Raw genomic sequence first — 55,562 nt, forward strand, 5'->3', positions numbered from 1 at the left:
TAGATGAGATTTCCCATCACTTCGAGTGAGTAAGATCCCTCAGAGACGATGAGGTAGATAGGTCCGAGGTGGAAGCGTGGTGACACGTGGAGCTGACGGATACTAATCGATCGAGGACTTAACTAACGTATAAAGCGGAGACGACCGTTAAGGTCCGACTGGCTAAGCAATCCTGCGAAAGGGCGTAAGCGCCCGGCAGAAGGATTACTTAGAACAGCAAGGACCTGGGAGTCGGAGCTGGATTGATTCGTGAAAACGACGTTCGTCGTTGAATGTTACTTATCTAGTTTTGAGGGTTCACCTCAATTAAATAGTCAAGGTCTAGTGGCGATAGCGGAGAGGCCACACCTGTTCCCATGCCGAACACAGCAGTTAAGCTCTCCAGCGCCGATGGTAGTCGGGTTTATCCCCGTGAGAGTAGGACGCCGCTAGGCAATCAAAAAACCCGGAAGCTTTCCAAAGCTTCCGGGTTTTTTGGTTTCTTTTTTTTAGGCTCTAAAATATTTGTTGGGGTTTTAAAACAATAAAATACACGCAAGCTCCTATATCCTTTACACTTGAATTGACGAGAAACAAGCAAAGATAGGAGTGCGTGTATAAATGAATTCTAACATGAGTTTGCCTGGTTTGAAAGATATTGTCATTACCAATGAAGAGGAGCGAAATGGAGCGTATTACCTTCATATCGAAGTTCCACAAAAACCTCACCAATGCCCGAAATGTGGGGAATTTACCAGCCGTGTCCATGATTACCGAGCTCAGAAAGTTCAACACCTTAAGGTGTGTGAAAGGACCACCTATTTGTATTATCGTAGGCGCCGTTACGTTTGCCCCTGTGGGAAGAGGTTTTCAGAAGACAATACATTTGTCGAGCGTTATCAACGTCATTCTAAAGAATGGAATCAAGCACTGGGTTTTCGTGTCATTCAAGGGAAGAACTTCAAGGACACTGCCAGACAGTTTCGTACTTCTCCCACAACTGTCATTCGTAGGTTTGACGAGGTAGCAGCCCCCCTATTACAACCAGTCAAGGAACTGCCGCCTGTGATTGCCATTGATGAATACAAAGGTGACACTAATAAGGGAAAATTCCAGGTGATTATCGCTGATGGAGATACCCGAAAACCGCTAGATATCTTACCTGATCGATCGGTCTCTACGGTTAAAAAGTACCTTCGTGAAAAAGGAGAACGAGTGGAAATGGTAATTATGGATATGAGTCCTACATTTAAGTCGGCTGTTCGCCAGGCACTAGGAGACCCGATTATCATTGCGGATCGTTTCCATTTTTGCCGTTATATTTATTGGGCATTAGAGCTTGTACGCCGGCGTGTGCAAAAAGACTTCCATGATTATGACCGAAAAAAGTGTAAGAGAATGCGTCATGTATTTAATAAGCCAATCGAAGATTTAACGGAAAAGCAGGGAAGATACTTAAGTAGATATATATCTTTTTCTGAAGATCTACAGCTAGCTCACCGATTGAAAGAAGAGTTCCGGGGGTGGATGGCGAAAGCTAAAGAGCTGGGCCTTCAGGAGCCTGCCAAAGTAAAGGAAACGCTTTTCGAATTCTATGACCGAGTGAAGGCCGTCGGCCTGCCGGAATTTGAGAAAGCAATTCAAACCTTTAAAAACTGGCAGCCAGAGATATTGAATAGCTTTACTTTTGGATATAGTAGTGGATTTATCGAGGGTTTAAACAACCAGACGAAAGTCATCAAACGAAACGCTTTTGGATTTAGGAAGTATGAGCGTTTCCGTAATCGTGTATTATTGCATCATCAATATAAGCATATGGAAATTCAAATGGGATGAGTAGGAGCTAGCCCCCTCTCACCCCAACATTTGATTTAGAACCTTTTTTAATAAACAGGTATAGAGTGCTATACTGTTCATACTTATATATAATCAGCATATATGTAGTTGTTGGAGGTGAGGATGATGGAAGCTATCCCTTTTTTGGATGATGATTTTAATACTTATTTCATCCGGCTGCTTATCGCTCTTTTTTTATCTGGCTTGATAGGTTTTGAGCGGGAATTAAAAAACCATTCTGCGGGTTTTCGAACACATATACTGGTCGGGGTCGGAGCTTGTCTGATGATGCTTTTATCTTTATATGGTTTTGAGACATTTATGGAGTCATCAGATAATATCAGATTTGATCCGGCAAGGATACCTTCATATGTAATCAGCGGAATCGGTTTCCTGGGAGCAGGCACGATTATTGTCAATGGTATGACTATCAAAGGACTGACCACTGCTGCTTCGATCTGGACGGTGGCAGCGATCGGTTTGGTGATCGGTGCCGGGATGTATGACGCTGCTATTTTTACCACCATTATAGTGCTGTTAAGTCTCGTAGTCTTGAATCAAATTGAAGAAAAAGTAATGGCAGGAAGAGGAAGAAATTTTGTTCGTTTGTTAGTAGAAAAAGAAGTCAACATGGGAGAAGTGGTAGAGACTTTTGATCAATTCGGTCTAAATGTAAAAAGATTATCTATTGAAAATGAACGAACAGGAGAACGGACGCTTTTTATTGAAATAGAGAGAGGACAAAAGTTTGACCAAACGGTTTTATTTGATTGTCTTTCTAAAATTGAACATGTCAAATTGGTATACGAGCGAAAAGCATGAAACCACACCTAAGCTGTACTGCATCTTTGTAGTACGGCTTTTTTCTACATAATCTCTTATAAATCTTGGTTTTAAAAACATGCGAATTAGGGGAACATGAATGGTATGAAAAAATTATAAACTTTTTAGTTGCATCCAGAAAAAATTTAAGTATAATAAAATTAAAGTCAAAGATAGTCAAAGTCAAAAGAGGAGGGGGGAAGATGCGGAATATATCCGACATCATTGAAGCTTATTTAAAACAAATACTCGATTCTAACCGTCAAGATGCAATCGAAATAAAGCGAAGCGAAATAGCAGAGCGATTTCAATGTGTTCCCTCTCAAATTAATTATGTGATTAAGACCAGGTTCACTGTGGAAAAAGGCTATATAGTAGAAAGTAAACGGGGTGGCGGGGGTTATATCCGCATTATACGTGTCAAACACCAGGATGATACGAAACTATTAGATGAAATCTTAGAAAACATCCAGGATAAAGTGACACAGACAGCCGCCATTGATATTATTGAACGACTATTAGAAGAAGAAATCATTACAGAGCGGGAAGCCAAACTGATGGTTAGTGTAATAACCCGTCAAGTACTGAACTTTCAACTGCCATTACGAGATGAAGTTAGAGCAAGGATTTTAACAGCGATGTTAACGACCCTTAGATATAAGATGTCATAAGGAGAAAGGGGAGAAGTTGAGATGGAGTGCCAAGAATGTCATCAACGTCCGGCAACTGTGCATTTGACTAAGGTAATCAATGGTGACAAAACAGAAATTCATGTGTGTGAACAATGTGCCAAAGAAAAAGGCTATGGAGAAACTTCCTTTTCATTGAATGACTTGCTATCTGGCTTATTCAACTTTGATCATGCCACCTCGATTAGCAGCGGCACAGCACCAACTTCCACGCAGCCTGCTAAGCAGGTACAATGCCCGAAATGCGGTCTTACGTATCAGGAATTTGCCAGAATTGGTAAATTCGGATGCGCAGAATGCTACAAGACGTTTGATGAGAAGCTCAATCCGATTTTTCGACGCGTGCATAGCGGGAATACCCAGCATAATGGGAAAATCCCAAAACGTGCAGGCGGTAACCTTCACCTTAGAAAAGAAATAGAACAGAAAAAACATGAGTTACATCAATTGATTGATAGAGAAGAATTTGAAGAAGCAGCTAAAGTACGCGATCAAATTCGAAAGCTGGAGAAACAGCTGGATGATGAGCAAGGAGGAGATGTCTGATGTCTCTTCAGAATTTCATGAATGAAGCGATTAGTCCATGGATGAAAGAGGAAGGTCCTGACAGCGATATTGTGCTCAGCAGCCGTATTCGGCTGGCCAGGAACTTTGCGCAGGTAACTTTTCCTATCATTGCAAAAGAAGAAGAGCTCAAACCGATTCTTGATTTTTTTAATCAAGAATATGCTCATCAGTCATTTAAAGACTATAAAAATCTGGAATTAGTAGAAATGAGCAGGCTGAAACCGATAGAAAAAAGAGTGCTGGTTGAAAAGCATTTGATCAGCCCTCATCTTGCTGAACATTCGGACCATTCGGCCGCATTGATTTCTGAAAATGAGCAAATATCGGTCATGATCAATGAAGAAGATCATCTTCGCATCCAGTTATATTATCCTGGTTTTCAACTAGAAAAGGCTTTACAACGTGCCTCGGAGCTGGATGATTGGCTGGAGGAGAAGATAAATTATGCCTTTGATGAAAAGCGAGGGTATTTAACAGCTTGTCCGACAAACGTCGGTACCGGGATGCGGGCTTCTGTCATGATGCATTTGCCGGCACTCTCCATGACACAGCAGGTAAACCGGATGATCCCAGCTATTAACCAGTTAGGGCTGGTAGTAAGGGGCATCTATGGAGAAGGAAGCGAAGCGTTAGGCAACATCTTTCAAATATCCAACCAAATTACACTTGGAAAGTCAGAAGAAGATATTGTAGAAGATTTGCAAAGCGTGGTAAGACAGCTGGTTGACCAGGAAAGGAAAGCACGCGAAACACTGATGCAGCGTTCCGGCATCCAATTGGAAGATCGTGTTTTCCGTTCATACGGAGTTTTAAAAAACAGCCGGATTATCGAGTCTAAAGAAGCTGCCAAATGCTTATCGGATGTCCGACTGGGAATTGATTTAGGATTTATTAAAAATGTATCACAAAATATTTTGAACGAGCTGATGATTTTGACGCAGCCGGGGTTTTTACAACAATACGCTCAGGAAACATTGACACCAGATCAGCGGGATATAAGAAGAGCGTCGCTGATACGTGAGCGACTACAATTAGAAAAAAAGTAACATTACTTTAAGGAGGTTATGTCCATGATGTTTGGGCGATTTACAGAAAGAGCACAAAAAGTGTTGGCACTGGCACAAGAAGAAGCAGTACGACTAGGCCATAATAATATTGGAACAGAGCATATTCTTCTAGGTTTAGTACGGGAAGGCGAAGGAATTGCAGCTAAAGCCCTCACTGCTTTAGGCCTGGAAGCGGAAAAAATCCAGGGCGAAGTGGAACAGCTGATTGGAAGGGGAGAGAAAGTTTCTCAAACCATTCATTATACACCGCGAGCTAAAAAAGTGATTGAACTATCCATGGATGAAGCTCGAAAGCTTGGCCATTCATACGTAGGCACAGAGCATATCCTGCTGGGCTTGATCCGTGAAGGTGAGGGCGTCGCAGCGCGTGTATTGAATAACTTAGGAGTGAGCCTGAACAAAGCGCGTCAGCAAGTGTTACAGCTATTGGGGAATAACGAATCTTCAAACGGACAGAATCGTCGTGGAGGTTCCAGCCAGGCAGCCAATGCCAACACCCCGACATTAGATTCCCTGGCACGTGATTTGACTGCAATTGCTAAGGAAGGAAATATTGATCCGGTCATTGGCCGTGGTAAAGAGATCGAGCGGGTGATTCAAGTACTCAGTCGACGTACCAAAAATAACCCTGTTTTGATTGGTGAGCCTGGGGTAGGTAAAACCGCTATCGCAGAAGGTCTGGCACAGCAGATCATTAGTAATGAAGTGCCAGAGATTCTCCGTGATAAACGTGTCATGACCCTTGATATGGGTACGGTCGTTGCGGGGACGAAATACCGTGGTGAATTTGAAGATCGCTTGAAAAAAGTAATGGAAGAAATCCGTCAGGCTAATAATATCATCTTATTCATCGATGAATTGCATACCCTGATCGGAGCGGGTGGTGCAGAAGGTGCGATTGATGCCTCAAATATACTGAAGCCATCACTAGCCCGTGGGGAACTGCAATGTATCGGTGCTACTACAATCGATGAATACCGTAAATATATTGAGAAGGATGCAGCGCTTGAACGTCGTTTCCAGCCGATCCAAGTCGATGAGCCGACAGCAGATGAATCGGTTCAAATTTTACAAGGGCTGCGCGATCGTTACGAAGCTCACCACCGTGTAACGATTACGGACGAAGCAATTGAATCTGCAGTAAAACTATCTGACCGTTATATTACAGACCGGTTCCTGCCGGATAAAGCAATTGACTTGATTGATGAAGCAGCATCCAAAGTCCGCTTGCAGTCTTATACTGCTCCGCCAAACTTGAAAGAATTGGAACAGAAGCTGGAGGAAGTACGCAAGGAAAAAGATGCTGCTGTACAAGGCCAGGAATTCGAAAAAGCAGCTTCTCTACGCGATAGTGAACAACGTCTTCGTGATGAGCTGGAGCAGACTAAAAATGAGTGGAAGGAAAAGCAAGGGCAGGAAAGTTCCGAAGTATCTACCGAAGATATCGCAGCAGTCGTTTCTACTTGGACGGGAGTCCCGGTATCTAAACTTGCTAAAGATGAAAGCGAACGTCTGTTGAATATGGAGGACACCCTTCACAAGCGTGTCATTGGCCAGGATGAAGCGGTGAAGTCCATTTCTAAAGCGATCCGTCGTGCCCGTGCCGGACTTAAAGATCCAAAACGTCCGATTGGTTCCTTTATCTTCTTAGGACCGACTGGTGTAGGTAAGACAGAGCTTGCCCGGGCGCTTGCTGAAACGATGTTCGGTGATGAGGATGCCATGATTCGCATCGATATGTCCGAATATATGGAAAAACACAGCACTTCTCGTCTGGTAGGTTCACCACCAGGATATGTCGGCCATGAAGAAGGCGGTCAGCTTACTGAGAAAGTCCGTCGTAAGCCATATTCCGTTGTCCTGTTGGATGAGATTGAAAAAGCTCACCCGGAAGTATTCAATATCTTACTCCAGGTGCTGGAGGATGGACGGTTGACTGATTCAAAAGGTCGCGTCGTCGACTTCCGTAATACCGTTCTGATTATGACATCCAACGTAGGGGCTCAAGAATTGAAACGGAATAAATTCGTAGGTTTCAGCCTGGGTGATGACAATCAGGATCATTCCGATATGAGGTCGAAAGTATTGGGTGAATTGAAAAAAGCATTCCGCCCAGAATTCCTGAACCGAATCGATGAAACCATCGTATTCCATTCTTTAGAAAGAAAACACATGACTGACATTGTCACCCTTATGGCTGAGGAGCTGCGTAAGCGCCTGAAAGAACAGGAGATCGACTTCACCTTATCTCAGAAAGCCATCGAGAAAATCGCAAGCGAAGGTTTCGATCCCGAGTATGGGGCAAGACCGTTGCGTCGCTCTATCCAGAAAAACGTAGAGGATCTGCTTTCTGAAGAGCTCTTGAAAGAAAACATTGAAAAAGGGCAAAAAGTAGATATTGATATCAATGACCAACAGGAATTTGTTGTACACGCCAAATAATGGAATATTAGAAATCGGAAGGTTTTTGCCTTCCGATTTTTTTCTGTTTTCGCTATGCTTTCAGTAGGGAGTCTTTTCTATTTTCCAAGTTTTATTATTAGGCTCTAAAATATTTGTTGGGGTTTTAAAACAATAAAATACACGCAAGCTCCTATATCCTTTACACTTGAATTGACGAGAAACAAGCAAAGATAGGAGTGCGTGTATAAATGAATTCTAACATGAGTTTGCCTGGTTTGAAAGATATTGTCATTACCAATGAAGAGGAGCGAAATGGAGCGTATTACCTTCATATCGAAGTTCCACAAAAACCTCACCAATGCCCGAAATGTGGGGAATTTACCAGCCGTGTCCATGATTACCGAGCTCAGAAAGTTCAACACCTTAAGGTGTGTGAAAGGACCACCTATTTGTATTATCGTAGGCGCCGTTACGTTTGCCCCTGTGGGAAGAGGTTTTCAGAAGACAATACATTTGTCGAGCGTTATCAACGTCATTCTAAAGAATGGAATCAAGCACTGGGTTTTCGTGTCATTCAAGGGAAGAACTTCAAGGACACTGCCAGACAGTTTCGTACTTCTCCCACAACTGTCATTCGTAGGTTTGACGAGGTAGCAGCCCCCCTATTACAACCAGTCAAGGAACTGCCGCCTGTGATTGCCATTGATGAATACAAAGGTGACACTAATAAGGGAAAATTCCAGGTGATTATCGCTGATGGAGATACCCGAAAACCGCTAGATATCTTACCTGATCGATCGGTCTCTACGGTTAAAAAGTACCTTCGTGAAAAAGGAGAACGAGTGGAAATGGTAATTATGGATATGAGTCCTACATTTAAGTCGGCTGTTCGCCAGGCACTAGGAGACCCGATTATCATTGCGGATCGTTTCCATTTTTGCCGTTATATTTATTGGGCATTAGAGCTTGTACGCCGGCGTGTGCAAAAAGACTTCCATGATTATGACCGAAAAAAGTGTAAGAGAATGCGTCATGTATTTAATAAGCCAATCGAAGATTTAACGGAAAAGCAGGGAAGATACTTAAGTAGATATATATCTTTTTCTGAAGATCTACAGCTAGCTCACCGATTGAAAGAAGAGTTCCGGGGGTGGATGGCGAAAGCTAAAGAGCTGGGCCTTCAGGAGCCTGCCAAAGTAAAGGAAACGCTTTTCGAATTCTATGACCGAGTGAAGGCCGTCGGCCTGCCGGAATTTGAGAAAGCAATTCAAACCTTTAAAAACTGGCAGCCAGAGATATTGAATAGCTTTACTTTTGGATATAGTAGTGGATTTATCGAGGGTTTAAACAACCAGACGAAAGTCATCAAACGAAACGCTTTTGGATTTAGGAAGTATGAGCGTTTCCGTAATCGTGTATTATTGCATCATCAATATAAGCATATGGAAATTCAAATGGGATGAGTAGGAGCTAGCCCCCTCTCACCCCAACATTTGATTTAGAACCTATTATTATAGGAGAAAATTAAATAAATCTTGCAACCTTTCCATCATTCTTATCGTATATAAAATAACAGAAGTAAGGGGAGATCAGCTTGGCAAAAAAGAAAAGCAAATTTGTTTGCCAGGAATGCGGCTATGAATCCGCAAAGTGGATGGGCAAATGCCCGGCCTGTCATCAGTGGAATACATTAGTAGAGGAAGTAGTTTCGAAGGATCCTGCCCGCCATGTTTTCCAGGCAGACAACAGTGCTTCTAAAAAACCCGAGAAAATAACGGCTATCCATTCGGAGAAGGAGCCGCGTATAACGACGAAGATGCCTGAGCTTAACCGGGTGCTCGGCGGAGGGATTGTGCCGGGTTCTTTGGTTTTAATCGGGGGGGATCCGGGAATTGGTAAGTCAACTTTGTTATTGCAAGTATCTTCACAGCTGGCAGACAAAGGAATGCCAGTTTTATATATATCCGGAGAGGAATCAGCCAGACAGACAAAATTACGGGCTGATCGGCTATCGATAAACTCGGAAGAACTTTATGTCCTTCCCGAGACCAACTTAGCGGAAGTAGTCAACCAGATTGAATCCATTGACCCGAAGTTTGTCGTCATCGACTCGATTCAGACCATTTACCGGGAAGAGGTGACCTCTGCTCCTGGCAGTGTTTCACAAGTGCGGGAATGTACGAGTGAACTGATGCGTGTCGCGAAAAGTAAAGGGATCCCGATTTTCATTGTCGGACATGTGACCAAAGAAGGCTCAATTGCAGGTCCTCGGCTGTTGGAACATATGGTAGACGCCGTTTTGTATTTTGAAGGGGAACAACATCATACCTTCCGCATTCTGCGAGGGGTAAAGAACCGTTTTGGCAGCACCAATGAGATGGGGATTTTTGAAATGAAAGAAAAGGGACTGGAAGAAGTGGATAACCCTTCTGAAATCTTTCTGGAAGAACGTTCTCAGGGAGCGGCTGGTTCTACGATCGTAGCCTCTATGGAAGGGACACGACCGGTACTGGTAGAGATCCAGGCGCTTATATCTCCCACTACATTTGGAAATCCTAGACGCATGGCAACCGGACTGGACCATAACCGTGTGCCATTGTTAATGGCCGTCCTGGAGAAACGTGTCGGTCTTCTTTTACAGAATCAGGATGCTTATTTGAAAGTTGCCGGTGGAGTGAAATTGGATGAACCGGCTATCGATCTGGCAGTTGCCATCAGCATTGCTTCGAGTTTCAGGAACCAAGCATCCAAGGCGGATGATGTTGTAGTAGGAGAAGTAGGACTGACTGGTGAAATAAGACGTGTTGCACGGATAGAACAACGTGTCCAGGAAGCAGCCAAGCTTGGTTTTAAGCGTGTCATTATCCCGCAGAAAAACCTTGAGGGCTGGACACCCCCTGACAATATTGAGGTGGTCGGGGTCAATACAGTACAGGAAGCATTAAGCATAACGTTAGGAGAGAGATAAATGGAATGGCATGAAATGAAAGAGTCCGTCATCGGCGATATTTTACAATTTGTCGCCCCTGGGACTCCTGTCCGTGAAGGCATCGACAACGTGCTGCGTGCGAAAACCGGCGGACTGATTGTGGTAGGGTATGATGAAAAGATGCATCATATCGTAGATGGAGGCTTTCATATCCAGTCTGTTTTCACCCCTGCCCATTTGTATGAATTAGCCAAAATGGACGGAGCTATCATTTTAGATGATCAAGGTGAATATATTTTATACGCTAACGCCCAACTCATCCCGGATTCGACTATCACATCGACAGAGACCGGGATGCGCCACCGGACAGCAGAGCGTGTCGCAAAACAAACCGGACATTTAGTAATTGCCATTTCTCAACGGAGGAATGTCATCACCCTTTATAAGGGAAGTCTCCGCTATTCGCTGAAAGATATAGGAGTCATTTTGACGAAAGCGAATCAGGCGATTCAAACGCTGGAAAAGTATAAAAAGGTGTTGGATCAGGGGATTACAAACCTTGGGGCGCTAGAATTTGAAGAGATGGTTACCTTTTCAGAAGTGATCCAGGTGATTCACAGAATTGAAATGGTCCTCCGCATCAAAACAGAAATTTTGAATTACGCAAACGAGCTCGGCACCGAAGGCAGGCTGGTCCAAATGCAGTTGACCGAGCTGGTATCGAATATTGAAGAAGAAGCTACCCTTCTACTGAAAGATTACAGTAAGAACGATGACTATGAACCTTCTTATCTGTTAAAAAAGATGCAGGAGGCTACCGATTCTGAATTGATGTCTGGGGAGAAGGTTCTTAAATTACTGGGTTATTCTCCTAATCAGAAAATGCAGGATTCTATTGAACCGAGAGGGTATCGTATCCTGAGAAAAATTCCACGTCTACCGCCTTTGATCATTGAACATCTAATTAAACGTTTCGGTACCCTTAATCATATCGTCATGGCTTCTACGAAGGAGCTAGTTAAAGTCGACGGTATTGGGGATGTACGGGCAAATAAAATCAAAGATGGGCTGGATAGGGTCCAGGAACAGTTATTTGTAGATAGACATATTTAAAATTTGACAACTTTATTTCAATATGGTAAAATTTCATGTTAAAAAATTGACTATATTTGTAAATTGTGCTACCTTTGAAAATATATATAACTTAATGGTTTTATGGTTATAGCAACGCTATTTTGGTCATACTGTTGGCTAGGAGGTGAACATAGTGCTTAAAAGAATTGTGCAATTATTTATTATTATTGCGGGTGCTACATTAGGTTATTTGTATATCCCTGATTTGATGAAGCTTTTCACTGACCAGGGCTGGTTACAATCTTCTTATGTCGGCGCTATTTTGGGAGCACTTATCTTATTTTTATTAACATTTTGGCTGGTCGATTCGATTGTAAATTTACTGAGGTGGTTTGAGGATACCCTTGTAAAAGCCCCTTTAGCTGATTTGCTGCTTGGAAGCTTCGGTCTGATTATCGGTCTGGTGATTGCATTCTTAATTAATATGATCATCCAGGATATTCAGATTCAAGTCGTCAGCCAGGTCGTCCCTATTTTCCTGACCTTTTTCTTAGGATATTTCGGATTCCAGGTGGGTTTTAAACGTAAAGATGAAATACTAGCGTTATTTAGTAATAATACGAAAAAAGACAAGAAACAACCGGAGGAAGAAAATACCGCTCAGGCTACAGCAGAACTTCCTAAGCCGAAGATTCTGGATACGAGCGTCATCATCGATGGCCGGATAGCGGATATCTGTCAGACTAATTTTCTTGAGGGAACGATTGTCATTCCGCAATTTGTGCTGGAAGAACTGCAGCATATTGCCGATTCCTCTGATGGATTGAAGCGTAATCGCGGTCGACGCGGGCTGGATATACTGAATAGACTTCAGAAAGATCTTCCGGTCAACGTGGAGATCTATGAGGGAGATTTTGAAGAGATCCAGGAAGTGGACAGTAAATTGGTCAAGCTCGCCAAAGTAATGGATGGTGTAGTTGTCACGAATGATTTCAATTTGAATAAAGTTTGTGAGTTTCAGAATGTAGCTGTGCTGAATATCAATGATCTTGCTAATGCTGTGAAACCGGTTGTTCTGCCGGGTGAAGAAATGAAAATCCAGGTGATCAAAGATGGTAAAGAGCAGAACCAGGGGGTTGCCTACCTGGATGATGGTACAATGATCGTTGTGGAAGAAGGAAAGAATTACATTGGTGAAACCATCGATGTCATTGTCACGAGTGTGTTGCAGACATCTGCGGGACGAATGATTTTCGCTAAACCGAAACCACTTGAAAAAGCCTTATAAAAAGGGTATAAACAAATAAGGAAAAGCAAAAGTGATAACAGGTGATGTTATCGCTTTTGTTGTTTACAAACGGTTAGGATGGATGCATGATGATCGAATATACAGCAATAGTGCTCGCAGCTGGTCAGGGAAAGCGAATGAAAGCGGGGAAAAACAAACAGTTTCTGCTGCTGGATGATAAGCCTTTGATTATACATACCTTATCCGTTTTTGAGAAAGACGAGTGGTGCCGGGAGATTGTGTTAGTTATTAATGAAAAAGAGAAAGAGAGTATGCAGTCTCTGATTGATGCTCACCCCTTTGAAACGGTTATCCGGTTGACGGTTGGAGGGAAAGAGCGTCAGGATAGTGTATATCAAGGATTGAAGTCGGTCTCCAATAAATCGATTCCAGTGTTTATTCATGATGGAGCAAGGCCGTTTGTGGAACAGTCCCACTTACATGAGTTGGCAAAAGAAACGATGGAACATGAGGCGGCATTGCTGGCAGTACCGGTTACGGATACAATCAAACAGCGGAATGGAAATAAGCTGACGACCCTGGACCGGAAGACCTTATGGGCGGCCCAGACGCCACAAAGCTTTTCCTATCCATTGATATTAGAAGCACATGAACAGGCGAAAAATTCCGGCTATACGGGGACAGATGATGCTTCGCTTGTGGAACGGATGGGAAGAGATGTCACGGTTGTACAGGGAAGCTATGATAATATGAAATTAACAACTCCAGAGGATAAGGCGAAAGCACTATCGCACCTTTCCCATAAAAACAACAAGACGGGAGATGAAGGGATGTTTCGGATAGGACAAGGATTTGATGTGCATCAGCTTGCCGAAGGGAGGAAGTGCATCATTGGTGGTGTGGAGATCCCTTATGAAAAAGGATTGCTCGGCCACTCCGATGCGGATGTATTGCTTCATACGGTAGCGGATGCCTGTTTAGGAGCAATTGGGGAAGGAGATATTGGCAGACACTTCCCGGATACAGATGAAGCATATAAGGACGCAGATTCTTCCAAACTGCTCGAAGATGTCTGGCAGCTGGTTAAGGAAAAAGGGTACAACTTGGGTAACCTGGATTGTACAGTAATTGCGCAAGCACCGAAAATGGCGCCATATATAGAAGAAATCAGGAAAAATATTGCTGCGTTATTACAAGCGGATATTAGCCGGATCAATGTCAAAGCGACAACAACAGAAAAATTAGGCTTCCCTGGAAGAGGCGAAGGAATTGCCTCACAAGCTGTTGTCCTTTTGCAGAATGATAACTAAATGACGGGAAAAAATGATAAAATAGGACAAGGTGAAGAACGTCCTTCCATGGAGCGGAAACTAGAAAGGGGTAGACATACTATGAACAACGAAGTGAGGGTGCGCTATGCACCAAGTCCAACGGGCCACCTGCATATCGGGAATGCCCGCACGGCTTTATTCAATTATTTATATGCGCGTCATTTAAATGGAAAATTCATCATCCGGGTGGAAGATACCGATGAGAAGCGAAACGTCGAAGGTGGCGAGAAAAGCCAGCTGGATTACTTGAAATGGCTTGGCATCGAGTGGGATGAAGGTGCGGATATCGGTGGAGAGTACGGACCATACCGCCAAATGGAGCGGCTTGATATTTACCAAGAGTATGTGGACGACTTATTAGAGCGTGACTTGGCTTACAAGTGCTATATGACTGCCGAGGAGCTGGAAGAGGAACGTGAAGAACAGCGGTCGAAGGGGCAAGTACCTAAGTATTCTGGTGCTCATGCCAACTTGACGCAGGAACAATGTGAGCAATTCGAAGCCGAAGGCCGTGAGCCGAGCATCCGCCTGCGTGTGCCGAAAGACCACACTTATAGGTTCAATGATATTGTCCGTGGGGACATCAGTTTTGATGCCAGTGACTTTGGCGATTGGGTAATCGTAAAGAAAAATGGCACCCCGACATACAATTTCGCCGTTGCCATTGATGACCAACTGATGGGTATATCCCATGTATTGCGAGGAGAAGAACATATCTCCAATACACCGAAGCAAATGATGGTATATGAAGCATTCGGATGGGAGCCGCCTAAGTTTGGCCACATGACCTTGATTTTAAACGAAAACCGTAAAAAGTTGAGTAAGCGTGATGAACACATCCTGCAGTTCATCGAGCAATACAAAAACCTTGGTTACTTGCCGGAAGCTTTGTTCAACTTCATTACACTGCTCGGCTGGTCCCCGGTAGGTGAAGAAGAAATCTTTACTAAAGATCAATTTATCGAGATGTTTGACCCGGATCGTCTGTCCACTTCACCAGCTGTATTCGACCCGGCTAAACTGAAATGGATGAATAACCAGTACATCAAGGCGGCTGACTTCGATCAAGTGGTCGATTTAACGTTGCCGCATTTAATTCAAGCTGGACGTCTTCCTGAAGATTTGGACGGGGAAGAACGAAAATGGGCACTTGAATTAATCAGTCTTTATCATGAACAATTAAGCTATGGTTCTGAAATCGTAGAATTGACAGAGTTATTTTTCAAACAGGAAATCGAGTATGACAGTGAAGCGATGGAAGTACTGGATGGAGAGCAGGTTCCTGAAGTATTAAGCACCTTCAAGCAGAAGCTTGCCGAACTGGAAGAAGTGACACCACAGAATATCAAAGCTCAAATCAAAGCGGTTCAGAAAGAAACAGGTCATAAAGGGAAGAAGCTGTTTATGCCGATCCGTGTAGCTACCACCGGTCAAACGCACGGTCCGGAACTCCCGGATGCTATTCATTTGCTTGGTATCGATACAGTGACGGTCCGCTTGAATGATGTCCTGAATAAGCTGGAAGGCTAAATGATTCACAAAGGATCATTATTGTAATATAGTAATAATACATTTAAGAAAAGTATCATTAGGAACGTCGATGAGGAAAAGTAGAAAGCATATCCCTTACACAGAGATAACCACCCTGGCTGAAAGTGGTTTTAAGGCCTGCTTTTGAATTGCCCCTCTGAGTCTTGCGTCGAACGAAGTAGGCGGAAGCGGGTTCTCCCGTTATAGAGAATCGAGTTGGAGAAAGGTACTTTCTCAAACAGAGTGGAACCGCGCGTGGAGCGTCTCTGTGCTGATCAGCATAGAGGCGCTTTTTTATTCGTTAAAAAAGTTTTAGATTTACGAATGCTTTCGTCATAAGTCAAAGGCGATAAGCAGGTATTCTAATATATTTAAGGAGGTCAAGTATGGGGCTATTCAAAATATTCAAGGAAGATGTAGATGTCGTGTTTGACCAGGATCCGGCAGCTCGCACGTATTTTGAAGTTATTCTTACCTATTCCGGGCTGCATGCCATTTGGGCGCACAGGGTGGCCCATGCTTGTTATAAACGGAAATTTTTCTTCATCGCCCGTGTGATTTCACAAATCAGCCGCTTTTTCACAGGGATTGAGATTCACCCCGGTGCGACGATCGGACGTCGTTTTTTTATCGACCATGGTATGGGTGTAGTAATTGGGGAAACCTGTGAAATAGGAGATAATGTGACTATTTTCCAAGGAGTCACTCTAGGAGGCACAGGGAAGGAAAAAGGAAAAAGGCATCCGACTTTGCTGGATAATTCCCTTGTCGCTACAGGGGCGAAAGTGCTTGGTTCGATTACCATCGGGGAAAATTCCAAAGTGGGAGCAGGGTCTGTGGTATTGAACGATGTTCCTGATAATTCTACCGTAGTAGGGATTCCGGGACGGGTAGTCATCCAGGACGGGAAGAAAGTAAGGAAGAAGGACCTGGATCACCACAAGCTTCCTGACCCGGTATATGATCGATTGAAAGCGATGGAAGAAGAAATCATGCGGTTGAGAAAACAGATTGACGATAGCGAAGGAGCGATTCACGATGGCCATAAAAATTTATAATACGCTGAAACGGACAAAAGAGGCATTCACTCCTCTCGAAGAAGGTAAAGTGAAAATGTATGTATGCGGACCGACCGTATATAACTATATCCATATCGGGAACGCCCGACCGGCTATCGTATTCGATACTGTTCGCCGGTATTTCGAATATAAGGGGTATAACGTCGATTATGTACTCAACTTTACAGATGTCGATGACAAGCTGATCAAAGCAGCTAATGAAATGGGAGAAGAGGTGCCCGCGATTGCCGACAGGTTCATCGGTGCCTACAAAGAGGACGTCAAAGCTCTCGGTGTAAAGGAAGCCGTCCATCATCCCCGCGTTACTGAAAATATGCCAGAGATCATTGAATTCATTAAGGGTTTGATCGATAAAGGCCATGCCTACGAATCCGATGGAGATGTTTACTTTAAAACACGTTCGTTTGATCAGTATGGTAAACTGTCCCATCAGTCCATTGACGAACTACGTACTGGAGCACGGATCCAAGTTGGTGAGAAGAAGAAAGACCCGCTTGACTTTACTTTATGGAAACAGGCGAAACCGGGAGAGATTTCCTGGGAGAGTCCATGGGGCAAAGGGCGCCCTGGCTGGCATATTGAATGCTCGACAATGGCCAAAAAGTATTTAGGTGAAACGATTGATATTCATGCCGGTGGACAGGATTTAACATTCCCGCACCATGAAAATGAGATCGCCCAATCGGAAGCTCATAACTGCCAGACATTCGCAAATTATTGGATGCACAATGGTTATATCAATGTGGAAAATGAAAAAATGTCCAAGTCGCTTGGCAACTTTGTTCTTGCCCATGACTTAATCCAAAAGCACGATCCCAATATCATCCGCTTCTTTATGCTAAGTGTCCATTACCGTCACCCAATCAACTTCAGTGATGCACTTCTGGAAGGGGCGAAAAACAGCTTTGATCGGATCCGCAATGCCTATGAAAATCTTCAGCATCGTAAACAAGCAAGCATGGATCAAGCCGACCAGAAAGAGTGGCTGGAAAAAGTTGCACAGCATAAACAGCGGTTTGCAGAAGAGATGGACGATGATTTCAATACCGCCAATGCGATATCGGTATTATTTGATTTGACGAAAGATGCCAACTTGTATCTTCAATCTCCGCAAACTTCTACAGAAGTGATTGAGGCGTTCGAGGAAGCTCTGGTTTCGCTTACGGGTATTCTCGGAGTAGAATTGAAGCAGGAAGAGCTGATTGATGAAGAAATTGAAGCCTTAATCCAAAAACGGATTGAAGCAAGAAAAAACAGGAACTTTGAACTTGCCGACCAAATCCGTGATGATTTGAAAGCAAGGAATATCATTTTAGAAGATACACCACAAGGGACGCGCTGGAAACGGGGATGAACCATGAAGAAGATAGAAGTAAAACAAATGAAAAGCCTGGCCCTTGCTTATATGGGTGATGCTGTATATGAGATGCATGTACGGCATCACCTATTAAGTCAGGGTGCTGTAATGCCGAATCAGCTGCACCGTTCTGCGGTTCGCTTTGTTGCAGCTACCTCCCAGGCAGCTGTCGTACAAGCCTGGATAGCGGATAACTTCCTAACAGAAGAAGAACAAGGGGTCGTAAGAAGGGGAAGGAACGCTAAATCTGGTTCCATTCCAAAAAATACCGATGTGCAAACGTATCGTTACAGTACAGGATTTGAAGCGCTGCTTGGGTACCATTATCTCTCAGGGGCTGTGGCTCGTCTCGAAGAACTTGTAACAGACGCTATCCGACAGGTAGAAGAGAAAGGGGTTGATAGGAATGAGTGAAGAATGGATTATTGGGAAAAATCCTGTATTTGAAGCGTTGAAGTCAGGTCGTACCATCAACAAAGTATTTGTTTCTGATCAGTTGCAGCATCAGGCGTTTCAGAAGATCCAAAACCTGGCGAAAGAAAATGGGGCACTGGTTCAAAAGGTTCCAAGAAAAAAGATCGATCAGCTGGTGGATGGGAACCACCAGGGGGTGGCGGCATCGGTCGCTGCCTATGATTACAGTTCGTTAGATGACTTATTCGCAAAAGCAGAGACCTTGGGTGAGGCTCCTTTTTTCATCGTGCTGGATGAAATCTCAGACCCCCATAATCTTGGTTCTGTTCTGCGAACGGCAGATGCGGTCGGGGCGCATGGAGTAATTATTCCTAAGCGTCGTTCGGTCGGGTTGACCGCTACAGTAGCCAAAACATCAGCAGGTGCCATTGAATATATTCCGGTCGCCCGGGTGACGAACCTCTCTCGTACGATAGATGAATTGAAGGAGCGGCATGTGTGGGTGGCAGGAACCGACGCGGAAGGTACAGAAGATTATCGCCAACTGGATGGTGAGATGCCGATTGCCCTGGTGATCGGGAGTGAAGGGAAGGGAATCAGCCGGATTATCAAGGAAAAATGTGATTGGACGATCTCGCTTCCGATGAAGGGTAAGGTAACATCTTTAAATGCTTCCGTCGCTGCGTCCCTCTTAATGTATGAAGTCTATCGTAAACGAAATCCAATAGGACGATAACGATGATTGTACTATTAGTAGATGGTTATAACATGATCGGCGCCTGGCCTGAGTTGAAGAATTTAAAAGATAAAGACCTCAGCCAGGCGCGTGACCTGTTGATCGACATGATGGCTGAGTATCAGTCATATACCGGTGAGCGCGTCATCATCGTGTTTGATGCTTATCATGTGAGGGGACTGGCAAACAAAGAAAAAAACCATCGCGTGGAAGTCATATTCACCAGGGAAAATGAAACAGCGGATGAGCGGATTGAGAAATTAGCGGGAGAGTTGAATGATGTACGGACCCAGGTGTATGTAGCTACCTCGGATTACGCGGAGCAGCGGACAATCTTTGGTCAAGGTGCTTTTCGAAAGTCAGCGAGGGAGCTTTACATCGAAGTGAAAAATATTGAAAGAACCATCGAGAAGGATGTAGAAGCTCATAAACAACTAAAATATCAGCCTAAAATACCGATAAAAAAAGAGGTGCTGGACGTTTTTGAGAAATGGCGCCGGGGTGATAAATGAGCCAAGAGCCTTGTTGACGTTTTGGAAGGGCTTACTGTATAATATTTCTATATTCAGGGCACTACGGGTCGGGGGGAATCCTGAGTGAGCATCGTTCAAAAAGAAGTGGACATCCATGATTACGAAAAGCTGGAAGATGAAGAAATCATCGAACGGATTAATGAGGGTCACAGCCAGGCGCTCGATTATCTGATCAATAAGTACAAAAATTTTGTCCGTGCCAAAGCCCGGACGTATTTTCTGATTGGTGCGGATCGTGAGGATATTGTGCAGGAGGGTATGATCGGTCTTTATAAAGCCATTCGGGACTATAAAGAAGACAAGCTCTCATCCTTTAAAGCCTTCGCTGAATTATGTGTCACCCGCCAGATTATTACCGCCATCAAAACTGCCACTCGTCAAAAACATATTCCGCTTAATTCTTATGTATCCTTGGACAAGCCGATTTATGATGAAGAATCCGACCGTACCCTGCTGGACGTGATAGCTGGATCAAAAGCTATTGATCCGCAAGAATTAATTGTTAATAAAGAAAAATTCGGCGACATGGAAGATAAAATTTCAGAATTATTAAGCGACTTGGAGCGGAAAGTACTCACTCTCTACCTGGACGGAAGATCCTATCAGGAAATTTCTGCTGAGTTGGACAGGCATGTAAAGTCGATTGATAATGCCTTGCAGCGAGTAAAGCGGAAACTGGAAAAATACCTGGAAGTAGCTGAAATCATATTATAATCCTGCATTGACATGCCTTGACATGCGTGCTACATTTATGAGAGTGAAAATTCCTCTTATTTGAGGGGTGTATGATGAGAAAAAAAGTAGTCTTAGCCTGTACTGTTTGTATGAGTAGAAATTACAGTTCTTATAAAAACCCATCGAACCAAGCGGAACGGCTTGAGGTTCGTAAATTTTGTAAAAAATGCGGCAAACACACATTGCATCGAGAAACAAAATAGAGAAAGAAGCCGACAGGCGCAAGGTTGGGGGAGGTTTAGCATGTTTAAGTTCTTGAAGAACGTGTCTCGTGAAATGCAGAAGGTCAGCTGGCCTAAAGGTCAGGAACTTGTGCGCTACACGATTACTGTTTTAACTACAGTGGCATTTGTTTCTGTGTTCTTCGCAGTCGTCGATTTAGGCATTTCTTGGGGTCTTGAATTATTCTTCCCTGAATAATGCTGTCGGATTTATGCTATAATGGTGAATAAGATTGACGTTTAAAAACCCGTTCCGCGGGTTTTTTCAATGCTCAAATTTTGAAAGATAAGGGAGGGAAGGGCAAGGAGCTTGTCCTGTATACATGGAAAAAAGATGGTATGTGGTTCACACCTATTCCGGTTACGAAAATAAAGTAAAAACGAATTTAGAAAAGCGTGTCGAGTCGATGGGCATGGAAGATAAAATCTTCCGTGTACTAGTGCCCGAAGACGAAGAAACAGAAATAAAAAATGGGAAACGTAAAGTAGCGAAAAAAAAAGTATTCCCTGGATATGTACTGGCTGAAATGGTGATGACCGATGATTCCTGGTATGTTGTCCGCAATACACCTGGTGTGACCGGGTTTGTCGGATCGACAGGCTCCGGTTCAAAGCCGACCCCTCTCCTGCCTGAAGAAGTAGAGACGGTGCTTAAACGTATGGGAATGAAAGAGCCAGTCACCGACATCGATTTTGAATTGAAAGAAAGTGTCTCAGTGACCGATGGTCCTTTCGCCAATTTCACGGGTACTATCGAACATATCGACCTGGACAAACAAAAGGTGAAAGTCCACGTAAATATGTTTGGAAGAGAGACTCCAGTAGAACTGGACTTCTCTCAAATAGAAAAATTATAACTCTCCTCTTGCAAACAGGTCGTAAAGATGCTAAAATTTTTATGTTCTTTATGTGCCTCGGACAAAGAGGAAGTCAACATATTGTAATCTGAGTGGGAGGGCATCGCCCCATTACCACATCACGGACTTAAGGAGGTGTGTCTCGTGGCTAAAAAAGTAATCAAAGTAGTAAAGCTTCAAATCCCTGCAGGTAAAGCTAACCCAGCACCGCCAGTAGGACCAGCGCTAGGTCAAGCGGGTATCAACATCATGGGTTTCTGTAAGGAGTTCAACGCTCGCACACAAGAACAAGCGGGAATGATCATTCCAGTTGAAATCACGGTATTTGAAGACCGTTCATTTACATTTATTACGAAGACTCCGCCAGCTGCAGTGCTTCTTAAAAAAGCAGCCGGTATTGATACTGCATCAGGCGAACCGAACCGTAACAAGGTTGCAACGCTTAAGCGTGACCAGGTAAAAGAGATTGCGGAAACAAAAATGCCTGACTTGAATGCTGCTGACGTTGAAGCTGCTATGCGTATGGTTGAAGGTACTGCGCGTAGTATGGGTATCGTTATCGAAGACTAATCCCACAGCGTCGCTCTTATTGGAGTTAAAGGTTGCGAGAATGGAGGTTGCTTTCATTCCGCAACCTTTATTCGTGGGAGGTATAACCGTTAAAACCACAACGAGGAGGAAATAATAATGGCTAAACAAAGCAAAAGGTATCAAGAAGCTCAAAAGCTTGTTGATCGTGAAAAAGCATATGAAGTAAAAGAAGCAGTCGAATTAGTGAAAGAAACTGCTAAAGCTAAGTTTGATGAGACAGTAGAAGCTGCTTTCCGTTTGGGTGTAGACCCTAAGAAAGCTGACCAGCAAATCCGTGGGGCAATGGTTTTGCCGCATGGTACAGGTAAAACACAACGTGTTCTTGTATTCGCTAAAGGTGAGAAAGCAAAAGAAGCAGAAGCTGCTGGCGCTGACTACGTAGGCGATCAGGACATGATCAACAAAATCAACCAAGGCTGGTTCGAATTTGACGTAGTTGTCGCTACTCCGGACATGATGGCTGAAGTAGGTAAGCTGGGTCGTGTGCTTGGACCTAAAGGTCTAATGCCTAACCCTAAGACTGGAACTGTCACTTTTGAAGTGGAAAAAGCTGTCCAGGAAATCAAGGCTGGTAAAGTGGAGTACCGTGTAGACAAGTCTGCTAACATCCACGTACCAATCGGTAAGGTTTCTTTCGATACAGATAAGCTGGTTGAAAACTTTGAAGCAATCACAGAAACTCTTGTAAAAGCAAAGCCGCAGGCTGCTAAAGGAACTTACATGAAGAATTCCGCTATTGCTTCTACAATGGGTCCTGGAATTAAAGTAGATATCTCCAGCTATATCCGCAAATAATTCACTGTTGACTTTTAATTGCATTAAGCATATAATGAATGATGTTGTTTAAATAAATACGTTATACCGTAGACAGCAGGTGCGTTTTCGCGCTTAATTTCCTGCCGAGGTGTGTGAATAAACGAAACGGTTGTCCGTTTATAATCGTTTCTCACCATAAAGCCTCCATGTCTACATGGGGGCTTTTTTCATCTTGAACACTTGCCGTTTTGAAAATGAAACAGGCACCTGACGGTATGATGAAAAGTCAATAGGAGGTGGAATGATGAGCAAAATTATCGAGCACAAAAAACAGATTGTATCTGAAATTGCAGACAAGCTTCGTAATAGTAAGTCTACTATCCTTGTAGATTACCGCGGACTTGATGTTGCTGAAGTGACTGAGCTTCGTAAGCAGCTGCGTGAAGCTGGCGTTGACTTCAAAGTGTACAAAAACACAATGACTCGCCGTGCGACAGAAGAAGCTGAGCTTACTGAGCTTAACGACACATTGGTTGGTCCGACTGCGATTGCTTTCAGTGATGAAGATGTCGTAGCGCCTGCCAAAATCCTTAACAACTTCGCTAAGGATCATGATGCCCTTGAAATCAAAGGAGGCGTCATCGAAGGCAATGTAGCCAGCCTTGAACAAATCAAGGAACTTGCAGATCTTCCAAACTACGAAGGTCTTGTATCTATGCTACTCAGCGTGCTTCAAGCACCTGTCCGCAACTTCGCTTACGTTACAAAAGCAGTTGCAGAGCAAAAAGAAGAACAAGGCGCGTAATAGCGTTTTATGCTTACGGTTAAATTATAAAACTAACAATTTTAAGGAGGAACTTAATCATGAGTCATGAACAAATTATTGAAGCGATTAAAGAAATGTCTGTTCTTGAGCTTAACGATCTAGTTAAAGCTATTGAAGAAGAATTCGGAGTAACTGCTGCAGCACCAGTTGCAGTCGGTGGCGGCGGTGCAGCTGAAGCTGCTGAAGAGCAAACAGAATTCGACGTAGTACTTGAGAGCGCTGGAAGCTCCAAGATCAAAGTCGTTAAAGCTGTTCGCGAAATCACTGGTCTTGGACTGAAAGATGCTAAGGACCTAGTTGATAACGCTCCTGGCGCTATCAAAGAAGGCATTTCTAAAGAAGACGCTGAAGAAATCAAAGGTAAGCTAGAAGAAGCAGGCGCTTCTGTAGAAGTTAAGTAATTTCATGCTTGAGAGGTAAAGCTCGCTGTTCATCGGCGAGCTTTCTTTTTCTTATACTTTAAGTAACGCCCAAGACAAAGGATTTCTTCATTAGAACTTGTCGATAATCCGAGTTTTGTTTGAAAGTGATGATCGAACCCAATGAAAAGCAGGTGCATGATATTGACCGAGCACTATTACTCCAATAAAACGGAAACTCAAAGCGAAGAACGGACATGGCAGTTCACACTTAAAGGTGAAACTTTTCGCTTCACAACGGATAATGCAGTTTTCTCGAAGAAGGAAGTAGACTTTGGCTCCCGTGTGTTGATTGAAGCTTTTCAGCCACCGGAAATAGAGGGCGATTTATTGGATTTAGGTTGTGGCTATGGACCGATTGGTTTGTCTATTGCTAAAGCAAACCCGGACAGGATAGTTTATATGGTAGATATAAACGAACGTGCGGTAGAGTTGTCAAGAAAAAATGCCGAACAAAATAGCATAGCAAATGTTGAAGTCAGGGTAAGTGATCGCTTAAGCCAGATAGAGGACATCCGGTTTGCTGCCGTGTTGACCAATCCTCCCATTCGTGCGGGGAAGAGAGTAGTCCATTCCATGTTTGAAGAAGCTCACCAATCCCTGATTGATAAAGGCGAACTTTGGGTAGTCATTCAAAAGAAACAAGGGGCCCCATCTGCCCGCAAAAAACTCGAGGAATTGTTCGGTGAGGTAGAGGTAGTAGATAAGCAGAAAAGATATTATATCTTTCGGGCTAAAAAGGTTTGACTGGCATATACGTTTATGCTATTATTGGAAAATGCCTATATATGCACTCCTGTGTCAAGGTTTTTTTCGTGTTTTATGTATAAATTTAGTGAACGCGGTTCACAATGGTAAAATCGAAGAAAATAATAGGGTGGCATACGGTTTGTTTCTATAATAGAAGAACGTTTCTTTTTTGTCTAACGTTAGAGAGAAATGAAGTTTCTTTTTTAGATCCCATCCGCATTTGCGGATGACAATATATATCAGCTTGTGGTCGATATTAGCTTCCATAAGCTTGTTCGGCATGTTTGCCGGACCCTTTTTACGTAAGATCGAAAGTGGGAAGTGGATTACTCGCTATCAGCTTGAAATGCTTCCGCTTTTATTATTAAAATGCTTGATTTGAGGGGTGAAGCAGTTGACAGGTCAACTAGTTCAGTATGGACGACACCGCCAACGCAGAAGTTATGCGCGCATCAGTGAAGTACTAGATTTACCTAACTTGATTGAAATTCAGACAGCTTCCTATGAGTGGTTCTTAGAGGAAGGTCTGAAAGAAATGTTCCAGGATATTTCTCCAATTGAGGATTTCACCGGTAATCTATCGCTTGAGTTTGTAGATTATAGTTTAGGTGAACCTAAATATCCTGTGGACGAATCGAAAGATAGAGACGTTACCTATAATGCTCCTTTACGTGTGAAGGTCCGTTTGTTGAATAACGAAACAGGTGAAGTGAAAGAGCAGGAAGTATTTATGGGTGACTTCCCGTTGATGACAGATACAGGTACTTTCGTCATCAATGGTGCCGAGCGTGTCATCGTATCACAGCTTGTCCGCTCACCAAGCGTGTATTTCAATAATAAAATTGATAAAAACGGTAAGAAAGGCTATACAGCCACCGTCATTCCAAACCGTGGTGCATGGTTAGAGTTTGAAACGGACGCAAAGGATGTCGTCCACGTTCGTATCGATCGTACTCGAAAGCTGCCAATTACGGTTCTTTTGCGTGCGCTGGGCTTTGGTACCGATCAAGAAATCATTGACCTTATCGGGGACAATGAATATTTGAAAAACACATTAGAAAAAGACAACACCGAGAACAGTGAAAAAGCGCTTCTTGAAATCTATGAACGTCTACGTCCGGGAGAACCACCGACTGTGGAAAATGCCAAGAGTTTACTGGTTTCCCGCTTCTTCGATCCGAAGCGTTATGACTTGGCTCGTGTTGGCCGTTATAAAATGAACAAAAAACTTCATATTAAAAACCGTTTGTTCAATCAAACGTTAGCTGAAACGCTAGTAGATGAAGAGACTGGGGAAGTTTTAGCTGATAAAGGTGATAAAATTGACCGTCGTCTGTTGAACAAACTGCTTCCATATTTGGAAGGACAGGATGAAAACACTGGAGAGGAACTCCTTGAGCCGCATGATGGGGTGCTGGAAGATCCAATCAAAATCCAGTCCATCAAGATTGTTGATCCTACTGATCCAGAAGGGGAAAGAACAATCAACGTAATCGGCAACTCTAATATTGAAAAAACAGTCAAAAACATCACGCCTGCTGATATCCTTGCATCGATCAGCTATTTCTTCAACTTGCTTCACCAAGTTGGTGACACCGATGATATTGACCATTTAGGTAACCGTCGTTTGCGTTCTGTCGGTGAATTACTGCAAAACCAATTCCGTATCGGATTGTCCCGTATGGAACGTGTGGTGCGTGAGCGTATGTCTATCCAGGACACCTCTTCCATTACACCACAGCAATTGATCAACATCCGTCCAGTAATTGCATCAATTAAAGAGTTCTTCGGAAGCTCTCAGTTGTCGCAATTCATGGATCAGACGAACCCGCTTGCAGAATTGACGCACAAGCGCCGTCTGTCTGCCTTGGGACCTGGTGGTTTGACTCGTGAACGTGCCGGATTTGAAGTTCGAGACGTACACTATTCCCACTATGGGCGTATGTGTCCGATTGAAACGCCGGAAGGACCGAATATCGGCCTGATCAACTCGCTTTCCTCTTACGCAAAAGTGAATGAGTTCGGTTTCATCGAAACTCCATACCGTCGTGTGGATCCGGATACCAACAAAGTTACGGATCAAATCGACTACTTGACTGCCGACGAAGAAGATAACTACGTGGTAGCTCAGGCGAACGCGAAACTTGAAGAGGACGGTTCATTTACAGATCCAGAAGTCATCGCCCGTTTCCGTGGTGAAAACACGGTTGTCAGTCGTGAACGACTTGATTACATGGATGTATCACCAAAGCAGGTAGTATCTGCTGCGACGGCATGTATCCCATTCTTAGAGAATGATGACTCCAACCGTTCCCTGATGGGTGCGAACATGCAACGTCAGGCGGTGCCATTGTTAAATCCGGATTCGCCAATTGTTGGAACTGGCATGGAATATGTCAACGGTAAGGACTCCGGTGCGGCTGTCATTAATCGTCATGAAGGGATTGTCGAGCGCGTGGAAGCGAAAGAAATTCACGTACGTCGCATCTCTAAAGTTGATGGTAAAGAAGTAGAAGGCGATCTGGATCGTTATCGTCTGCAAAAATTCATTCGTTCCAACCAGGGAACTTGCTATAACCAGCGTCCGATTGTTTCCAAAGGAGACCGTGTTGCCAAAGGTGAAATCCTTGCTGACGGTCCGTCGATGGATAAAGGTGAGCTGGCTCTTGGTCAAAACCCTCTAGTAGCATTCATGACATGGGATGGCTACAACTATGAGGATGCCGTCATCATGAGTGAACGTCTGGTGAAGGATGATGTATACACCTCTGTTCATATTGAAGAGTATGAATCAGAAGCCCGTGATACAAAGCTTGGACCAGAGGAAATCACACGCGATATCCCTAACGTCGGGGAAGAAGCGTTAAAAGACTTAGATTCCCGCGGTATCATCCGTGTTGGTGCTGAAGTCAGCGATGGTGACCTGCTGGTAGGTAAAGTTACACCTAAGGGTGTGACAGAGCTATCTGCTGAAGAACGACTATTGCATGCAATCTTCGGTGAAAAAGCTCGAGAAGTACGGGATACTTCCTTGCGGGTGCCGCATGGAGCAGGTGGAATTGTGCTTGACGTGAAGATCTTCAACCGCGAAGATGGCGATGAGCTTCCTCCTGGTGTCAACCAGTTGGTACGTGTCTATATTGTTCAGAAGCGTAAGATTTCTGAAGGGGACAAGATGGCTGGTCGACATGGTAACAAAGGTGTTATCTCTAAAATCTTGCCGGAAGAGGATATGCCGTTCCTTCCAGATGGTACACCGGTAGATGTCATGTTGAACCCGCTTGGTGTACCGTCCCGTATGAACATCGGGCAGGTACTGGAATTACACTTAGGTATGGCAGCACGTCAGCTGGGCATCAAAGTAGCGACGCCGGTATTTGACGGTGCACGAGAAGAAGATGTCTGGGAAACATTAGAAGAGGCGGGAATGCCGCGTGATGCGAAGACCATCCTTTATGATGGCCGTACCGGTGAACCGTTTGACAACCGTATCTCTGTCGGCGTGATGTATATGATCAAGCTGGCACACATGGTTGATGATAAACTCCATGCACGTTCAACCGGCCCATACTCCCTCGTTACACAACAACCGTTGGGTGGTAAAGCGCAGTTCGGTGGACAACGTTTCGGTGAAATGGAGGTATGGGCACTGGAAGCATATGGTGCAGCATATACCCTTCAGGAAATCCTGACTGTCAAATCCGATGACGTTGTTGGCCGTGTGAAAACGTATGAAGCAATCGTCAAAGGGGAAAACGTACCTGAACCTGGTGTACCAGAATCATTCAAGGTCTTGATCAAAGAGCTGCAAAGCTTGGGTATGGATGTGAAGATTTTGGCAGGAGACGAATCAGAAATTGAAATGAGAGATATCGAAGAAGAAGAAACGAAAGCTTCTGAGAACCTGAATCTCGACCCGGAAGAATAAAAACTCTTAGCAATAGTCCTGATGTTCTAAGCTTAGGGAAACCTGGATACTAAAAGGGAGGTAGGCCCCTTGCTAGATGTAAATAATTTTGAGTATATGAAAATAGGTTTGGCATCACCGGATAAGATTCGTTCTTGGTCATTTGGTGAGGTCAAGAAACCTGAAACAATCAACTACCGTACGTTGAAGCCAGAAAAAGATGGATTGTTCTGCGAGCGCATTTTCGGACCTACAAAGGACTGGGAATGTCATTGCGGAAAGTATAAACGTGTGCGCTACAAAGGTGTCGTTTGTGACCGTTGTGGTGTGGAAGTTACGAAAGCAAAAGTCCGCCGTGAGCGTATGGGGCACCTTGAACTTGCTGCCCCTGTCTCTCACATCTGGTATTTCAAAGGTATTCCAAGCCGTATGGGGCTTGTACTGGATATGTCACCGCGTGCATTAGAGGAAGTCATTTACTTTGCTGCATACATTGTGACAGACCCAGGTGAAACAGCTTTAGAGAAAAAACAGCTGTTATCTGAAAAAGAATACCGCGCTTATCGCGAAAAATATGGGAAAAACTTCGGTGCTCAAATGGGCGCAGAAGCAATCCGTAAGCTTCTTTCCGACATCAACCTTGATAAAGAAGTAGATATGCTGAAAGAAGAATTAAAAACAGCACAAGGACAACGACGCACACGTGCGATTAAGCGATTGGAAGTGCTGGAGGCATTCCGCCACTCAGGAAATGATCCTTCCTGGATGATTCTTGATGTGCTGCCGGTAATCCCGCCGGAACTTCGCCCGATGGTTCAATTGGATGGCGGCCGTTTCGCCACTTCTGATTTAAACGACCTTTACCGTCGTGTCATCAACCGTAACAATCGTTTGAAACGGTTGTTGGATCTTGGTGCACCAAGCATTATCGTGCAAAACGAAAAACGAATGCTTCAGGAAGCAGTCGATGCCTTGATTGACAACGGTCGTCGCGGCCGTCCTGTAACCGGTCCTGGTAACCGTCCTTTGAAATCTCTTTCTCATATGTTGAAAGGGAAGCAAGGTCGTTTCCGTCAGAACCTTCTCGGTAAACGTGTCGACTATTCCGGTCGTTCCGTTATCGTAGTAGGGCCAAACCTGAAGATGTTCCAATGTGGTCTTCCAAAAGAAATGGCACTTGAATTATTTAAGCCATTTGTCATGAAGGAATTGGTCGAACGTGGCTTAGCTCATAATATCAAATCTGCCAAACGTAAAATCGAACGTATCCATCCAGAAGTATGGGATGTGCTGGAAGATGTCATTAAGGAGCATCCGGTCCTGTTGAACCGTGCCCCTACATTACACCGACTTGGTATCCAGGCGTTCGAGCCGGTATTGGTTGAGGGACGAGCGATTCGTCTGCATCCGTTAGTATGTACAGCCTATAACGCTGACTTTGACGGTGACCAGATGGCTGTTCACGTACCATTATCTGCTGAAGCCCAGGCAGAAGCCCGCATCCTTATGCTGGCAGCACAAAACATCCTTAACCCTAAGGATGGAAAACCGGTTGTTACTCCTTCACAGGATATGGTTTTGGGTAACTACTACCTGACAATGGAACGCCCGGGGGCTGTTGGTGAAGGAATGGTATTCAAAGATCTGAATGAAGCATTGATCGCTTATCAGAATGGCTACGTTCACCTGCATACTAGGGTCGCTGTGTATGCTGGCTCATTAAATAATGAAACACTTACAGAAAAGCAAAACCAGCAACTGCTATTGACTACTGTAGGTAAGTTGATTTTCAACGAAATGCTGCCGGCTTCATTCCCTTATATGAATGAACCGACACAAGAGAACCTGGAAATTAAGACTCCAGAGCATTACTTTGTAGAAAAAGGAACTAACATCAAGGAAGAAATCGCCGGACGTGACGAGATACTTCCATTCAAGAAAGGTATTCTTGGTGATATCATCGCACAAGTATTTAAACAGTTCTCCATCAGTGAGACGTCTAAAATGCTTGACCGCATGAAAGACCTTGGTTTCTCTTACTCTACAAAAGCTGGTATGACAGTCGGTGTTTCCGATGTTGTCGTATTACCAGAAAAGCAGGAGATATTGGATGAAGCTCAAGGTAAAGTAGATAAAGTATTGAAACAGTTCCGTCGTGGTTTGATCACAGAAGAAGAACGCTACGATCGCGTCATTGAAGTTTGGTCGAAAGCCAAGGATGATATTCAGGACCGCTTGATGAAATCCTTGAACCCGCGTAACCCGATCTTCATGATGAGTGACTCTGGTGCGCGTGGTAACGCCTCAAACTTCACACAGCTCGCGGGTATGCGTGGTCTTATGGCCAACCCGGCTGGACGTATCATCGAGTTGCCGATCAAATCCAGTTTCCGTGAAGGTTTGACTGTACTAGAGTACTTTATTTCCACTCACGGTGCTCGTAAAGGTCTTGCCGATACAGCGTTGAAGACGGCCGACTCTGGTTACTTGACGCGTCGTCTTGTAGACGTTGCTCAGGATGTCATCATCCGTGAAGATGATTGTGGAACAGATAGAGGCTTGACCGTCAGCTCGTTGACCGAAGGTACAGAGTTGATCGAACCGTTGATCGACCGTTTGATTGGACGTACAGCTTATCAGACCGTACGTCATCCGGAAACGAATGAAGTGTTGGCTTCCCGCAATGAAGTCATCTCTGAAGATGCTGCGAAAGCTATTGTGGAAGCTGGCATTGAAGAAGTGGTTATCCGCACAGCATTCACTTGTAATACGAAACATGGTGTTTGTAAAAAATGTTACGGTCGTAACCTTGCTACCGGGGACGAAGTGGAAGTTGGAGAAGCAGTGGGAATCATTGCTGCCCAGTCCATCGGTGAACCAGGTACACAGCTTACGATGCGTACATTCCATACGGGCGGGGTTGCTGGAGACGACATCACACAAGGTCTCCCGCGTATCCAGGAATTGTTTGAAGCCCGTAACCCTAAAGGTCGTGCCGTCGTTTCTGAAATCTACGGTACAGTCCAAGAGGTTAATGAAGTCAAAGAGAAACAGGAGATTGTCGTACAAGGCGATGTAGAAACACGCACGTATACAGCTCCTTATGGCGCTCGCATGAAAGTTGCTGTTGGAGATCAGGTTGGCGCTGGTCAGGAACTTACAGAAGGTTCCGTTGATCCAAAAGAACTCTTGACTATCAGTGGCTTGGATGGCGTCCAGGAATATCTGTTGAAAGAAGTTCAGAAGGTTTACCGGATGCAAGGGGTTGAAATCGGAGATAAGCACGTCGAAGTAATGGTCCGTCAAATGCTTCGCAAAATCCGTGTACTCGACTCTGGGGATACGGAAGTATTACCTGGTTCCTTGCTGGAAATCCATCAATTCCGCGATGCAAACAAGAAGGCATTGCTGGAAGGCGGACAACCGGCAGTCGGACGCCCTGTGCTTCTTGGTATTACGAAGGCATCGCTTGAAACAGATTCCTTCTTATCTGCCGCTTCCTTCCAGGAAACAACTCGTGTCCTTACAGATGCGGCAATCAAAGGTAAACGCGATGAGCTTCTCGGCTTGAAAGAGAATGTTATCATCGGTAAACTCGTACCAGCGGGTACCGGTATGACGCGTTACCGCAAGATCCAGGCTGATAAAGAGGGGAAAAATCCCGATCAGGCTGAATTGGATCAACTGACTCAATAAATTCAAAGTTAGCAAATAACTTGGGTAAATAATGGGGAAGCGCCTTGAGAAAAAATCACCACGAATATTGTTGACATGCAAAACCGTGAGTGATAATATAATCAAGGTGCTTCCATTTATCCTTGTTACTTTGGAGGATATGCTTAAATGTCTTATGAAAAAGTAGCACAGGCTAATTCTAATATCGTTATTGGAACGAAACAGACACTGAAAGCCATGAAAAATGGCGAAGTGGAAGAAGTCTTCGTAGCTGATGATGCTGATCAGCACGTTACAGACAAAGTAATGCGCCTGGCAAAAGAATTAAACATTCCGTGCCAGCGGGTTGACTCGATGAAAAAACTCGGAGAAGCCTGTGACATTGAAGTCGGTGCAGCGACCGTGGCGATAAAGCAATAAAGTTTTGGCGGTGTTATCCGCGAAAGCTTTGTTTTTTGCCTTATTATGAACCACCTGGATGTGTGGTATTGAAAAAGTGAGGAAGGGAGGACAAAAAACATGCCTACTATTAACCAATTAGTACGTAAAGGACGTGTGAGCAAAGGACGTAAGTCTGACTCTCCTGCGTTGAACAAAGGTTACAACAGCTTCAAGAAGTCATTGACAGATCAGTCTTCTCCGCAAAAACGTGGAGTATGTACTCGTGTTGGTACAATGACACCGAAAAAGCCAAACTCTGCATTGCGTAAATATGCGCGTGTACGTTTGACTAACGGAATTGAAGTTACTGCATATATCCCTGGTATCGGCCACAACTTGCAAGAGCACAGTGTTGTTCTTATCCGTGGCGGACGTGTAAAAGACTTGCCAGGTGTGCGTTATCACATCGTTCGTGGTGCGCTTGACACTGCAGGTGTTGAAGGCCGTATGCAAGGCCGTTCCAAGTATGGAACAAAACGCCCTAAGAAATAATAGCCTGAGTGGCTTAATTATAAAAATACAACATGGAAGGAGGGGGACATATGCCACGTAAAGGACCAGTAGCTAAGCGTGATGTACTACCAGATCCGCTTTACAACTCTAAACTTGTTACTCGTTTGATCAACCAGATCATGGTTGACGGACAACGCGGTAAGGCCCAAAAGATTCTTTATAAAGCTTTCGATCTTATCCAGGAACGCAGCGGTAACGATCCAATGGAAGTTTTTGAACAAGCAATGAAAAACGTAATGCCAGTACTTGAGGTGCGTGCTCGCCGTGTAGGTGGGTCAAACTACCAGGTACCAGTTGAGGTGCGCCCAGAGCGTCGCCAGGCACTAGGATTGCGTTTCATCGTGAACTATTCTCGCTTGCGCGGTGAAAAGACGATGGAAGAACGCCTTGCTAACGAAGTATTAGATGCAGCTAACAACACAGGTGCTTCTGTCAAGAAACGCGAAGATATGCACAAGATGGCTGAAGCGAATAAAGCATTCGCTCACTATCGCTGGTAAAATCCTACCAATCACAAAACTTATATTCAGGAAGGAGAAAGATTCATGCCTAGAGAATTCTCCTTGGAGAAAACACGTAATATCGGTGTCATGGCTCACATCGACGCCGGTAAAACAACTGCTACTGAACGTATCCTTTTCTATACAGGACGTATCTATAAAATTGGGGAAACTCACGAAGGTGCTTCTCAAATGGACTGGATGGAGCAGGAGCAAGAGCGCGGTATTACAATCACATCCGCAGCAACAACTGCTCAATGGAAAGGTCATCGTATCAACATCATCGATACACCAGGCCACGTGGACTTCACTGTAGAAGTTGAACGTTCCCTGCGTGTACTAGATGGTTCTGTAGCTGTTCTTGACGCTCAATCAGGCGTTGAGCCACAAACGGAAACAGTTTGGCGCCAGGCTACAACATACGGTGTTCCTCGTATCGTCTTTGTAAATAAGATGGATAAAATCGGTGCAGACTTCATTTACTCCCTGGGCACACTTAGTGATCGCCTTGGAGCAAATGCAGCAGCAGTACAACTTCCAATCGGAGCAGAAGATGAATTCGAAGGAATCATCGACTTAGTAACGATGGAAGCATATTATTACATGGATGACTTGGGTACACGTGCGGAAGCGCGTGAAATCCCGGACAGCCATAAAGAACAAGCGGAAGAATACCGCAGCAAGTTGATTGAAGCTGTAGCAGATTTTGATGAAGACTTAATGATGAAATTCCTCGAAGGGGAAGAAATCACTAATGATGAGTTGAGATCAGCTATCCGCCAAGCAACATTAAGCGTGGAATTCTATCCAGTCTTCTGTGGTTCTGCCTTCAAAAACAAAGGTGTACAGTTATTGATTGATGGGGTTATTGATTATCTTCCATCTCCACTGGATGTACCTCCAATCGAAGGTCATGTTCCACAAACAGAAGAAGAGGTTGTCCGTAAAGCGGACGACAAAGAACCTTTCTCTGCTTTGGCGTTTAAGGTTGCAACAGACCCATATGTAGGTAAACTGACGTTTTTCCGCGTTTATTCCGGAACCTTGAAATCTGGTTCATACGTAAAGAACTCCACGAAAGATAAGCGTGAGCGTGTAGGTCGTATCCTGCAGATGCACGCGAATTCCCGTGAAGAGATCTCTGAAGTATATGCAGGAGATATCGCAGGTGCTGTAGGTCTGAAGGATACAGGTACTGGTGACACATTGTGTGACGAGAAGAGCCTGGTAATTCTTGAGTCTATGGAATTCCCTGAGCCGGTTATTTCCGTAGCAATTGAACCGAAATCCAAGGCTGACCAGGATAAAATGGCTGTTGCCCTTGGTAAGCTGGCAGAAGAAGATCCGACCTTTGTAACTGAGACAGATACCGAAACTGGTCAAACGATCATTAAAGGTATGGGTGAGCTTCACCTCGACATTATTGTCGACCGTCTCCGTCGCGAATTCAAAGTAGATGCCAACATCGGTGCTCCTCAGGTTGCCTACCGCGAAACATTCCGCGGAAGCGCTGAAGTCGAAGGTAAATTCGTACGTCAGTCTGGTGGTCGCGGACAATACGGTCACGTTTGGGTCAAATTCGAGCCAAACGAAGAAGGCGCAGGCTTTGAATTTGAAAACAAAATCGTCGGTGGTGTCGTTCCGCGTGAATACATTCCTTCCGTAGAACAAGGTATTAAAGAATCCTTGGAAAACGGTGTACTAGCCGGATATCCGATGGTAGACATCAAAGCAACACTTTATGATGGTTCTTACCATGATGTTGACTCCAACGAAATGGCATTTAAAGTTGCCGCTTCCATGGCACTTAAAGAAGCCAAGAATAAATGTAAACCAGTACTTCTTGAGCCATTGATGAAAGTGGAAGTTGTAATCCCTGAAGAATACATGGGAGATATCATGGGTGATGTCACTTCCCGTCGTGGACGTGTAGAAGGTATGGAAGCCCGTGGTTCTGCACAAGTGGTTAAAGCATTTGTACCACTTTCTGAAATGTTCGGTTACGCAACAGCGTTGCGTTCCAACACCCAAGGCCGTGGAACTTACTCCATGCACTTTGACCATTATGAAGAAGTACCAAAGAGCATTGCTGATGAAATCATCAAGAAAAATGCCGGTCAGTAATTGATTTTATTGACTAGATAAAGTATAAATTATATTGTAGGCTTAGAGGCAATTTTGCATTGCTTCTGAGCTTCCTATAAAAAAAGTTAAACTATAACAATATGTTATTTATTTAAAGGAGGAACTATAAATGGGTAAAGAAAAGTTTGATCGTTCCAAGTCCCACGTCAACATTGGTACAATTGGCCACGTTGACCATGGTAAAACAACACTAACTGCTGCAATCACTACAGTACTTCACAAGAAATCTGGTTCTGGTACTGCAATGGCATACGACATGATCGACGGTGCTCCAGAAGAGCGTGAGCGTGGAATCACAATCGCAACTGCACACGTTGAGTATGAAACTGACAATCGTCACTATGCACACGTTGACTGCCCAGGCCACGCTGACTATGTTAAAAACATGATCACTGGTGCTGCGCAAATGGACGGTGCTATCCTGGTTGTATCTGCAGCTGATGGCCCAATGCCACAAACTCGTGAGCACATCCTTCTTTCTCGTCAAGTAGGTGTACCTGCGATCGTAGTATTCCTAAACAAAACTGACATGGTAGACGACGAAGAGCTACTTGAACTAGTTGAAATGGAAGTTCGTGACCTATTGACTGAATACGAATTCCCTGGTGATGATGTACCAGTAATCAAAGGTTCTGCTCTTAAAGCCCTAGAAGGCGACGATGAGTACGAAGCTAAAATCTTTGAACTAATGGATGCGGTTGATGAGTACATCCCAACTCCAGAGCGTGACACTGACAAGCCATTCATGATGCCAGTTGAGGACGTATTCTCAATCACTGGCCGTGGTACAGTTGCAACTGGCCGTGTAGAGCGTGGTCAAGTTAAAGTCGGTGACGAAATCGAAATCATCGGTCTTGCTGAAGAGCCTACTAAAACTACTGTAACTGGTGTTGAAATGTTCCGTAAGCTTCTTGACTATGCAGAAGCTGGTGACAACATCGGTGCACTTCTTCGTGGTGTATCCCGTGAAGATATCAACCGTGGACAAGTACTTGCTAAGCCAGGTTCTATCACTCCACACACGAAGTTCCGTGCAGAAGTTTATGTACTATCTAAAGAAGAAGGTGGACGTCACACTCCATTCTTCACTAACTACCGTCCACAGTTCTACTTCCGTACAACTGACGTAACTGGTGTTTGCCAGCTGCCAGAAGGAGTAGAAATGGTAATGCCTGGTGACAACGTTGAAATGACAGTTGAACTTATTTCTCCAATCGCTATCGAAGATGGAACTAAGTTCTCTATCCGTGAAGGTGGCCGTACAGTAGGCGCCGGCGTTGTTGCTGAAATCACTGAGTAATAACAACATTAATTATAAAAAGACAGCGATCTAGCATCGCTGTCTTTTTTGCATTTTATCAGGGGTTCTTTACCATAATAGCGTCAGGGTTGGCTGGGAAACTACTCGCTTTCCTGCGGGGGAACCGACAAGCCTCCTCAGTCGTTTCACTCCTTGTGGGGTCTCGCCTGGCTCCTTCTCCCGCGGGAGTCTCGCAGTTTCCCAACCACCCCATCTGAAGAATGGGAGATACGAACCCATCCCATATTATAGATGTCTTCTACTTCTAATCGATAATTGAACAAAGACGCGGTTTTAAGCTCATATTTCATGCGTAGCTCCCTCCTTGTTTAAAAATATACCGATGTTTCCGTTTCTCTCATAAACGCAAGGAGGGCCGGGAAATTGCGAGACTCCTATGGGATGAACATGATCGGTGAGATCCCGCAGGGCTTTAGCCCGAGGAAGCTCACCTCATGCACATGGAAAGCGAGTGATTTCCCGGACCTCCCTACCGTTACTACCTTAACGGAAAGAGTTTTCGCGAACATCACTTCTCGAAATCAAGTCTTCGACTTTTCCGGCCTTATAATTGAATAAGCATAGCGTGCCGATGACGGACCAGCCACGAATAATTGCTTTATATTTATATAGAAGAAACTCGTCAAATTTTATTTTCCAACTATTACTTTTAGTTAGTTGGAATCTTACTGGCGCTAGGGGTTGAAATGATAACCAGAAGTTTGTATAATGTTTTGAGTGTTGCTTCATAGATTCGTTGAATTTATGCTTGCATTCACCAACGTTCTTCTATATAATGAATAATGTTGGTCATAAAAGGCGATGAAGCGAAAGGTTGTTGGCACACCCGGCCCCTTTGCCATGGCGGGTGAGTCGAGGAATTTTCGTGGAGAAAGTCTATTTAACAAAATGGGCGTAAAGGAGGGAAAATAATGGCAAAAGAGAAGATTCGTATTCGTTTAAAGGCGTATGATCATCGTATTCTAGATCAATCCGCTGAAAAAATCGTGGACACTGCGAAGCGTTCAGGTGCTAATGTATCTGGTCCAATCCCGCTTCCGACAGAAAAAAGCATTTACACAGTTTTGCGTGCGGTGCACAAATACAAAGATGCTCGTGAGCAATTCGAAATGCGTACTCACAAACGTCTAATCGACATTGTAAATCCAACACCACAAACTGTAGATTCACTTATGCGTTTAGATCTACCATCTGGTGTGGATATCGAAATCAAACTATAATAGTATTTTTTAATTAATAGGAGGTGTAACGGATGGCGAAAGGAATCTTAGGACGCAAAGTCGGCATGACTCAAGTTTTCTCTGAAAATGGCGAGTTGATCCCAGTAACAGTGGTTCAAGCCGAACCAAACGTTGTTCTTCAAAAGAAAACAAACGAAAACGACGGTTATGAATCCCTGCAATTGGGCTTTGCTGATGAAAAGAAGAATCGCGTGAACAAAGCTGGGCAAGGACATGCTGATAAAGCAAACACCACCCCTAAGCGCTACGTTCGTGAAATCCGTAATGTAAATCTTGACGATTATGAAGTAGGTCAAGAGGTTAAGGTAGATATTTTCGAAGCTGGAGACATCATTGATGTTACTGGAACATCCAAGGGTAAAGGTTTCCAAGGTGCTATTAAGCGTCATAACCAATCCCGCGGACCAATGACTCACGGTTCTCGCTATCACCGACGTCCAGGTGCTATGGGTGTAATTGACCCAATGCGTGTATTTAAAGGTAAAAACCTTCCTGGTCAAATGGGTAACGAGCAAGTGACATTGCAAAACCTTGAAGTAGTACAAGTGGATGTAGAACGTAACTTGCTGCTTATCAAAGGCAATGTTCCTGGCCCGAAAAAATCTTACGTTAAAATTACAAGTGCAATCAAGGCTAACAAATAATTAAAGGAAGGGAGGATTAGTCATGCCTAAAGTAGCACTATTAAACCAAAGTGGCTCTCAGGTAGGCGATGTGGAATTGAACGATGCCGTATTCGGTATTGAACCAAATACACATGTACTACATGAAGCAGTTGTTATGCAGCGCGCATCTTTGCGTCAAGGCACACACAAAGTAAAGAATCGTTCAGAAGTGAGTGGCGGTGGTCGTAAACCATGGCGTCAAAAGGGTACAGGTCGTGCACGTCAAGGATCTATCCGTTCCCCACAATGGGTTGGCGGTGGAACTGTGTTCGGTCCTACACCACGCAGCTACAGCTACAAACTTCCAAAGAAAGTACGCCGTCTGGCTCTTCGTTCTGCGCTTTCTACTAAAGCGAACGAGGAAAACGTCGTTGTTTTAGAAGCTCTTTCTTTTGACGCTCCAAAAACAAAAGAAGCAGTAAACGTCCTTAAAGCTCTGGATGTCAACACGAAAGCGTTGATCGTAACAGCGGACGAAGATGAAAATGTAACTCGCTCAACAAACAACATTCCTAATGCGAAGACTATCACAGTCGATCAATTGAATGTACTTGATTTGTTGGCGCATGACAAGCTGATCCTGACGAAGGAAGCAGCTGAAAAAGCAGGGGAGGTGCTTGCATAATGAAAGACGCTCGTGATATCATTAAGCGCCCTGTCATTACGGAACACTCTGCTGACCTTATGGGAGAAAAGAAATATACGTTTGAAGTTGATACAAAAGCGAACAAAACACAAATCAAGCATGCTGTTGAGGAAATCTTCGGTGTGAAAGTTGAACGTGTTAACACGCTTAACCTGAAAGGTAAATTCAAGCGTATGGGTCGTTATGGTGGATACCGTTCTGACCGTAAGAAAGCAGTTGTCACTTTGACTGAAGATAGTAAAGAACTAGAATTCTTTGAAGGTGTATAAATAAAAATTCAAATGTGAAGGAGGGAAAAACGATGGCGATTAAAAAATACAGACCTACTACAAATGGTCGTAGAGGTATGACCGGTTCCGATTTCGCTGAAATCACAACCGATAAGCCAGAAAAATCCTTGCTGTCTCCGTTGCACAAACGTGGTGGCCGTAACAACCAAGGTAAATTAACAGTTCGTCATCAAGGCGGCGGTCATAAGCGTCAATACCGTATTATCGACTTTAAGCGTGATAAAGATGGAATACCAGGACGCGTTGCTACAATCGAATACGATCCTAACCGTTCCGCTAACATTGCTTTAATCCATTACGTAGATGGTGAAAAGCGTTATATCCTAGCCCCTAAAGGGTTGGAAGTAGGGAATGAAATCATGTCAGGTGAAGGTGCTGACATCAAAGCTGGTAACTCTCTTCAATTGAAAGATATCCCAGTTGGTACGATCATCCACAACATTGAACTTAAGCCTGGTCGCGGTGGTCAAATGGCACGCTCTGCTGGTGCACAAGCACAAGTACTTGGACGCGAAGATAAGTACACACTTGTACGTTTGACTTCCGGAGAAGTACGCCTGGTATTGAGCACTTGCCGTGCGACTATCGGTCAAGTAGGTAACCTTCAGCATGAACTGATCAACATTGGTAAAGCTGGACGTTCCCGTCACCTAGGTAAGCGCCCTACAGTTCGTGGTTCTGTTATGAACCCAAGTGATCACCCACACGGTGGTGGTGAAGGACGTGCGCCAATCGGTCGTAAGTCACCAATGTCTCCATGGGGTAAACCTACGCTTGGTCTTAAGACTCGTAAGCGTAACAAGCCTACAGATAAGTATATTGTACGTAAACGTAAAAAATAAACGGGGTTGATCGACGGGGGATGAAACCCGTCTCTCAATCACGAAGGGAGGTTTATGTATGGGTCGCAGCCTAAAAAAGGGACCTTTCGTAGATGACCATTTGATGAAGAAAGTTGAGAAATTGAATGAAGACGACAAGAAACAAGTGGTGAAAACCTGGTCTCGTCGTTCTACTATTTTCCCTAATTTTGTCGGACACACAATCGCAGTTTATGACGGACGTAAACATGTACCAGTCTATGTTACTGAAGATATGGTAGGTCATAAGCTTGGCGAATTCGCGCCATCCCGTACGTTCAAGGGTCACTCTGGCGACGATAAGAAAACAAAACGCTAATTGAGAGGAGGCACTCTACATGCAAGCTAAAGCCGTTGCAAAAACCGTTCGTATTGCTCCTCGTAAAGTTCGTATTGTTATCGATTTGATTCGAGGAAAAAACGTAGGCGAAGCGATCGGTATTTTAAATAATACTCGACGTGGCGCTTCTCCGGTTGTAGAAAAAGTATTGAAATCTGCTATTGCAAACGCAGAGCATAACTATGAACTAGATCCAGAAAGCTTATATATTTCTGAAGCATATGTAAACGAAGGTGTGACAATGAAACGTTTCCGTCCACGCGCAATGGGACGTGCGAGCCAGATCAACAAACGTACCAGTCACATTACAGTTGTCGTATCAGAAAAGAAGGAGGGATAATCAGTGGGTCAAAAAGTTAATCCGGTAGGTCTTCGTGTCGGCGTTATCCGCGACTGGGAATCCAAGTGGTACGCAGGTAAAGATTACGCAGACTTGCTACATGAAGACATTAAGATTCGTGAATATATTGAACAACGTCTTAAGGATGCTGCTGTTTCAACCATCGAAATTGAACGTGCAGCTAACCGCGTGAACATTACTATCCACACAGCTAAGCCTGGTATGGTTATCGGTAAGGGCGGTTCTGAAGTTGAAGCACTTCGTAAGTCATTGAACAGCCTTACTGGCAAACGTGTTCACATCAACATCGTTGAAGTTAAAAAAGCAGACTTGAACGCAACATTGGTTGCTGAAAATATTGCACGCCAATTGGAAAACCGTATTTCTTTCCGTCGTGCTCAAAAACAAACAATCCAACGTGCTATGCGCGCAGGTGCCAAAGGTATCCGTACACAAGTATCCGGACGTCTTGGCGGCGCAGACATCGCTCGTGCAGAACATTATAGTGAAGGAACAGTACCACTACACACACTTCGTGCAGACATCGACTACGGAACTGCAGAAGCTGACACCACATACGGTAAACTTGGTGTTAAAGTGTGGATCTATCGTGGAGAAGTCCTTCCAACTAAAAACAACAACTAAGGAAGGGGGAAAAGCATTATGTTAATGCCTAAACGTGTCAAGTATCGTCGTCAACACCGTACTAGTCTGAAAGGCCGCGCGAAAGGCGGAACTTCAGTAGCATTTGGTGAATATGGTTTGCAAGCTGTAGAGCCTGCATGGATTACTAGCCGTCAAATCGAGGCAGCGCGTATCGCGATGACTCGTTACATGAAGCGTGGCGGTAAGGTTTGGATTAAAATCTTCCCTGACAAGCCTTATACTGCTAAACCCCTAGAGGTCCGCATGGGTTCCGGTAAAGGTGCTCCAGAAGGATGGGTTGCAGTAGTAAAACCTGGGAAAATCATGTTTGAAATCGCAGGTGTATCTGAAGAAGTAGCACGCGAAGCGTTGCGCCTTGCTTCACACAAACTGCCGATTAAAACTAAATTCGTAAAACGTGAAGAAATTGGTGGTGAAATCAATGAAGGCTAATGAAATCAGAGAATTAACCACTGCCGAAATTGAACAAAAAGTTAAATCTTTAAAAGAAGAACTTTTCAACCTACGTTTCCAGCTGGCAACAGGTCAACTTGAGAACACAGCACGTATCCGTCAGGTTCGCAAGTCCATTGCAAAAATGAAGACCGTTGTTCGTGAAAGAGAGCTAGGCGTAAATAACTAATAGTTGAGAGGAGGTTACCCTCACATGAGTGAACGTAACAATCGTAAGGTTTACACTGGTCGTGTAGTATCTGACAAGATGGATAAAACCATTACGGTAATGGTTGAGACGTATAAATTCCACAAGCTATATGGCAAGCGTGTTAAATACTCTAAGAAGTTCAAGACCCATGACGAAAACAACCAAGCTAAAAACGGCGACATCGTACGTATCATGGAAACTCGTCCGCTATCAGCAACAAAGCGTTTCCGTTTGGTTGAAATCGTTGAAGAGTCAGTTATTATCTAATTAAAGTTCGCTCGGAAGGATTCCGAAGGGAGGTTACAACGATATGATCCAACAAGAGAGTCGTTTAAAAGTTGCAGACAACTCTGGTGCTCGTGAAATTCAAACTATTAAGGTGTTAGGTGGTTCTGGACGTAAGACTGCTAACATCGGTGACGTCATCGTTGCTTCGGTAAAACAAGCAACACCAGGAGGCGTTGTCAAAAAAGGTGAGATTGTAAAAGCAGTAATTGTACGTTCCAAGAGCGGAGCTCGCCGTAAAGATGGTTCTTACATTCGATTTGATGAGAATGCTGCCGTAATCATCCGTGACGATAAAGGACCACGTGGTACTCGTATCTTCGGTCCGGTTGCTCGTGAATTGCGTGATGAGAAATTTATGAAAATCGTATCTCTAGCTCCAGAAGTACTATAAAGAATGAATCGCGTTGTTAAGGAGGTGCGTCAAGCATGCATGTAAAAAAAGGCGATAAGGTAATGGTCATTTCCGGTAAGGACAAAGGCAAGCAAGGCTCTGTACTTGAAGCTTACCCGAAAAATGAACGTGTACTAGTTGAAGGTATCAACGTCGTGAAAAAACACGCAAAACCTTCTCAAGATAACCCACAAGGTGGAATTCTAAACCAGGAAGCACCTATCCATGTATCTAATGTAATGCCGATTGACCCGAAATCAGGCGAACCAACACGTGTTGGATACAAAGTGGAAAACGGAAAGAAAGTTCGTATCGCTAAAAAATCTGGTGAAACGTTAGGTAATTAATTAGCGACGAAAGGAGGGCCATACGATGAACGAACTACAGAATAAATATAATGAAGAAGTTGTGCCATCTTTGATGGAAAAATTCAATTATGACTCTATCATGGAAGCACCTAGAGTTGAGAAGATCGTAGTCAACATGGGTGTTGGTGATGCGGTTCAAAATGCGAAAGCATTGGACACTGCTGTTGAAGAACTATCACTTATCACTGGTCAAAAACCAATGGTAACACGTGCGAAGAAATCAATCGCTGGCTTCCGCCTTCGTGAAGGAATGCCAATCGGTGCGAAAGTTACTCTTCGCGGTGAGCGTATGTACGAATTCTTGCAAAAGTTGATTGCTGTATCTTTGCCACGTGTACGTGACTTCCGTGGTATTTCCAAGAAAGCATTCGACGGCCGTGGAAACTACACGCTTGGTGTAAAAGAACAATTGATTTTCCCAGAGATTAACTATGATAAAGTCAACAAAGTGCGTGGAATGGACATCGTTGTAGTAACTACAGCGAACACTGATGAAGAAGCGCGTGAACTCTTAGCTCAGTTTGGCATGCCGTTTCAAAAATAATGAGCTAACAAAGGAGGGAAAATTGTGGCTAAAAAATCAATGATCGCGAAACAAAAGCGACCGCAAAAGTATAAAGTTCAGGAATATACACGTTGTGAGCGTTGTGGACGTCCTCATTCCGTACTACGCAAATTCAAACTTTGCCGTATTTGCTTCCGCGAACTTGCATATAAAGGACAAATTCCTGGCGTCAAAAAAGCTAGCTGGTAAAGACCCCGATAGGGAAGGAGGTAACAAGTTATGACAATGACAGATCCGATTGCAGATATGCTGACACGTATTCGTAATGCCAACATGGTCCGCCATGAGAAGCTAGAACTTCCAGCTTCAAACTTGAAGAAGGAGATCGCTGATATCCTTAAGCGTGAAGGTTTTGTACGTGATTTCGAGTATGTAGAAGACAATCATCAAGGTGTTCTACGTATTTTCTTGAAATACGGACAAAACGACGAGCGTGTAATCACTGGACTGAAACGTATCAGTAAACCAGGATTGCGTGTTTACGCTAAAGCAGAAGAGCTACCAAAAGTCTTGAATGGCTTAGGTGTCGCTATCGTATCCACATCTAAAGGTGTATTAACTGATAAAGAAGCACGTGAGCAGGCTATTGGCGGCGAAGTGCTTGCCTATATCTGGTAATCTTAAAGAGAAGACAGGAGGTGCAAAGATATGTCTCGCGTAGGTTTTAAATCATTAGAACTTCCAGAAGGTGTTGAAGTTAAAAATGACAACAACACTGTTACAGTTAAAGGTCCAAAAGGGGAACTTACTCAAACGTTCCACGAGGACATGACAATTAAAGTTGAAGACAATGTTCTTACTGTAGAGCGTCCAAGCGAAAGTAAAGAACATCGTGCCCTTCATGGAACAACTCGCAGCCTGATCGGAAACATGGTTGAAGGAGTATCCAAAGGCTACGAAAAAAGTCTTGAAATCATCGGTGTAGGTTACCGTGCGACAAAGCAAGGTAACAAAGTGACCATCAACGCTGGTTATTCCCACCCTGTGGAAGTAGAACAGCGTGACGGTATTGAAATCGATGTTCCTTCCAACACGAAACTTGTTGTAAAAGGTATCGATAAAGAATTGGTTGGCGCTGTAGCTGCCAACATCCGTGCTATTCGTCCGCCAGAGCCTTACAAAGGTAAAGGTATCCGTTATGAAGGCGAATATGTACGTCGTAAAGAAGGTAAAACTGCTAAGTAAGGGCAAGTAAGCAACAGAAAGGAGTGACCTTGATGATCACTAAGCCTGATAAAAATGTGACACGTAAGAAAAGACATGCTCGTGTACGTCGCAGCATTTCTGGAACTGCTGCACGCCCACGTTTGAACGTATATCGCTCTAACAAGCACATCTATGCACAATTGATCGATGATGTGAATCAAGTGACAGTAGCTAGCGCTTCCACTAACGACAATGGTTTCGACCTTGAAAGCACTGGTAACGTTGAAGCAGCTAAAAAAGTCGGAGAACTGATTGCACAACGTGCACAGGACAATGGTTACAAAAACGTCGTGTTCGACCGTGGCGGCTATTTGTACCATGGACGTGTAAAAGCATTAGCAGAAGCCGCTCGTGAAGCCGGCCTTGAATTTTAATCGTTAAAGGAGGGACATATATGCGTACAAACATCGACCCTAGTAAACTAGATCTAGAAGAACGCGTTGTAACAGTCAACCGTGTAGCAAAAGTAGTTAAAGGTGGACGTCGTTTCCGTTTTGCAGCATTGGTTGTTGTAGGAGATAAAAATGGTCACGTCGGATTCGGTACTGGTAAAGCCCAAGAGGTACCAGAAGCGATCAAAAAGGCGATCGACGATGCAAAGAAAAACTTGATCAGTGTACCAGTCGTTGGTACGACTATTCCACATGAAATCCATGGACAATTCGGTGCTGGTAACATCCTATTGAAACCAGCTGCAGAAGGTACCGGAGTAATCGCTGGTGGCCCTGTCCGTGCCGTACTTGAGCTCGCAGGTGTAGGTGACATCCTGTCTAAATCCCTAGGATCCAACACACCAATCAACATGGTCCGTGCAACAATCAGCGGCCTTAATGAGCTTAAGCGCGCTGAAGATGTAGCTAAACTACGTGGAAAGTCTGTAGAAGAACTGTTAGGATAAGGAGGGAAATAACATGGCTAAAAAGTTGGAAGTTACCCTCACGCGCAGTGTGATCGGCAGACCTGAAGACCAACGTCTAACTGTCAAAACACTTGGCCTGAATAAAATTCGTCAATCTGTGGTACTTGAAGACACTCCATCCAATCGTGGAATGGTTAACAAAGTATCTCACTTGGTTGCAATTAAAGAAGTAGAATAAACATTAAGCGCAAAGAGGAGGTGCTCGCATGAAACTACATGAATTGAAGCCATCAAAAGGTGCTCGTAAAGAACGTAACCGTGTCGGACGCGGAATGGCGACAGGAAATGGTAAAACTTCCGGTCGTGGTCATAAGGGGCAGAAAGCTCGTTCCGGCGGTGGCACTCGTCCAGGATTCGAAGGTGGACAAATGCCATTATTCCAACGTCTTCCTAAACGTGGATTCACTAACATCCACCGTAAGGAATTCGCTATCGTAAACCTTGATGCACTTAATCGCTTTGATGAAGGCACAGAGGTTACTCCTGAGCTTTTACTTGAAACTGGCGTAGTAAGCAAAGAAAAAGCTGGTATCAAAATCCTTGGTAACGGATCACTTGATAAAAAACTTACAGTAAAAGCTCACAAGTTCTCTGCTTCAGCTAAAGAAGCAATTGAAGCAGCGGGCGGTCAAACTGAGGTGATTTAATGTTCCGGACAATCTCCAATTTTATGCGCGTGGGTGATATTCGGCGAAAAATCATATTTACACTTTTGATGTTGATCGTTTTCCGCTTTGGAACATTCATTCCCGTACCATTTACGGATAAGAATGCCATCAACTTCATGGATGAACAGAATGCCTTCGGTTTCTTGAATACTTTCGGGGGCGGCGCGTTGCAAAACTTTTCTATTTTTGCGATGGGGATCATGCCCTACATTACTGCTTCCATCATTATGCAGTTATTGCAAATGGACGTAGTACCTAAATTCGCAGAATGGAAGAAACAAGGGGAAGTGGGCCGGAGGAAATTGGCTCAGTTTACCCGTTATGGCACAGTCGTTCTTGCTTTTATTCAAGCTATTGGAATGTCCATTGGTTTTAACGCGATGACGCAAGGGCAGCTTATCCAGAATCCTGGAGTCGGCAAGTTTCTTGTTATTGCGTTAGTATTGACGGGTGGTACGGCATTCTTAATGTGGCTTGGTGAACAGATCACCGCTAACGGGGTGGGAAATGGAATTTCCATCTTGATTTTTGCAGGTATCGTAGCTGCCATCCCACAAGGTGTAAATCAACTATATGATCAGTACCTTGCTGATCCTGGTGAACAATTGTTTCTTAACCTCGTAATATTGGCAATCATTCTACTAGTTATCGTAGCTGTGGTGGTTGGAGTTATCTTTATCCAACAGGCACTACGCAAAATTCCAGTCCAATATGCCAAGCGTCTAGTAAATCGTTCACCAGTAGGCGGGCACTCCACGCATTTACCGATTAAAGTTAATGCTGCCGGAGTAATCCCGGTCATCTTTGCCATTTCCTTCATCATTGCTCCGCGGACAATCGCTGGATTCTTTGAAGGAAGCGAAATAGCCAGTACGATCGAATATATTTTCGATTATCAAAACTGGCCAGGGATGATCATTTATGTCGCTTTGATTATTGCCTTCACGTATTTCTACACTTTTGTTCAAGTTAACCCTGAACAAATGGCAGAAAACCTGAAGAAGCAAGGTGGATATATTCCTGGTATCCGTCCAGGTCAAAACACGGAAACTTATTTGACACGAGTCATGTATCGTCTAACTTTCGTCGGCTCGATCTTCTTAGCCGCCGTTTCGATTTTACCGATCATACTTGGGTCAGTGGCTAACCTGCCGCCTACCATTCAAATTGGAGGCACGAGCTTGCTCATCGTAGTAGGTGTTGCACTTGAAATGATGAAACAGTTGGAAAGCCAATTAGTGAAGCGTCACTATAAAGGGTTTATTAAATAAACATCCTTGGAAATGTTTCGAAGGGTGATCAACATGAGAGCGAGGGGAACAAGTTGAATTTAATTCTGATGGGTCTTCCTGGTGCCGGTAAAGGTACCCAGGCTGAAAAGATAGTCGAAAAATATAACATCCCTCATATCTCAACTGGAGATATGTTCCGTTTAGCTATCAAAGAAGGAACAGCATTAGGTAAAGAAGCAAAATCATTCATGGACAAAGGCGAATTGGTTCCTGATGAAGTAACCATCGGAATCGTGCGTGAACGTCTCAGCAAAGATGATTGTCAAAAAGGTTTCTTGCTGGATGGTTTTCCGAGAACAATCGCTCAAGCCGAAGCCCTGGAAAATCTTTTGAAGGATATGAACGAATCCTTGGATTATGTCCTTCATATTGATGTTCCAACCGATCAACTGGTAGAACGTTTAACAGGCAGACGTGTCTGCCCGACATGTGGTGCTACGTATCACGTCATCTACAACCCTCCTAAAGTGGAAGGCAAATGTGATAAAGATGGTTCCGAGTTGATTCAGCGTGAAGATGATCAACCAGAAACTGTCCGTAAACGTTTGGATGTAAATATCGAACAGACACAACCAATGTTGGACTTCTACAAGGACAAAGGCTATTTAGTAACAATTGAAGGTGACCAGGATATCAACCAAGTATTCAAGGACATCGACGAAAAGCTCGGAGGCTTAGCTAAATGATCATCACGAAAACACCACGGGAAATTGAAATCATGCGTGAAGCGGGCAGAATTGTTGCCCTGACGCACCGAGAGTTGAAAAAGCATATTCAACCAGGTATCACTACAGGAGAATTGGATAACATTGCTGAGCAGTTTATCAGCAGTATGGATGCAATTCCTTCCTTTAAAGGGTATAATGGTTTCCGTGGTAGTATTTGCGCCTCTGTCAATGAGGAGCTTGTTCATGGAATTCCGGGTGACCGGAAATTGAATGAAGGAGATATCATCAGTATTGATATCGGTGCAAAATACAAAGGATATCATGGCGATTCAGCCTGGACTTATCCGGTCGGTGAAATTGATGAAAAGACAGAGGATTTGCTGAAAGTTACTGAAACATCCTTGTTTAAAGGACTTGATGAAGCAAAACCAGGTGTACGCCTTTCAAATATATCGCATGCCATCCAAAGTTACGTTGAACCGTTAGGATACTCGATTGTCCGGGAATATGTAGGACATGGCGTCGGACAGGAACTGCATGAGGACCCACAAATTCCTCATTATGGACCTCCCAACAAGGGGCCGCGTCTGAAGCCTGGAATGGTATTGGCGGTTGAACCGATGGTGAATGCAGGTAAAAGGTACGTCAAAACACTTGCTGATAATTGGACGGTCGTCACGCAAGACGGTAAGATGTGTGCTCATTTTGAACATACTATCGTCATTACTGAAGAAGGTTATGAGATTTTAACCAAAGCCTAAGTGAAGGTGATCGTGATTGAACGAAACTGAGTCGAGTCCACGAATAGGTCAAGTTGTTCGTATTGTACAGGGACGTGAAGCAGAGCAGTATATGGTTGTCATTGATTTGCTTGACGATCGTTTTGTGCTGCTTGCTGATGGGGAGAAACGAAAGTTTGATCGACCAAAGAAAAAGAATCTGCAGCACGTGGAGCTGATGGATTTCGTTTCTCCAGAAGTCCAACACAGCCTTCTAGAAACTGGTCGCGTCACAAATGGTAAGCTGCGTTTTGCCGTAACGAAATTTATGAATGAAGTAGTGACTGATTTGAAGAAGGGAGATCAACTCGATGGCGAAAGACGATGTAATTGAAGTGGAAGGTACCGTCGTTGAGACTCTGCCAAATGCAATGTTCAAGGTAGAGCTTGAGAACGAACATACCGTTCTGGCACATGTATCTGGTAAAATTCGCATGCATTTCATTCGAATCTTGCCTGGTGACAAAGTGACGGTTGAACTTTCCCCTTATGATTTAACAAGAGGACGAATTACGTACCGTTATAAATAGCATGAAATGCTCCGATCTAAAAGGAGGTATGGATCATGAAGGTAAGGCCTTCTGTAAAACCAATTTGCGAAAAGTGCAAAGTTATCCGTCGTAAAGGTAAAGTAATGGTAATTTGCGAAAATCCTAAGCATAAACAAAAACAAGGCTAATTCTGAAGGAGGTGCACGTAACCTATGGCACGTATTGCAGGTATAGATATTCCTCGTGACAAGCGCGTCGTTGTTTCTTTAACTTATATCTATGGCATTGGTAAATCCGCTGCTAAAGAAGTACTGGCTAAAGCTGGTGTTTCTGAAGACACACGCGTCCGCGACTTGACTGAGGACGAACTAGCTAAAATCCGTAAAGCAATGGAGGACTTCAACGTAGAAGGTGACCTTCGCCGTGAAGTTTCTCTTAACATCAAACGTTTGATTGAAATCGGTTCTTACCGTGGAATCCGCCACCGTCGCGGCCTTCCAGTACGCGGACAGAAGACGAAGAACAACTCCCGTACTCGTAAGGGACCACGTCGTACCGTTGCGAATAAGCGTAAATAATCGTTAGATAAAGGAGGTAAATAAAACAATATGGCACGTAAAACTAACACTCGTAAACGTCGTGTGAAAAAGAATATTGAGAGTGGAGTGGCTCATATCCGTTCTACTTTCAACAATACGATCGTTACTATCACCGATGTCCAAGGTAACGCAGTAAGCTGGAGCAGTGCTGGATCCCTAGGTTTCAAAGGTTCCCGTAAGTCTACTCCATTCGCTGCACAAATGGCTTCTGAAGCTGCAGCTAAAGCAGCTCAGGAACACGGTATGAAAACTTTGGAAGTAACCGTTAAAGGCCCAGGTGCTGGTCGTGAAGCTGCTATCCGTGCACTTCAAGCTGCAGGCTTGGAAGTAACAGCTATTCGTGATGTTACACCTGTACCTCACAATGGTTGCCGTCCGCCAAAACGTCGTCGTGTATAATTTTACTGTATAGAATTTGTAACCCTGTCTATAATGGGTTATGATAGCTATTTAACAGCACCGCATGAATAACAGACAATACGAACGTTATTTGTTCTAAATCGGGGACTGCCTACCTGAGGAATTTCGGTTAGACAGGAGGTCTAACCGAGGTTTCGACGTTTTGAAGGAGGGTTTTGTTTAATGATCGAAATTGAAAAGCCGAAAATTGAAACGGTTGAGATCAGCGATGACGCCACATTTGGGAAATTCGTTGTCGAACCGCTCGAACGCGGGTATGGTACAACACTAGGTAACTCCTTACGTCGTATCCTACTATCCTCGCTTCCTGGCGCTGCTGTGACATCTGTTCAGATGGATGGGGCACTTCATGAATTCTCCACGATCGATGGGGTGGTTGAAGATGTAACGACTATCATTCTGAACCTGAAGAAACTGGCTCTGAAGATTTATTCAGATGAGGAAAAGACTTTAGAGATTGATGTACAAGGCGAAGGAAACGTTACTGCTGCTGACATTACGCATGACAGTGATATCGAGGTCTTGAATCCGGAGATTCACATTGCAACACTTGGTCCGAATGCCAGTCTGCAAATGCGTATCACAGCTGAGCGTGGCAGAGGATATCGCCCGGCAGAGGGGAACAATCACGAAGACCTGCCAATCGGGGTCATTCCGGTTGATTCCATCTTCACACCAGTATCACGTGTAACATACCAGGTGGAAAACACACGTGTGGGTCAATCAGCTAATTTTGATAAACTTACGTTAGATGTTTGGACAGATGGAAGCATTCGTCCAGAAGAGGCTGTGTCTCTAGGTGCTAAAGTCTATATGGAACACCTCAATATCTTTGTCGGCCTTACTGATGAAGCACAAAAAGCTGAAATCATGGTAGAAAAAGAAGAGGACCAAAAAGAAAAAGTACTAGAGATGACGATCGAAGAGCTTGACTTGTCTGTACGTTCCTACAATTGCTTGAAGCGTGCAGGTATCAATACCGTACAGGAACTTGCTCATAAGTCTGAAGAAGACATGATGAAGGTCCGCAACCTTGGACGTAAGTCACTGGAAGAAGTTAAATATAAATTAGATGAACTCGGCCTTGGTCTAAGAAAAGACGATTGATCGATAGATTGCATCAAAGAGAGTCAAAACAAGGGAGGGATAATCAATGGCTAGAAAATTGGGTCGTACTACAGATCAACGCTTGGCGTTGTTGCGCAACCTGGCGACAGATCTAATTATCCATGAACGTATTGAGACGACTGAAGCCAAAGCGAAAGAGCTTCGTTCTGTCGTGGACAAAATGATCACACTCGGCAAGCGTGGGGATCTACACGCTCGTCGTCAAGCAGAAGCGTATCTATATAGTGCTTCAGCTGATGAAGAAGGAGATCAGACAGCACTACAAAAACTATTCTCTGACATCGCTCCACGCTATGAGGATCGTCAAGGTGGTTATACTCGTGTACTGAAACTTGGCGAACGTCAAGGTGATGGCGCGAAAATGGCGATCATTGAATTAGTTTAATGAATAACAAGGGTGCAAAAGGGCAGGACGGAATCTCAGCTAGAGGTTGGTTCCAGCCCTTTTTTGTTTTGCACCTAACCAGTCAGCTATTTCCCCATAATTCTAAAAAAACGGACATTATTTCCGGGGAAATATTAGGTAAGTCGAGCAGAGGGGGAGCTAAGTTTGTCATATTTTATCGAATTTAGAGACGTATCATTCCGCTATAGGGAAGACCAGCCCTGGGTACTAAAGGATGTAAGTTTTCATGTGCAATCCGATGAGTGGCTGGCCATTATCGGCCACAATGGGTCCGGGAAATCTACCATCGCTAAATTGATGAATGGCCTTCTTCTTCCTCAAAAGGGAGAGATCCTTGTTGACGGGGTGCAAGTAACTGAAGATACGATTTGGGAAATCCGCAAGAAAGTAGGAATGGTTTTTCAGAATCCTGATAACCAGTTTGTTGGTACGACGGTAAAGGATGATGTGGCCTTTGGCATGGAGAATCATGGCCTGCCACGCAAGCTTATGGTGGAAAGAATCCAGACAAGCTTAGCTGCAGTCGGCATGAACGATTATGAAGCCCACGAACCCCACCGTCTCTCTGGAGGGCAAAAACAGCGTGTTGCTATAGCCAGTGTGCTGGCTGTGGCACCTCAACTCATCATATTGGATGAAGCTACCGCTATGCTTGACCCTAAAGGCAGACTGGAAATTATGGAAACCATACGTAACGTGCAGGAAGACCAGGATCTATCACTCCTTACCATTACTCATGACCTCCAGGAAGTTGTAAAGGCAGACAGGGTAATTGTGATGAACCAAGGTAGCAAATGGTTAGAAGGCACCCCGCGAGATGTATTTTCTGAAAAAGATAAATTACGGAATATTGGCTTAGATACTCCCTTTGTAACGAAGCTGGCTGCTGAATTATCTGCTGCTGGATTACCTATACAGCGTGAGCCATTAAATCACCAGGAGTTGTTGGAGGACTTATGGACATTACATTCCAAGATGTAAGTTATATCTACCAGGCTAATACACCATTTGAACATCGTGCTTTGAGTGGGGTGTCATTTCATATCCCTTCCGGGTCCTTTGTTGCTGTTATTGGCCATACAGGCTCTGGTAAGTCCACATTACTTCAACACTTGAATGGTCTGTTGCGACCTACAGAGGGGAAAGTGATGATTGGCGACTACCAAATCAGTGCAGGGGAAAAAACGAAAGATATCAAAAGCTTACGAGAAAAAGTAGGGGTGGTCTTTCAATATCCTGAACATCAACTATTTGAGGAAACTGTTGCAAAGGATATCGGATTTGGCCCATTGAACTTTAACGTGGATCCTAAAGAAATTGAAAGAAGAACAGGTGAAGCTATTAAGGCGGTAGGTTTGCCGGAAGATCTTCTTCAGCGATCACCTTTTGATCTCAGCGGAGGCCAGATGAGAAGAGTAGCTATAGCGGGTGTGCTTGCCATGAACCCTGAAGTGCTTGTATTAGACGAGCCGACAGCTGGCCTGGATCCAAGTGGTCAAAGGGAAATTATGGATATGTTTTCCCGCCAGCATAAAAACCACAACCTTACTACTGTTCTGGTTACCCACAGTATGGAGGACGCGCTCCGCTATGCGGACCATATTATCATCATGAAAGATGGCGAAAAGTATATGGAAGGCGCTCCTTTGGACGTACTCGTCAATAAAGAGGAACTGCAAAGGGTACAGCTGGATCTTCCAGAGGTAATCCAATTTTTGCATCAGGCAGAAAAGCAGTTCGGAAAAACGATCCCCTATCGGAAGCAAAGCATAGCACAATTAGCAAAGGAATTGACTGCTATTGTAAAAGGGGGAGAGAGCCATGGGTAGCAGCATGATCATTGGACAGTATGTGCCTGGCAACTCGCTTATCCACCGTCTTGACCCCCGGACGAAAATAACCATCATTTTTTTCTTTGTGTTGATCGTATTCTTTGCTAATTCTGTTATGAGTTACGGGTTATTGACGTTATTTGCAGTAGGAAGCGCGGTTTCAACAAGAATTCCTGCGCCTTACTTGATTAAAGGTTTGCTTCCTGTTTGGTTTTTGATAGTTTTCACTTTTATTCTGCACTTATTTGTTACAAAAGAAGGGGAAGTACTGTTTACTATTTTTTCTTTTGATTTTTATACAGGCGGAATCATTCAAGGTTTAGCTATTTCATTGCGTTTCTTTTTATTAATCCTGGTGACCTCACTCCTGACGCTGACGACCACCCCGATAGAAATCACAGATGCGATTGAGGGGATGTTAGGGCCATTGAAGAAGGTTCGTTTCCCGGTGCATGAGCTTGCGTTAATGATGTCGATCTCACTACGCTTCATTCCAACGTTGATGCAGGAAACAGAGAAAATCTCGAAAGCTCAGGCATCGAGAGGCGTCGACTTTCGTACAGGCTCTTTCAAAGACCGTATCAAGGCAGTGGTACCTT

General features: G+C 44.1%; 69 protein-coding genes, 2 rRNA genes and 2 other annotated features (1 of these 73 running past the window's edge). Of the genes, 69 read left to right on the forward strand and 2 right to left on the reverse strand.

The window, feature by feature from the left end:
- The 28 genes from ACGTNI_RS15020 to ACGTNI_RS15155 form a co-directional block, all read left to right on the forward strand.
- A 23S ribosomal RNA gene (locus ACGTNI_RS15020) occupies positions 1–126 on the forward strand; the annotation flags it as partial.
- Between the two features lie 194 nt (positions 127–320).
- Positions 321–434 (forward strand): 5S ribosomal RNA (gene rrf, locus ACGTNI_RS15025).
- Positions 435–600: 166 nt separating this feature from the next.
- Positions 601–1,815 (forward strand): ISL3 family transposase, encoded by a 1,215-nt coding sequence (locus tag ACGTNI_RS15030; RefSeq protein WP_394463608.1) that lies wholly within the window; start codon positions 601–603, stop codon positions 1,813–1,815.
- A 123-nt stretch (positions 1,816–1,938) separates the two neighbouring features.
- The gene (locus ACGTNI_RS15035; protein ID WP_394463609.1) at positions 1,939–2,637 is read left to right on the forward strand and encodes an MgtC/SapB family protein; all 699 of its coding nucleotides are present in this window, start codon (positions 1,939–1,941) and stop codon (positions 2,635–2,637) included.
- A gap of 203 nt (positions 2,638–2,840) precedes the next feature.
- On the forward strand, positions 2,841–3,308 hold the full coding sequence (locus ACGTNI_RS15040) for a CtsR family transcriptional regulator (RefSeq protein WP_394463610.1): 468 nt from the start codon (positions 2,841–2,843) through the stop codon (positions 3,306–3,308).
- A gap of 21 nt (positions 3,309–3,329) precedes the next feature.
- Positions 3,330–3,872: a protein-arginine kinase activator protein McsA gene (mcsA, locus tag ACGTNI_RS15045; protein ID WP_394463611.1), complete on the forward strand. Its 543-nt coding sequence runs from the start codon at positions 3,330–3,332 to the stop codon at positions 3,870–3,872.
- Positions 3,872–4,939: a protein-arginine kinase McsB gene (mcsB, locus tag ACGTNI_RS15050; RefSeq protein WP_394463612.1), complete on the forward strand. Its 1,068-nt coding sequence runs from the start codon at positions 3,872–3,874 to the stop codon at positions 4,937–4,939. Before mcsA ends, mcsB begins: the two co-directional genes overlap by 1 nt.
- Before the next feature lie 24 nt (positions 4,940–4,963).
- Complete coding sequence (gene clpC, locus ACGTNI_RS15055) at positions 4,964–7,402, forward strand: ATP-dependent protease ATP-binding subunit ClpC (protein WP_394463613.1); 2,439 nt, start codon at positions 4,964–4,966, stop codon at positions 7,400–7,402.
- Positions 7,403–7,611: 209 nt separating this feature from the next.
- A complete protein-coding gene (locus ACGTNI_RS15060; RefSeq protein ID WP_394463608.1) occupies positions 7,612–8,826 on the forward strand; it encodes an ISL3 family transposase in 1,215 nt (404 codons plus the stop codon).
- A 131-nt stretch (positions 8,827–8,957) separates the two neighbouring features.
- Complete coding sequence (gene radA, locus ACGTNI_RS15065; protein WP_394463614.1) at positions 8,958–10,331, forward strand: DNA repair protein RadA; 1,374 nt, start codon at positions 8,958–8,960, stop codon at positions 10,329–10,331.
- Positions 10,332–11,405 (forward strand): DNA integrity scanning diadenylate cyclase DisA, encoded by a 1,074-nt coding sequence (disA, locus tag ACGTNI_RS15070; RefSeq protein ID WP_394463615.1) that lies wholly within the window; start codon positions 10,332–10,334, stop codon positions 11,403–11,405.
- Between the two features lie 154 nt (positions 11,406–11,559).
- On the forward strand, positions 11,560–12,654 hold the full coding sequence (locus tag ACGTNI_RS15075) for a PIN/TRAM domain-containing protein (protein ID WP_394463616.1): 1,095 nt from the start codon (positions 11,560–11,562) through the stop codon (positions 12,652–12,654).
- Positions 12,655–12,743: 89 nt separating this feature from the next.
- Positions 12,744–13,925 carry a bifunctional 2-C-methyl-D-erythritol 4-phosphate cytidylyltransferase/2-C-methyl-D-erythritol 2,4-cyclodiphosphate synthase gene (locus ACGTNI_RS15080; RefSeq protein ID WP_394463640.1) on the forward strand — a complete coding sequence of 394 codons (1,182 nt, stop codon included), beginning with the start codon at positions 12,744–12,746 and terminating at the stop codon, positions 13,923–13,925.
- 81 nt (positions 13,926–14,006) lie between these two features.
- Positions 14,007–15,476 carry a glutamate--tRNA ligase gene (gene gltX / locus ACGTNI_RS15085; protein ID WP_394463617.1) on the forward strand — a complete coding sequence of 490 codons (1,470 nt, stop codon included), beginning with the start codon at positions 14,007–14,009 and terminating at the stop codon, positions 15,474–15,476.
- Between the two features lie 58 nt (positions 15,477–15,534).
- Positions 15,535–15,747, forward strand: a binding site (T-box leader).
- 115 nt (positions 15,748–15,862) lie between these two features.
- Positions 15,863–16,534: a serine O-acetyltransferase gene (gene cysE / locus ACGTNI_RS15090; RefSeq protein ID WP_394463618.1), complete on the forward strand. Its 672-nt coding sequence runs from the start codon at positions 15,863–15,865 to the stop codon at positions 16,532–16,534.
- Positions 16,515–17,909 (forward strand): cysteine--tRNA ligase, encoded by a 1,395-nt coding sequence (gene cysS, locus ACGTNI_RS15095; protein ID WP_394463619.1) that lies wholly within the window; start codon positions 16,515–16,517, stop codon positions 17,907–17,909. The genes cysE and cysS overlap by 20 nt, the downstream gene beginning before the upstream one ends.
- Before the next feature lie 3 nt (positions 17,910–17,912).
- On the forward strand, positions 17,913–18,326 hold the full coding sequence (locus ACGTNI_RS15100) for a Mini-ribonuclease 3 (RefSeq protein ID WP_394463620.1): 414 nt from the start codon (positions 17,913–17,915) through the stop codon (positions 18,324–18,326).
- On the forward strand, positions 18,319–19,062 hold the full coding sequence (gene rlmB, locus ACGTNI_RS15105) for a 23S rRNA (guanosine(2251)-2'-O)-methyltransferase RlmB (protein ID WP_394463621.1): 744 nt from the start codon (positions 18,319–18,321) through the stop codon (positions 19,060–19,062). Before ACGTNI_RS15100 ends, rlmB begins: the two co-directional genes overlap by 8 nt.
- Before the next feature lie 2 nt (positions 19,063–19,064).
- Positions 19,065–19,574 (forward strand): NYN domain-containing protein, encoded by a 510-nt coding sequence (locus tag ACGTNI_RS15110; RefSeq protein WP_394463622.1) that lies wholly within the window; start codon positions 19,065–19,067, stop codon positions 19,572–19,574.
- Between the two features lie 84 nt (positions 19,575–19,658).
- Positions 19,659–20,309: an RNA polymerase sporulation sigma factor SigH gene (sigH, locus tag ACGTNI_RS15115; RefSeq protein WP_085504862.1), complete on the forward strand. Its 651-nt coding sequence runs from the start codon at positions 19,659–19,661 to the stop codon at positions 20,307–20,309.
- 74 nt (positions 20,310–20,383) lie between these two features.
- Positions 20,384–20,533, forward strand: a complete 150-nt coding sequence (rpmG, locus tag ACGTNI_RS15120; RefSeq protein WP_085504863.1) for a 50S ribosomal protein L33 — start codon at positions 20,384–20,386, stop codon at positions 20,531–20,533.
- A 40-nt stretch (positions 20,534–20,573) separates the two neighbouring features.
- Entirely contained in the window at positions 20,574–20,750 is a 177-nt protein-coding gene (gene secE, locus ACGTNI_RS15125) for a preprotein translocase subunit SecE (protein ID WP_085504864.1), read from the forward strand.
- Between the two features lie 124 nt (positions 20,751–20,874).
- On the forward strand, positions 20,875–21,408 hold the full coding sequence (nusG, locus tag ACGTNI_RS15130; protein ID WP_062438238.1) for a transcription termination/antitermination protein NusG: 534 nt from the start codon (positions 20,875–20,877) through the stop codon (positions 21,406–21,408).
- Between the two features lie 144 nt (positions 21,409–21,552).
- Complete coding sequence (rplK, locus tag ACGTNI_RS15135) at positions 21,553–21,978, forward strand: 50S ribosomal protein L11 (RefSeq protein WP_062438240.1); 426 nt, start codon at positions 21,553–21,555, stop codon at positions 21,976–21,978.
- Between the two features lie 117 nt (positions 21,979–22,095).
- Positions 22,096–22,794 carry a 50S ribosomal protein L1 gene (rplA, locus tag ACGTNI_RS15140; RefSeq protein ID WP_062438243.1) on the forward strand — a complete coding sequence of 233 codons (699 nt, stop codon included), beginning with the start codon at positions 22,096–22,098 and terminating at the stop codon, positions 22,792–22,794.
- Between the two features lie 48 nt (positions 22,795–22,842).
- Positions 22,843–22,992 (forward strand) — a sequence feature (ribosomal protein L10 leader region).
- 67 nt (positions 22,993–23,059) lie between these two features.
- Positions 23,060–23,560, forward strand: coding sequence for a 50S ribosomal protein L10 (gene rplJ, locus ACGTNI_RS15145; protein ID WP_394463623.1), 501 nt, complete (start codon positions 23,060–23,062; stop codon positions 23,558–23,560).
- Between the two features lie 59 nt (positions 23,561–23,619).
- Positions 23,620–23,982 carry a 50S ribosomal protein L7/L12 gene (rplL, locus tag ACGTNI_RS15150; RefSeq protein ID WP_028781703.1) on the forward strand — a complete coding sequence of 121 codons (363 nt, stop codon included), beginning with the start codon at positions 23,620–23,622 and terminating at the stop codon, positions 23,980–23,982.
- A gap of 162 nt (positions 23,983–24,144) precedes the next feature.
- Positions 24,145–24,747, forward strand: a complete 603-nt coding sequence (locus ACGTNI_RS15155) for a class I SAM-dependent methyltransferase (RefSeq protein WP_394463624.1) — start codon at positions 24,145–24,147, stop codon at positions 24,745–24,747.
- Between the two features lie 99 nt (positions 24,748–24,846).
- Here the strand turns inward: ACGTNI_RS15155 and ACGTNI_RS15160 are convergent, their stop codons facing one another.
- Positions 24,847–25,032 carry a hypothetical protein gene (locus tag ACGTNI_RS15160; RefSeq protein WP_394463625.1) on the reverse strand — a complete coding sequence of 62 codons (186 nt, stop codon included), beginning with the start codon at positions 25,030–25,032 and terminating at the stop codon, positions 24,847–24,849.
- A 103-nt stretch (positions 25,033–25,135) separates the two neighbouring features.
- Between ACGTNI_RS15160 and rpoB the strand changes: the two genes are divergently transcribed.
- The 7 genes from rpoB to tuf all read left to right on the forward strand — a co-directional run bounded on the left by rpoB (position 25,136) and on the right by tuf (position 37,231).
- Positions 25,136–28,678 carry a DNA-directed RNA polymerase subunit beta gene (rpoB, locus tag ACGTNI_RS15165; protein ID WP_176223872.1) on the forward strand — a complete coding sequence of 1,181 codons (3,543 nt, stop codon included), beginning with the start codon at positions 25,136–25,138 and terminating at the stop codon, positions 28,676–28,678.
- A gap of 69 nt (positions 28,679–28,747) precedes the next feature.
- Positions 28,748–32,353: a DNA-directed RNA polymerase subunit beta' gene (gene rpoC / locus ACGTNI_RS15170; protein WP_085504868.1), complete on the forward strand. Its 3,606-nt coding sequence runs from the start codon at positions 28,748–28,750 to the stop codon at positions 32,351–32,353.
- Positions 32,354–32,500: 147 nt separating this feature from the next.
- Positions 32,501–32,752, forward strand: coding sequence for a 50S ribosomal protein L7ae-like protein (locus ACGTNI_RS15175; protein WP_085504869.1), 252 nt, complete (start codon positions 32,501–32,503; stop codon positions 32,750–32,752).
- Positions 32,753–32,851: 99 nt separating this feature from the next.
- Positions 32,852–33,265, forward strand: coding sequence for a 30S ribosomal protein S12 (gene rpsL / locus ACGTNI_RS15180; RefSeq protein WP_062438267.1), 414 nt, complete (start codon positions 32,852–32,854; stop codon positions 33,263–33,265).
- 50 nt (positions 33,266–33,315) lie between these two features.
- Positions 33,316–33,786, forward strand: a complete 471-nt coding sequence (gene rpsG / locus ACGTNI_RS15185) for a 30S ribosomal protein S7 (protein WP_062438269.1) — start codon at positions 33,316–33,318, stop codon at positions 33,784–33,786.
- 45 nt (positions 33,787–33,831) lie between these two features.
- The gene (gene fusA / locus ACGTNI_RS15190; protein WP_394463626.1) at positions 33,832–35,910 is read left to right on the forward strand and encodes an elongation factor G; all 2,079 of its coding nucleotides are present in this window, start codon (positions 33,832–33,834) and stop codon (positions 35,908–35,910) included.
- 130 nt (positions 35,911–36,040) lie between these two features.
- Positions 36,041–37,231: an elongation factor Tu gene (tuf, locus tag ACGTNI_RS15195; protein WP_085504871.1), complete on the forward strand. Its 1,191-nt coding sequence runs from the start codon at positions 36,041–36,043 to the stop codon at positions 37,229–37,231.
- Between the two features lie 146 nt (positions 37,232–37,377).
- On the opposite strand, the gene ACGTNI_RS15200 is transcribed toward tuf, so the two are convergent.
- The gene (locus ACGTNI_RS15200) at positions 37,378–37,542 is read right to left on the reverse strand and encodes a hypothetical protein (RefSeq protein ID WP_176223873.1); all 165 of its coding nucleotides are present in this window, start codon (positions 37,540–37,542) and stop codon (positions 37,378–37,380) included.
- A gap of 621 nt (positions 37,543–38,163) precedes the next feature.
- On the opposite strand from ACGTNI_RS15200, the gene rpsJ reads away from it, so the two are divergent.
- From rpsJ to ACGTNI_RS15370, 34 genes are all read left to right on the forward strand, one after another.
- On the forward strand, positions 38,164–38,472 hold the full coding sequence (gene rpsJ / locus ACGTNI_RS15205) for a 30S ribosomal protein S10 (RefSeq protein ID WP_085504873.1): 309 nt from the start codon (positions 38,164–38,166) through the stop codon (positions 38,470–38,472).
- A 32-nt stretch (positions 38,473–38,504) separates the two neighbouring features.
- Positions 38,505–39,137 carry a 50S ribosomal protein L3 gene (gene rplC / locus ACGTNI_RS15210; protein WP_394463627.1) on the forward strand — a complete coding sequence of 211 codons (633 nt, stop codon included), beginning with the start codon at positions 38,505–38,507 and terminating at the stop codon, positions 39,135–39,137.
- Between the two features lie 22 nt (positions 39,138–39,159).
- Positions 39,160–39,783, forward strand: coding sequence for a 50S ribosomal protein L4 (rplD, locus tag ACGTNI_RS15215; RefSeq protein ID WP_062438282.1), 624 nt, complete (start codon positions 39,160–39,162; stop codon positions 39,781–39,783).
- Positions 39,783–40,073: a 50S ribosomal protein L23 gene (gene rplW / locus ACGTNI_RS15220; protein ID WP_062438285.1), complete on the forward strand. Its 291-nt coding sequence runs from the start codon at positions 39,783–39,785 to the stop codon at positions 40,071–40,073. The genes rplD and rplW overlap by 1 nt, the downstream gene beginning before the upstream one ends.
- A gap of 32 nt (positions 40,074–40,105) precedes the next feature.
- Positions 40,106–40,936 (forward strand): 50S ribosomal protein L2, encoded by an 831-nt coding sequence (gene rplB / locus ACGTNI_RS15225; RefSeq protein ID WP_062438288.1) that lies wholly within the window; start codon positions 40,106–40,108, stop codon positions 40,934–40,936.
- Positions 40,937–40,994: 58 nt separating this feature from the next.
- Positions 40,995–41,273, forward strand: a complete 279-nt coding sequence (gene rpsS / locus ACGTNI_RS15230; protein ID WP_028781717.1) for a 30S ribosomal protein S19 — start codon at positions 40,995–40,997, stop codon at positions 41,271–41,273.
- 19 nt (positions 41,274–41,292) lie between these two features.
- Positions 41,293–41,634 carry a 50S ribosomal protein L22 gene (gene rplV / locus ACGTNI_RS15235; RefSeq protein ID WP_085504876.1) on the forward strand — a complete coding sequence of 114 codons (342 nt, stop codon included), beginning with the start codon at positions 41,293–41,295 and terminating at the stop codon, positions 41,632–41,634.
- 3 nt (positions 41,635–41,637) lie between these two features.
- Positions 41,638–42,279 (forward strand): 30S ribosomal protein S3, encoded by a 642-nt coding sequence (gene rpsC / locus ACGTNI_RS15240; RefSeq protein ID WP_062438294.1) that lies wholly within the window; start codon positions 41,638–41,640, stop codon positions 42,277–42,279.
- A gap of 18 nt (positions 42,280–42,297) precedes the next feature.
- Positions 42,298–42,732 carry a 50S ribosomal protein L16 gene (gene rplP / locus ACGTNI_RS15245; protein ID WP_028781720.1) on the forward strand — a complete coding sequence of 145 codons (435 nt, stop codon included), beginning with the start codon at positions 42,298–42,300 and terminating at the stop codon, positions 42,730–42,732.
- Positions 42,722–42,922: a 50S ribosomal protein L29 gene (gene rpmC, locus ACGTNI_RS15250; protein WP_028781721.1), complete on the forward strand. Its 201-nt coding sequence runs from the start codon at positions 42,722–42,724 to the stop codon at positions 42,920–42,922. The genes rplP and rpmC overlap by 11 nt, the downstream gene beginning before the upstream one ends.
- A 24-nt stretch (positions 42,923–42,946) precedes the next feature.
- The gene (rpsQ, locus tag ACGTNI_RS15255) at positions 42,947–43,210 is read left to right on the forward strand and encodes a 30S ribosomal protein S17 (protein WP_062438298.1); all 264 of its coding nucleotides are present in this window, start codon (positions 42,947–42,949) and stop codon (positions 43,208–43,210) included.
- Between the two features lie 43 nt (positions 43,211–43,253).
- Positions 43,254–43,622: a 50S ribosomal protein L14 gene (gene rplN / locus ACGTNI_RS15260; RefSeq protein WP_062438301.1), complete on the forward strand. Its 369-nt coding sequence runs from the start codon at positions 43,254–43,256 to the stop codon at positions 43,620–43,622.
- A gap of 35 nt (positions 43,623–43,657) precedes the next feature.
- The gene (rplX, locus tag ACGTNI_RS15265) at positions 43,658–43,969 is read left to right on the forward strand and encodes a 50S ribosomal protein L24 (RefSeq protein WP_062438304.1); all 312 of its coding nucleotides are present in this window, start codon (positions 43,658–43,660) and stop codon (positions 43,967–43,969) included.
- Between the two features lie 25 nt (positions 43,970–43,994).
- Complete coding sequence (gene rplE / locus ACGTNI_RS15270; RefSeq protein WP_085504877.1) at positions 43,995–44,534, forward strand: 50S ribosomal protein L5; 540 nt, start codon at positions 43,995–43,997, stop codon at positions 44,532–44,534.
- Between the two features lie 24 nt (positions 44,535–44,558).
- On the forward strand, positions 44,559–44,744 hold the full coding sequence (locus ACGTNI_RS15275; protein WP_082411863.1) for a type Z 30S ribosomal protein S14: 186 nt from the start codon (positions 44,559–44,561) through the stop codon (positions 44,742–44,744).
- Positions 44,745–44,774: 30 nt separating this feature from the next.
- Positions 44,775–45,173 carry a 30S ribosomal protein S8 gene (gene rpsH / locus ACGTNI_RS15280; RefSeq protein ID WP_062438311.1) on the forward strand — a complete coding sequence of 133 codons (399 nt, stop codon included), beginning with the start codon at positions 44,775–44,777 and terminating at the stop codon, positions 45,171–45,173.
- Between the two features lie 30 nt (positions 45,174–45,203).
- A complete protein-coding gene (gene rplF / locus ACGTNI_RS15285; protein WP_085504878.1) occupies positions 45,204–45,740 on the forward strand; it encodes a 50S ribosomal protein L6 in 537 nt (178 codons plus the stop codon).
- 32 nt (positions 45,741–45,772) lie between these two features.
- The gene (gene rplR / locus ACGTNI_RS15290; protein ID WP_085504879.1) at positions 45,773–46,135 is read left to right on the forward strand and encodes a 50S ribosomal protein L18; all 363 of its coding nucleotides are present in this window, start codon (positions 45,773–45,775) and stop codon (positions 46,133–46,135) included.
- Between the two features lie 20 nt (positions 46,136–46,155).
- Positions 46,156–46,659, forward strand: coding sequence for a 30S ribosomal protein S5 (gene rpsE, locus ACGTNI_RS15295; RefSeq protein WP_028781729.1), 504 nt, complete (start codon positions 46,156–46,158; stop codon positions 46,657–46,659).
- Between the two features lie 13 nt (positions 46,660–46,672).
- Complete coding sequence (gene rpmD, locus ACGTNI_RS15300; protein ID WP_062438321.1) at positions 46,673–46,858, forward strand: 50S ribosomal protein L30; 186 nt, start codon at positions 46,673–46,675, stop codon at positions 46,856–46,858.
- A gap of 28 nt (positions 46,859–46,886) precedes the next feature.
- On the forward strand, positions 46,887–47,327 hold the full coding sequence (rplO, locus tag ACGTNI_RS15305; RefSeq protein ID WP_062438325.1) for a 50S ribosomal protein L15: 441 nt from the start codon (positions 46,887–46,889) through the stop codon (positions 47,325–47,327).
- The gene (secY, locus tag ACGTNI_RS15310; RefSeq protein WP_085504880.1) at positions 47,327–48,619 is read left to right on the forward strand and encodes a preprotein translocase subunit SecY; all 1,293 of its coding nucleotides are present in this window, start codon (positions 47,327–47,329) and stop codon (positions 48,617–48,619) included. Before rplO ends, secY begins: the two co-directional genes overlap by 1 nt.
- A gap of 53 nt (positions 48,620–48,672) precedes the next feature.
- A complete protein-coding gene (locus ACGTNI_RS15315; protein ID WP_085504881.1) occupies positions 48,673–49,326 on the forward strand; it encodes an adenylate kinase in 654 nt (217 codons plus the stop codon).
- Complete coding sequence (map, locus tag ACGTNI_RS15320) at positions 49,323–50,069, forward strand: type I methionyl aminopeptidase (RefSeq protein WP_085504882.1); 747 nt, start codon at positions 49,323–49,325, stop codon at positions 50,067–50,069. Before ACGTNI_RS15315 ends, map begins: the two co-directional genes overlap by 4 nt.
- Positions 50,070–50,085: 16 nt before the next feature.
- A complete protein-coding gene (locus ACGTNI_RS15325; RefSeq protein ID WP_085504883.1) occupies positions 50,086–50,421 on the forward strand; it encodes a KOW domain-containing RNA-binding protein in 336 nt (111 codons plus the stop codon).
- On the forward strand, positions 50,399–50,617 hold the full coding sequence (gene infA / locus ACGTNI_RS15330; RefSeq protein ID WP_028781736.1) for a translation initiation factor IF-1: 219 nt from the start codon (positions 50,399–50,401) through the stop codon (positions 50,615–50,617). Before ACGTNI_RS15325 ends, infA begins: the two co-directional genes overlap by 23 nt.
- Before the next feature lie 35 nt (positions 50,618–50,652).
- Positions 50,653–50,766: a 50S ribosomal protein L36 gene (gene rpmJ / locus ACGTNI_RS15335; RefSeq protein ID WP_003156543.1), complete on the forward strand. Its 114-nt coding sequence runs from the start codon at positions 50,653–50,655 to the stop codon at positions 50,764–50,766.
- A 24-nt stretch (positions 50,767–50,790) separates the two neighbouring features.
- Positions 50,791–51,156 carry a 30S ribosomal protein S13 gene (gene rpsM / locus ACGTNI_RS15340; protein ID WP_085504884.1) on the forward strand — a complete coding sequence of 122 codons (366 nt, stop codon included), beginning with the start codon at positions 50,791–50,793 and terminating at the stop codon, positions 51,154–51,156.
- 30 nt (positions 51,157–51,186) lie between these two features.
- A complete protein-coding gene (rpsK, locus tag ACGTNI_RS15345) occupies positions 51,187–51,576 on the forward strand; it encodes a 30S ribosomal protein S11 (protein ID WP_062438342.1) in 390 nt (129 codons plus the stop codon).
- Positions 51,577–51,759: 183 nt separating this feature from the next.
- Positions 51,760–52,704 carry a DNA-directed RNA polymerase subunit alpha gene (locus ACGTNI_RS15350; RefSeq protein ID WP_062438345.1) on the forward strand — a complete coding sequence of 315 codons (945 nt, stop codon included), beginning with the start codon at positions 51,760–51,762 and terminating at the stop codon, positions 52,702–52,704.
- 46 nt (positions 52,705–52,750) lie between these two features.
- Complete coding sequence (rplQ, locus tag ACGTNI_RS15355) at positions 52,751–53,110, forward strand: 50S ribosomal protein L17 (RefSeq protein ID WP_062438347.1); 360 nt, start codon at positions 52,751–52,753, stop codon at positions 53,108–53,110.
- A 165-nt stretch (positions 53,111–53,275) separates the two neighbouring features.
- On the forward strand, positions 53,276–54,112 hold the full coding sequence (locus ACGTNI_RS15360; RefSeq protein WP_394463629.1) for an energy-coupling factor ABC transporter ATP-binding protein: 837 nt from the start codon (positions 53,276–53,278) through the stop codon (positions 54,110–54,112).
- The gene (locus ACGTNI_RS15365; protein ID WP_394463630.1) at positions 54,088–54,960 is read left to right on the forward strand and encodes an energy-coupling factor ABC transporter ATP-binding protein; all 873 of its coding nucleotides are present in this window, start codon (positions 54,088–54,090) and stop codon (positions 54,958–54,960) included. The genes ACGTNI_RS15360 and ACGTNI_RS15365 overlap by 25 nt, the downstream gene beginning before the upstream one ends.
- A protein-coding gene (locus tag ACGTNI_RS15370; protein WP_394463631.1) for an energy-coupling factor transporter transmembrane component T family protein crosses the window boundary here: on the forward strand, positions 54,953–55,562 show its 5' portion. The gene runs 188 nt beyond the window's last position; the window shows 610 of its 798 coding nt (coding positions 1–610); it begins with the start codon at positions 54,953–54,955; its stop codon lies beyond the right edge, outside the window. Before ACGTNI_RS15365 ends, ACGTNI_RS15370 begins: the two co-directional genes overlap by 8 nt.

The organism is Thalassobacillus sp. B23F22_16 (assembly GCF_043496955.1).
GTDB classification, from domain to species: domain Bacteria; phylum Bacillota; class Bacilli; order Bacillales; family Halobacillaceae; genus Thalassobacillus; species Thalassobacillus devorans_A.

Bases quoted from the DNA above. Each gene is read 5' to 3' on its own strand.
- ACGTNI_RS15030 (WP_394463608.1), top strand. From the start codon at position 601: ATGAATTCTAACATGAGTTTGCCTGGTTTGAAAGATATTGTCATTACC.
- ACGTNI_RS15035 (WP_394463609.1), top strand. From the start codon at position 1,939: ATGATGGAAGCTATCCCTTTTTTGGATGATGATTTTAATACTTATTTC.
- ACGTNI_RS15040 (WP_394463610.1), top strand. From the start codon at position 2,841: ATGCGGAATATATCCGACATCATTGAAGCTTATTTAAAACAAATACTC.
- mcsA (WP_394463611.1), top strand. From the start codon at position 3,330: ATGGAGTGCCAAGAATGTCATCAACGTCCGGCAACTGTGCATTTGACT.
- mcsB (WP_394463612.1), top strand. From the start codon at position 3,872: ATGTCTCTTCAGAATTTCATGAATGAAGCGATTAGTCCATGGATGAAA.
- clpC (WP_394463613.1), top strand. From the start codon at position 4,964: ATGATGTTTGGGCGATTTACAGAAAGAGCACAAAAAGTGTTGGCACTG.
- ACGTNI_RS15060 (WP_394463608.1), top strand. From the start codon at position 7,612: ATGAATTCTAACATGAGTTTGCCTGGTTTGAAAGATATTGTCATTACC.
- disA (WP_394463615.1), top strand. From the start codon at position 10,332: ATGGAATGGCATGAAATGAAAGAGTCCGTCATCGGCGATATTTTACAA.
- ACGTNI_RS15080 (WP_394463640.1), top strand. From the start codon at position 12,744: ATGATCGAATATACAGCAATAGTGCTCGCAGCTGGTCAGGGAAAGCGA.
- gltX (WP_394463617.1), top strand. From the start codon at position 14,007: ATGAACAACGAAGTGAGGGTGCGCTATGCACCAAGTCCAACGGGCCAC.
- cysE (WP_394463618.1), top strand. From the start codon at position 15,863: ATGGGGCTATTCAAAATATTCAAGGAAGATGTAGATGTCGTGTTTGAC.
- cysS (WP_394463619.1), top strand. From the start codon at position 16,515: ATGGCCATAAAAATTTATAATACGCTGAAACGGACAAAAGAGGCATTC.
- ACGTNI_RS15100 (WP_394463620.1), top strand. From the start codon at position 17,913: ATGAAGAAGATAGAAGTAAAACAAATGAAAAGCCTGGCCCTTGCTTAT.
- rlmB (WP_394463621.1), top strand. From the start codon at position 18,319: ATGAGTGAAGAATGGATTATTGGGAAAAATCCTGTATTTGAAGCGTTG.
- ACGTNI_RS15110 (WP_394463622.1), top strand. From the start codon at position 19,065: ATGATTGTACTATTAGTAGATGGTTATAACATGATCGGCGCCTGGCCT.
- rpmG (WP_085504863.1), top strand. From the start codon at position 20,384: ATGAGAAAAAAAGTAGTCTTAGCCTGTACTGTTTGTATGAGTAGAAAT.
- secE (WP_085504864.1), top strand. From the start codon at position 20,574: ATGTTTAAGTTCTTGAAGAACGTGTCTCGTGAAATGCAGAAGGTCAGC.
- nusG (WP_062438238.1), top strand. From the start codon at position 20,875: ATGGAAAAAAGATGGTATGTGGTTCACACCTATTCCGGTTACGAAAAT.
- rplA (WP_062438243.1), top strand. From the start codon at position 22,096: ATGGCTAAACAAAGCAAAAGGTATCAAGAAGCTCAAAAGCTTGTTGAT.
- rplJ (WP_394463623.1), top strand. From the start codon at position 23,060: ATGAGCAAAATTATCGAGCACAAAAAACAGATTGTATCTGAAATTGCA.
- rplL (WP_028781703.1), top strand. From the start codon at position 23,620: ATGAGTCATGAACAAATTATTGAAGCGATTAAAGAAATGTCTGTTCTT.
- ACGTNI_RS15160 (WP_394463625.1), bottom strand. From the start codon at position 25,032: ATGCCGAACAAGCTTATGGAAGCTAATATCGACCACAAGCTGATATAT.
- ACGTNI_RS15175 (WP_085504869.1), top strand. From the start codon at position 32,501: ATGTCTTATGAAAAAGTAGCACAGGCTAATTCTAATATCGTTATTGGA.
- rpsL (WP_062438267.1), top strand. From the start codon at position 32,852: ATGCCTACTATTAACCAATTAGTACGTAAAGGACGTGTGAGCAAAGGA.
- rpsG (WP_062438269.1), top strand. From the start codon at position 33,316: ATGCCACGTAAAGGACCAGTAGCTAAGCGTGATGTACTACCAGATCCG.
- fusA (WP_394463626.1), top strand. From the start codon at position 33,832: ATGCCTAGAGAATTCTCCTTGGAGAAAACACGTAATATCGGTGTCATG.
- tuf (WP_085504871.1), top strand. From the start codon at position 36,041: ATGGGTAAAGAAAAGTTTGATCGTTCCAAGTCCCACGTCAACATTGGT.
- ACGTNI_RS15200 (WP_176223873.1), bottom strand. From the start codon at position 37,542: ATGAAATATGAGCTTAAAACCGCGTCTTTGTTCAATTATCGATTAGAA.
- rpsJ (WP_085504873.1), top strand. From the start codon at position 38,164: ATGGCAAAAGAGAAGATTCGTATTCGTTTAAAGGCGTATGATCATCGT.
- rplC (WP_394463627.1), top strand. From the start codon at position 38,505: ATGGCGAAAGGAATCTTAGGACGCAAAGTCGGCATGACTCAAGTTTTC.
- rplD (WP_062438282.1), top strand. From the start codon at position 39,160: ATGCCTAAAGTAGCACTATTAAACCAAAGTGGCTCTCAGGTAGGCGAT.
- rplW (WP_062438285.1), top strand. From the start codon at position 39,783: ATGAAAGACGCTCGTGATATCATTAAGCGCCCTGTCATTACGGAACAC.
- rplB (WP_062438288.1), top strand. From the start codon at position 40,106: ATGGCGATTAAAAAATACAGACCTACTACAAATGGTCGTAGAGGTATG.
- rpsS (WP_028781717.1), top strand. From the start codon at position 40,995: ATGGGTCGCAGCCTAAAAAAGGGACCTTTCGTAGATGACCATTTGATG.
- rplV (WP_085504876.1), top strand. From the start codon at position 41,293: ATGCAAGCTAAAGCCGTTGCAAAAACCGTTCGTATTGCTCCTCGTAAA.
- rplP (WP_028781720.1), top strand. From the start codon at position 42,298: ATGTTAATGCCTAAACGTGTCAAGTATCGTCGTCAACACCGTACTAGT.
- rpmC (WP_028781721.1), top strand. From the start codon at position 42,722: ATGAAGGCTAATGAAATCAGAGAATTAACCACTGCCGAAATTGAACAA.
- rpsQ (WP_062438298.1), top strand. From the start codon at position 42,947: ATGAGTGAACGTAACAATCGTAAGGTTTACACTGGTCGTGTAGTATCT.
- rplN (WP_062438301.1), top strand. From the start codon at position 43,254: ATGATCCAACAAGAGAGTCGTTTAAAAGTTGCAGACAACTCTGGTGCT.
- rplX (WP_062438304.1), top strand. From the start codon at position 43,658: ATGCATGTAAAAAAAGGCGATAAGGTAATGGTCATTTCCGGTAAGGAC.
- rplE (WP_085504877.1), top strand. From the start codon at position 43,995: ATGAACGAACTACAGAATAAATATAATGAAGAAGTTGTGCCATCTTTG.
- rpsH (WP_062438311.1), top strand. From the start codon at position 44,775: ATGACAATGACAGATCCGATTGCAGATATGCTGACACGTATTCGTAAT.
- rplF (WP_085504878.1), top strand. From the start codon at position 45,204: ATGTCTCGCGTAGGTTTTAAATCATTAGAACTTCCAGAAGGTGTTGAA.
- rplR (WP_085504879.1), top strand. From the start codon at position 45,773: ATGATCACTAAGCCTGATAAAAATGTGACACGTAAGAAAAGACATGCT.
- rpsE (WP_028781729.1), top strand. From the start codon at position 46,156: ATGCGTACAAACATCGACCCTAGTAAACTAGATCTAGAAGAACGCGTT.
- rpmD (WP_062438321.1), top strand. From the start codon at position 46,673: ATGGCTAAAAAGTTGGAAGTTACCCTCACGCGCAGTGTGATCGGCAGA.
- rplO (WP_062438325.1), top strand. From the start codon at position 46,887: ATGAAACTACATGAATTGAAGCCATCAAAAGGTGCTCGTAAAGAACGT.
- secY (WP_085504880.1), top strand. From the start codon at position 47,327: ATGTTCCGGACAATCTCCAATTTTATGCGCGTGGGTGATATTCGGCGA.
- map (WP_085504882.1), top strand. From the start codon at position 49,323: ATGATCATCACGAAAACACCACGGGAAATTGAAATCATGCGTGAAGCG.
- infA (WP_028781736.1), top strand. From the start codon at position 50,399: ATGGCGAAAGACGATGTAATTGAAGTGGAAGGTACCGTCGTTGAGACT.
- rpmJ (WP_003156543.1), top strand. From the start codon at position 50,653: ATGAAGGTAAGGCCTTCTGTAAAACCAATTTGCGAAAAGTGCAAAGTT.
- rpsM (WP_085504884.1), top strand. From the start codon at position 50,791: ATGGCACGTATTGCAGGTATAGATATTCCTCGTGACAAGCGCGTCGTT.
- rpsK (WP_062438342.1), top strand. From the start codon at position 51,187: ATGGCACGTAAAACTAACACTCGTAAACGTCGTGTGAAAAAGAATATT.
- ACGTNI_RS15350 (WP_062438345.1), top strand. From the start codon at position 51,760: ATGATCGAAATTGAAAAGCCGAAAATTGAAACGGTTGAGATCAGCGAT.
- rplQ (WP_062438347.1), top strand. From the start codon at position 52,751: ATGGCTAGAAAATTGGGTCGTACTACAGATCAACGCTTGGCGTTGTTG.
- ACGTNI_RS15365 (WP_394463630.1), top strand. From the start codon at position 54,088: ATGGACATTACATTCCAAGATGTAAGTTATATCTACCAGGCTAATACA.